The organism is Pseudomonas urmiensis (genome assembly GCF_014268815.2).
In the GTDB taxonomy this organism is placed as follows: Bacteria; Pseudomonadota; Gammaproteobacteria; order Pseudomonadales; family Pseudomonadaceae; genus Aquipseudomonas; species Aquipseudomonas urmiensis.
In genome coordinates this window covers 5,405,301-5,462,971 of record NZ_JABWRE020000001.1, presented here as the reverse complement: position 1 = coordinate 5,462,971, position 57,671 = coordinate 5,405,301, and the positions used below count along the sequence as shown (strand labels likewise).

The 57,671-nt window shown below is 62.6% G+C and carries 49 protein-coding genes (1 of these 49 only partly in view); 38 read left to right on the top strand and 11 right to left on the bottom strand.

Going from position 1 to position 57,671, the window contains the following annotated elements; translation table 11 throughout:
- Positions 1–289: 289 nt before the first annotated feature.
- The gene (locus HU737_RS24640) at positions 290–2,740 is read right to left on the bottom strand and encodes a glycogen/starch/alpha-glucan phosphorylase (protein WP_186557621.1); all 2,451 of its coding nucleotides are present in this window, start codon (positions 2,738–2,740) and stop codon (positions 290–292) included.
- Between the two features lie 186 nt (positions 2,741–2,926).
- Here HU737_RS24640 and HU737_RS24635 point away from each other — a divergent pair, with 186 nt between their 5' ends.
- Positions 2,927–3,331 carry a YkgJ family cysteine cluster protein gene (locus HU737_RS24635; protein ID WP_186557620.1) on the top strand — a complete coding sequence of 135 codons (405 nt, stop codon included), beginning with the start codon at positions 2,927–2,929 and terminating at the stop codon, positions 3,329–3,331.
- Between the two features lie 142 nt (positions 3,332–3,473).
- Here HU737_RS24635 and typA read toward each other — a convergent pair whose 3' ends face one another.
- Positions 3,474–5,294, bottom strand: coding sequence for a translational GTPase TypA (gene typA, locus HU737_RS24630; protein ID WP_186557619.1), 1,821 nt, complete (start codon positions 5,292–5,294; stop codon positions 3,474–3,476).
- Positions 5,295–5,422: 128 nt separating this feature from the next.
- A complete protein-coding gene (gene thiI, locus HU737_RS24625; protein ID WP_186557618.1) occupies positions 5,423–6,877 on the bottom strand; it encodes a tRNA uracil 4-sulfurtransferase ThiI in 1,455 nt (484 codons plus the stop codon).
- 478 nt (positions 6,878–7,355) lie between these two features.
- On the opposite strand from thiI, the gene glnA reads away from it, so the two are divergent.
- From glnA to HU737_RS24600, 5 genes are all read left to right on the top strand, one after another.
- Positions 7,356–8,762 carry a glutamate--ammonia ligase gene (gene glnA / locus HU737_RS24620; RefSeq protein WP_186557617.1) on the top strand — a complete coding sequence of 469 codons (1,407 nt, stop codon included), beginning with the start codon at positions 7,356–7,358 and terminating at the stop codon, positions 8,760–8,762.
- Between the two features lie 155 nt (positions 8,763–8,917).
- A complete protein-coding gene (locus HU737_RS24615) occupies positions 8,918–9,451 on the top strand; it encodes a chorismate mutase (RefSeq protein ID WP_186557616.1) in 534 nt (177 codons plus the stop codon).
- A 262-nt stretch (positions 9,452–9,713) separates the two neighbouring features.
- Entirely contained in the window at positions 9,714–10,799 is a 1,086-nt protein-coding gene (gene glnL, locus HU737_RS24610) for a nitrogen regulation protein NR(II) (RefSeq protein WP_186557615.1), read from the top strand.
- Positions 10,796–12,232, top strand: coding sequence for a nitrogen regulation protein NR(I) (gene ntrC, locus HU737_RS24605; protein WP_186557614.1), 1,437 nt, complete (start codon positions 10,796–10,798; stop codon positions 12,230–12,232). Before glnL ends, ntrC begins: the two co-directional genes overlap by 4 nt.
- A gap of 160 nt (positions 12,233–12,392) precedes the next feature.
- Positions 12,393–12,848 carry an REP-associated tyrosine transposase gene (locus HU737_RS24600; protein WP_186557613.1) on the top strand — a complete coding sequence of 152 codons (456 nt, stop codon included), beginning with the start codon at positions 12,393–12,395 and terminating at the stop codon, positions 12,846–12,848.
- Between the two features lie 483 nt (positions 12,849–13,331).
- On the opposite strand, the gene HU737_RS24595 is transcribed toward HU737_RS24600, so the two are convergent.
- Entirely contained in the window at positions 13,332–13,769 is a 438-nt protein-coding gene (locus tag HU737_RS24595) for a hypothetical protein (protein ID WP_186557612.1), read from the bottom strand.
- Here HU737_RS24595 and trmL point away from each other — a divergent pair.
- Complete coding sequence (gene trmL, locus HU737_RS24590; RefSeq protein ID WP_186557611.1) at positions 13,768–14,223, top strand: tRNA (uridine(34)/cytosine(34)/5-carboxymethylaminomethyluridine(34)-2'-O)-methyltransferase TrmL; 456 nt, start codon at positions 13,768–13,770, stop codon at positions 14,221–14,223. The two genes, HU737_RS24595 and trmL, sit on opposite strands and share 2 nt — an antisense overlap.
- 53 nt (positions 14,224–14,276) lie before the next feature.
- Here trmL and secB read toward each other — a convergent pair whose 3' ends face one another.
- Genes secB through HU737_RS24575 form a run of 3 tightly spaced genes read right to left on the bottom strand, consistent with a single transcriptional unit; the run spans position 14,277 to position 15,471 of the window.
- Positions 14,277–14,762, bottom strand: coding sequence for a protein-export chaperone SecB (secB, locus tag HU737_RS24585; protein WP_186557610.1), 486 nt, complete (start codon positions 14,760–14,762; stop codon positions 14,277–14,279).
- 39 nt (positions 14,763–14,801) lie between these two features.
- Positions 14,802–15,056, bottom strand: coding sequence for a glutaredoxin 3 (gene grxC / locus HU737_RS24580; protein WP_186557609.1), 255 nt, complete (start codon positions 15,054–15,056; stop codon positions 14,802–14,804).
- Between the two features lies 1 nt (position 15,057).
- Entirely contained in the window at positions 15,058–15,471 is a 414-nt protein-coding gene (locus HU737_RS24575; RefSeq protein WP_186557608.1) for a rhodanese-like domain-containing protein, read from the bottom strand.
- 205 nt (positions 15,472–15,676) lie between these two features.
- Here HU737_RS24575 and gpmI point away from each other — a divergent pair, with 205 nt between their 5' ends.
- The 6 genes from gpmI to HU737_RS24545 all read left to right on the top strand — a co-directional run bounded on the left by gpmI (position 15,677) and on the right by HU737_RS24545 (position 23,591).
- The gene (gene gpmI / locus HU737_RS24570; protein ID WP_186557607.1) at positions 15,677–17,209 is read left to right on the top strand and encodes a 2,3-bisphosphoglycerate-independent phosphoglycerate mutase; all 1,533 of its coding nucleotides are present in this window, start codon (positions 15,677–15,679) and stop codon (positions 17,207–17,209) included.
- Positions 17,210–17,439: 230 nt separating this feature from the next.
- On the top strand, positions 17,440–18,396 hold the full coding sequence (locus HU737_RS24565; protein WP_186557780.1) for a transposase: 957 nt from the start codon (positions 17,440–17,442) through the stop codon (positions 18,394–18,396).
- 152 nt (positions 18,397–18,548) lie between these two features.
- Entirely contained in the window at positions 18,549–19,838 is a 1,290-nt protein-coding gene (locus tag HU737_RS24560) for a murein hydrolase activator EnvC family protein (protein ID WP_186556608.1), read from the top strand.
- A 71-nt stretch (positions 19,839–19,909) separates the two neighbouring features.
- Complete coding sequence (locus HU737_RS24555) at positions 19,910–21,238, top strand: S41 family peptidase (RefSeq protein WP_186556607.1); 1,329 nt, start codon at positions 19,910–19,912, stop codon at positions 21,236–21,238.
- Positions 21,239–21,246: 8 nt separating this feature from the next.
- Positions 21,247–22,011 carry a divergent polysaccharide deacetylase family protein gene (locus HU737_RS24550; RefSeq protein ID WP_186556606.1) on the top strand — a complete coding sequence of 255 codons (765 nt, stop codon included), beginning with the start codon at positions 21,247–21,249 and terminating at the stop codon, positions 22,009–22,011.
- Positions 22,012–22,088: 77 nt separating this feature from the next.
- Entirely contained in the window at positions 22,089–23,591 is a 1,503-nt protein-coding gene (locus HU737_RS24545; protein WP_186556605.1) for a trypsin-like peptidase domain-containing protein, read from the top strand.
- A 64-nt stretch (positions 23,592–23,655) separates the two neighbouring features.
- Here HU737_RS24545 and HU737_RS24540 read toward each other — a convergent pair whose 3' ends face one another.
- Positions 23,656–25,659, bottom strand: a complete 2,004-nt coding sequence (locus HU737_RS24540; protein ID WP_189661935.1) for a BCCT family transporter — start codon at positions 25,657–25,659, stop codon at positions 23,656–23,658.
- Between the two features lie 476 nt (positions 25,660–26,135).
- On the opposite strand from HU737_RS24540, the gene betI reads away from it, so the two are divergent.
- The 3 genes from betI to betA all read left to right on the top strand — a co-directional run bounded on the left by betI (position 26,136) and on the right by betA (position 30,080).
- Positions 26,136–26,792, top strand: a complete 657-nt coding sequence (gene betI, locus HU737_RS24535) for a transcriptional regulator BetI (RefSeq protein ID WP_186556604.1) — start codon at positions 26,136–26,138, stop codon at positions 26,790–26,792.
- Between the two features lie 39 nt (positions 26,793–26,831).
- A complete protein-coding gene (gene betB / locus HU737_RS24530; RefSeq protein ID WP_186556603.1) occupies positions 26,832–28,304 on the top strand; it encodes a betaine-aldehyde dehydrogenase in 1,473 nt (490 codons plus the stop codon).
- A gap of 78 nt (positions 28,305–28,382) precedes the next feature.
- Positions 28,383–30,080 (top strand): choline dehydrogenase, encoded by a 1,698-nt coding sequence (gene betA / locus HU737_RS24525; RefSeq protein ID WP_186556602.1) that lies wholly within the window; start codon positions 28,383–28,385, stop codon positions 30,078–30,080.
- A gap of 59 nt (positions 30,081–30,139) precedes the next feature.
- On the opposite strand, the gene HU737_RS24520 is transcribed toward betA, so the two are convergent.
- Positions 30,140–32,290 carry a dermonecrotic toxin domain-containing protein gene (locus tag HU737_RS24520; protein ID WP_186556601.1) on the bottom strand — a complete coding sequence of 717 codons (2,151 nt, stop codon included), beginning with the start codon at positions 32,288–32,290 and terminating at the stop codon, positions 30,140–30,142.
- 164 nt (positions 32,291–32,454) lie between these two features.
- Here HU737_RS24520 and HU737_RS24515 point away from each other — a divergent pair, with 164 nt between their 5' ends.
- From HU737_RS24515 to trxC, 4 genes are all read left to right on the top strand, one after another.
- Positions 32,455–34,197: a potassium/proton antiporter gene (locus HU737_RS24515; protein ID WP_186556600.1), complete on the top strand. Its 1,743-nt coding sequence runs from the start codon at positions 32,455–32,457 to the stop codon at positions 34,195–34,197.
- A 47-nt stretch (positions 34,198–34,244) separates the two neighbouring features.
- Positions 34,245–37,562, top strand: a complete 3,318-nt coding sequence (gene mscK, locus HU737_RS24510) for a mechanosensitive channel MscK (protein WP_186556599.1) — start codon at positions 34,245–34,247, stop codon at positions 37,560–37,562.
- A gap of 159 nt (positions 37,563–37,721) precedes the next feature.
- Positions 37,722–39,182: a protein adenylyltransferase SelO gene (selO, locus tag HU737_RS24505; RefSeq protein ID WP_186556598.1), complete on the top strand. Its 1,461-nt coding sequence runs from the start codon at positions 37,722–37,724 to the stop codon at positions 39,180–39,182.
- Between the two features lie 51 nt (positions 39,183–39,233).
- Positions 39,234–39,668: a thioredoxin TrxC gene (gene trxC, locus HU737_RS24500; protein WP_186556597.1), complete on the top strand. Its 435-nt coding sequence runs from the start codon at positions 39,234–39,236 to the stop codon at positions 39,666–39,668.
- Here the strand turns inward: trxC and HU737_RS24495 are convergent.
- The gene (locus tag HU737_RS24495) at positions 39,665–40,438 is read right to left on the bottom strand and encodes a ParA family protein (RefSeq protein WP_186556596.1); all 774 of its coding nucleotides are present in this window, start codon (positions 40,436–40,438) and stop codon (positions 39,665–39,667) included. The genes trxC and HU737_RS24495 overlap by 4 nt on opposite strands.
- A 314-nt stretch (positions 40,439–40,752) precedes the next feature.
- Here HU737_RS24495 and HU737_RS24490 point away from each other — a divergent pair, with 314 nt between their 5' ends.
- From HU737_RS24490 to HU737_RS24410, 17 genes are all read left to right on the top strand, one after another.
- Positions 40,753–41,481, top strand: a complete 729-nt coding sequence (locus tag HU737_RS24490; protein ID WP_186556595.1) for a beta-ketoacyl synthase chain length factor — start codon at positions 40,753–40,755, stop codon at positions 41,479–41,481.
- On the top strand, positions 41,457–42,275 hold the full coding sequence (locus HU737_RS24485) for a lysophospholipid acyltransferase family protein (RefSeq protein WP_186556594.1): 819 nt from the start codon (positions 41,457–41,459) through the stop codon (positions 42,273–42,275). The genes HU737_RS24490 and HU737_RS24485 overlap by 25 nt, the downstream gene beginning before the upstream one ends.
- On the top strand, positions 42,244–42,516 hold the full coding sequence (locus tag HU737_RS24480; protein ID WP_186556593.1) for a phosphopantetheine-binding protein: 273 nt from the start codon (positions 42,244–42,246) through the stop codon (positions 42,514–42,516). Before HU737_RS24485 ends, HU737_RS24480 begins: the two co-directional genes overlap by 32 nt.
- A gap of 9 nt (positions 42,517–42,525) precedes the next feature.
- A complete protein-coding gene (locus tag HU737_RS24475; RefSeq protein ID WP_186556592.1) occupies positions 42,526–42,780 on the top strand; it encodes an acyl carrier protein in 255 nt (84 codons plus the stop codon).
- Positions 42,777–43,322: a COG4648 family protein gene (locus HU737_RS24470; RefSeq protein WP_186556591.1), complete on the top strand. Its 546-nt coding sequence runs from the start codon at positions 42,777–42,779 to the stop codon at positions 43,320–43,322. Before HU737_RS24475 ends, HU737_RS24470 begins: the two co-directional genes overlap by 4 nt.
- Positions 43,319–44,992, top strand: a complete 1,674-nt coding sequence (locus HU737_RS24465; protein WP_186556590.1) for an ApeI family dehydratase — start codon at positions 43,319–43,321, stop codon at positions 44,990–44,992. Before HU737_RS24470 ends, HU737_RS24465 begins: the two co-directional genes overlap by 4 nt.
- A complete protein-coding gene (locus tag HU737_RS24460) occupies positions 44,985–45,719 on the top strand; it encodes a glycosyltransferase family 2 protein (protein WP_186556589.1) in 735 nt (244 codons plus the stop codon). Before HU737_RS24465 ends, HU737_RS24460 begins: the two co-directional genes overlap by 8 nt.
- Entirely contained in the window at positions 45,716–46,639 is a 924-nt protein-coding gene (locus HU737_RS24455; protein WP_186556588.1) for a lysophospholipid acyltransferase family protein, read from the top strand. The genes HU737_RS24460 and HU737_RS24455 overlap by 4 nt, the downstream gene beginning before the upstream one ends.
- Complete coding sequence (locus tag HU737_RS24450; protein WP_186556587.1) at positions 46,636–48,174, top strand: HAL/PAL/TAL family ammonia-lyase; 1,539 nt, start codon at positions 46,636–46,638, stop codon at positions 48,172–48,174. Before HU737_RS24455 ends, HU737_RS24450 begins: the two co-directional genes overlap by 4 nt.
- Positions 48,167–48,592 carry an acyl-CoA thioesterase gene (locus tag HU737_RS24445; RefSeq protein ID WP_186556586.1) on the top strand — a complete coding sequence of 142 codons (426 nt, stop codon included), beginning with the start codon at positions 48,167–48,169 and terminating at the stop codon, positions 48,590–48,592. The genes HU737_RS24450 and HU737_RS24445 overlap by 8 nt, the downstream gene beginning before the upstream one ends.
- Before the next feature lie 110 nt (positions 48,593–48,702).
- Positions 48,703–49,305, top strand: a complete 603-nt coding sequence (locus HU737_RS24440) for an outer membrane lipoprotein carrier protein LolA (RefSeq protein WP_186556585.1) — start codon at positions 48,703–48,705, stop codon at positions 49,303–49,305.
- Complete coding sequence (locus HU737_RS24435; RefSeq protein ID WP_186556584.1) at positions 49,295–51,616, top strand: MMPL family transporter; 2,322 nt, start codon at positions 49,295–49,297, stop codon at positions 51,614–51,616. Before HU737_RS24440 ends, HU737_RS24435 begins: the two co-directional genes overlap by 11 nt.
- Positions 51,613–52,095, top strand: a complete 483-nt coding sequence (locus tag HU737_RS24430; protein ID WP_189661932.1) for a hypothetical protein — start codon at positions 51,613–51,615, stop codon at positions 52,093–52,095. Before HU737_RS24435 ends, HU737_RS24430 begins: the two co-directional genes overlap by 4 nt.
- Positions 52,092–53,273, top strand: a complete 1,182-nt coding sequence (locus HU737_RS24425; protein WP_186556583.1) for a beta-ketoacyl-[acyl-carrier-protein] synthase family protein — start codon at positions 52,092–52,094, stop codon at positions 53,271–53,273. The genes HU737_RS24430 and HU737_RS24425 overlap by 4 nt, the downstream gene beginning before the upstream one ends.
- Entirely contained in the window at positions 53,270–53,740 is a 471-nt protein-coding gene (locus HU737_RS24420) for a hotdog family protein (protein WP_186556582.1), read from the top strand. Before HU737_RS24425 ends, HU737_RS24420 begins: the two co-directional genes overlap by 4 nt.
- Positions 53,733–54,461 carry a 3-oxoacyl-ACP reductase FabG gene (gene fabG, locus HU737_RS24415; RefSeq protein WP_186556581.1) on the top strand — a complete coding sequence of 243 codons (729 nt, stop codon included), beginning with the start codon at positions 53,733–53,735 and terminating at the stop codon, positions 54,459–54,461. The genes HU737_RS24420 and fabG overlap by 8 nt, the downstream gene beginning before the upstream one ends.
- The gene (locus tag HU737_RS24410; protein WP_186556580.1) at positions 54,461–55,693 is read left to right on the top strand and encodes a beta-ketoacyl-ACP synthase; all 1,233 of its coding nucleotides are present in this window, start codon (positions 54,461–54,463) and stop codon (positions 55,691–55,693) included. Before fabG ends, HU737_RS24410 begins: the two co-directional genes overlap by 1 nt.
- Before the next feature lie 101 nt (positions 55,694–55,794).
- On the opposite strand, the gene HU737_RS24405 is transcribed toward HU737_RS24410, so the two are convergent.
- A complete protein-coding gene (locus HU737_RS24405) occupies positions 55,795–56,688 on the bottom strand; it encodes a LysR family transcriptional regulator (RefSeq protein ID WP_186556579.1) in 894 nt (297 codons plus the stop codon).
- Positions 56,689–56,813: 125 nt separating this feature from the next.
- Here HU737_RS24405 and HU737_RS24400 point away from each other — a divergent pair, with 125 nt between their 5' ends.
- Positions 56,814–57,671, top strand: the 5' portion of a protein-coding gene (locus HU737_RS24400) for an MFS transporter (protein ID WP_186556578.1). It continues 387 nt past the right edge of the window; the window shows 858 of its 1,245 coding nt (coding positions 1–858); it begins with the start codon at positions 56,814–56,816; the stop codon falls past the right edge of the window.

The window sequence follows — 57,671 nt, the reverse complement described above, 5'->3', positions numbered from 1 at the left end:
AAAAGGATAGGGGGAGAAAAACCCCCGCAGTTTACAGGGAGAGTGACGGCCTAGCGAGTAAAGAGACGCGCCTGGCGGATCAGACGGTAGATTGGGGGTTGAGTTCATTGACTGCAGGGCCGATGGTCGGTGGGGGCCTCATCGCGGGGGCAAGCTCGCTCCCACGCAGCCATGAGCGACGCATGACAGCCACAGCCGCTGCGTAGCAGCGGCTGCGTAGCAGCGGCTGCGTGGGAGCGGCTGATAGTAGCTGCTGCGTGGGAGCAGGCTTGCCCCGCGATAGCATGGCTCAATCCAACGCCTTCCAGATTTCCGTCGCATACTCGCGAATGGTCCGATCCGACGAGAACCAGCCCATCCGCGCAGTATTGAGCACCGCCATGCGCCACCATTCCTGCGGCTTGTGCCAAAGCTCCTCGACCCGGCGCTGGGCATCCCAGTAGGCATCGAAGTCGGCACAGACCAGGAAGCGGTCATGGGCGATCAGCGAATCGATCAGGTGCACATAGCGCGACGGATCATCCGGCGAGAACACCCCACTGCGAATCGCCTGCAAGACATCCCCCAGACGATGGGAAGCGGCAATCGCCGCATTGGCACCGAAATCCCCTGCCCGCTTGCGCGCCTCGACCTGCTGAGCGGTCAGGCCGAAGATGAACATGTTTTCCTCGCCGACCTGCTCACACATCTCGACGTTGGCACCATCCAGAGTGCCGATGGTCAGCGCGCCGTTGAGGCCGAATTTCATGTTGCTGGTACCGGACGCTTCATAGCCGGCGGTGGAGATCTGCTCGGAAAGGTCCGCCGCCGGAATGATGCTCTCGGCCAGGCTGACGTTGTAGTTGGGCAGAAACACCACCTTGAGCAAGCCGCGCACGGTCGGGTCGTTGTTGACCACCCGGGCGATGTCGTTGGCCAGCTTGATGATCAACTTGGCCTGGTGATAACTGGCCGCCGCCTTGCCGGCGAAGATCTTCACCCGCGGCACCCAGTCGGTGCCAGGCTCAGAGCGCATCGCCTGATACAGCGCGACAGTGTGCAGCAGGTTGAGCAACTGGCGCTTGTATTCGTGGATGCGCTTGACCTGAACGTCGAACAACGCCTCCGGATTGACCGTCACCCCCAGGCGATCCTGAATGATGCTGGCCAACGCGCGCTTGCTATGCAGGCGCTGGGCGGCGAACTGCTTGCGAAACGCCGGCTTGTCGGCGAATGGGGCAAGGTTGGTCAGGCGTGTTTCCGAATCGTCCAGCACCTCTGCCCCCAGCGACTCGATGAGCATGCTGGTCAACTGAGGGTTGGCTTGGTACAGCCAACGACGGAAGGTGATGCCGTTGGTCTTGTTGTTGATCCGCTGCGGGTACAGCTTGTGTAATTCGGCGAACACCGTGCTCTTCATCAGCTTGCTGTGCAGTGCCGACACGCCATTGACGCTGTGCGAGCCGAGGAAGGCCAGGTTGCCCATGCGCACCCGGCGGCCGTTGTCTTCTTCGATCAGCGACACCGCGCGCAGCACGTCGAAGTCGTGCAGGCCTTTGGCCCGCAACGCATCGATATGGTAGGCGTTGATCAAATAGATGATCTGCATGTGCCGCGGCAGCATGCGCTCCATCAAGGCGACCGGCCAGGTTTCCAGCGCTTCCGGCAACAGGGTGTGGTTGGTGTAGGCCAACGTGCCGACTGTGACTTCCCAGGCTTTTTCCCACGGAATTTCATGCTGGTCGACCAGTAGCCGCATCAGCTCGGCCACAGCGATCGAGGGGTGGGTGTCGTTGAGCTGGATCGCCGCAGCGTCTGGCAGGTTGAGCAGGGTATCGTGCATGTTCAGGTGCCGGCGCAGCAAATCCTGCAGCGAGGCGGAAACGAAGAAGTACTCCTGGCGCAGGCGCAACTCCTGCCCAGCTTCAGTGCTATCGGCCGGGTACAGCACCCGCGAGATACTTTCGGCCCGCGCCACTTCCGCCACCGCCCCTAAATGGTCGCCGGCATTGAAGCGTTCCAGATGCAGCTCTTCCAGCGCCCGCGCACGCCACAGGCGCAGGGTATTGACGCTGGCACCCCGCCAGCCGACCACCGGCGTGTCGTAGGCCACCGCCCGCACCGTCTCGCCCGGCCACCAGACCTGGCGCTGCTGGCCCGCGCTGTCCTGCACGGTTTCAACGCTGCCGCCAAAGCTGATCGGGTAGATCACCTCGGCACGCTCGAACTCCCAGGGGTTGCCGAAATCCAGCCAGTTTTCGGTCTGCTCCTGCTGCCAGCCATCGACCACCGCCTGGCGGAACAGGCCGTGCTCGTAGCGGATGCCATAGCCATGCGCGGCAATGCCGAGGGTCGACATGCTTTCCATGAAGCAAGCCGCCAAGCGGCCCAGGCCGCCATTACCCAGCGCCGCGTCGGGTTCGAGCAGACGGATTCGCTCAAGGTCGACATCCAGCCCATCGAGGGCTTCCCGGGCAATATCCAGCAGCCCGAGATTGCTCAGGCTGTCGAACAGCAAACGGCCAATCAGGAACTCCAGGGAGAAGTAATAGACGCGCTTCTGGCTGCGTCGATAGGCCTGTCGGGTGTGATCCATCCAGTGGTCGACCATATGGTCGCGCGCGGCCAGGGCGATGGCCTCGAACCAGTCATGATCGAAGGCGTGCTCCGGGTCCTTGCCGACCGCGTAGGTCAGCTTGGCCAATACAGCGGCACGAAATTCGGCCACCTCGGCGTCACGTGCTTTAGGTTCCTGGGACATGCGGCATCCTCGGGCAAGTTGACGAAAGCGGAGGGAGATTGTTGAGACTAGACCCTTCGACAGGGAGTGACAGTTCCCGTTCGCAGTTTTCATGCCCATAACGGCAATCGGGCAAAAGGTTGTTCACAAATTGAACAACTCCGGTATGATCGCGCGCCCCAAGACCGTGATCTGCCCCCCATAACTATGAAACCGACCCTGATTGCCGCGGCCGAAGTCGACCGCCTGGAAACCTGGCAGCGCTATGCCAGCCATATGTGCGGGGGCTGCCATTCGACCTGCTGCACCCTGCCTGTTGAAGTGAAGATCAAAGACCTGATCCGTATTGGCGTGGTGGATGAGTTCGAAAAGGACGAGCCGCCCAAGAACGTCGCCAAACGCCTGCAGAAGGAAGGCATCATCGAACGCTTCAACCAGAAGTCGGGGATCTTCACCCTGACCCGGATGAGCAACGATGACTGCATGTATCTGGATCGTAAAAGCCGCCTGTGCACCATTTATGACAAGCGCCCGGATACCTGCCGCAACCATCCCAAGGTCGGGCCGCGGCCGGGATACTGCGCTTACAAGCCCAAAGCCGTTGCGCGCTAATAGCAGGACTGTCTGTTAGCACGCCGAGCTTACTGCGTGAGAGCGGGCTTGCCCCGCGATTAGCCCTCTGACTGACACCCCGCACAAACAAAAACGCCCCCGGCCTTTCGACCGGGGGCGTTTTCATTCAGCCTGAGCTAACTCAGTTCTTGGCTTTCTTGGCAGCGCGGGTACGCTCGCCTTCGTCCAGGATCTTCTTGCGCAGACGGATCGACTTCGGCGTGACTTCGCACAGCTCGTCGTCCTGGATGAATTCCAGGGCCTGTTCGAGGGTGTGGCGAACTGGCGGAACCAGGGCGATGACTTCGTCCTTGCCCGAAGCACGCATGTTGTCGAGCTTCTTGCCTTTGGTCGGGTTCACGCCCAGGTCGTTGTCACGGCTGTTCAGGCCGATGATCTGACCGTTGTAGATCTCTTGGCCGTGTTCAACGAACAGCTTGCCGCGAGCCTGCAGGGTTTCCAGCGAGTAGGTCAGAGCCTTGCCAGTCTCGACCGACACCAGAACGCCGTTCAGGCGGCCGGACATCTGGCCCGACTTCATGGTGTCGTAGCGATCGAAGATCGAGGTCAGGATGCCTGCACCGTTGGTCAGGGTCAGGAACTGGTTACGGAAACCGATCAGACCACGAGCTGGAATGTTGTACTCCAGGCGAACACGGCCTTTGCCATCCGGAACCATGTTGGTCAGGTCGCCTTTACGCAGACCCATCTCTTCCATGACCTTGCCCTGGGATTCTTCAGGGATGTCGATGGTGACGTTCTCGAACGGCTCCTGCTTGACGCCGTCGACTTCGCGGATGATCACTTCAGGACGGCCTACAGCCATCTCGAAACCTTCACGACGCATGGTTTCGATCAACACCGACAGGTGCAGTTCGCCACGGCCCGATACCTTGAACTTGTCAGGGGAATCGGTTTCCTGAACGCGCAGAGCAACGTTGTACAGCAGCTCTTTGTCCAGACGGTCCTTGATGTTACGGCTGGTGACGAACTTGCCTTCCTTGCCGCAGAACGGCGAGTCGTTGACCTGGAAGGTCATCGAAACGGTCGGCTCGTCAACGGTCAGCGGCTTCATCGCTTCTACCGCATCCGGGGCGCACAGGGTGTCGGAGATGAACAGCTCATCGAAACCGCTGATGCAGACGATGTCGCCCGCTTGGGCTTCTTCGACGTCGATGCGGTGCAGACCGTGGTGGCCCATCAGCTTGAGGATACGGCCGTTACGCTTCTTGCCGTTGGTGTCGATGGCGACAACCGGGGTGTTCGGCTTGACGCGACCACGGGCGATACGGCCAACACCGATAACACCGAGGAAGCTGTTGTAGTCCAGTGCGGAGATCTGCATCTGGAACGGACCGTCACGGTCGACAGACGGCGCTGGTACGTTGTCGATGATCGACTGGTACAGCGGGGTCATGTCTTCGGCCATGTCGGTGTGGTCCAGACCGGCGATGCCGTTCAGGGCCGAGGCGTAGACGACTTTGAAGTCCAGCTGTTCGTCGGTAGCACCGAGGTTGTCGAACAGGTCGAAGATCTGGTCCAGAACCCAGTCAGGACGCGCGCCCGGACGGTCGACCTTGTTGATCACGACGATTGGCTTCAGGCCTGCTTCGAAAGCCTTTTTGGTCACGAAGCGGGTTTGCGGCATCGGGCCGTCTTGGGCGTCGACCAGCAGCAGCACCGAGTCAACCATCGACATTACACGCTCAACCTCGCCACCGAAGTCGGCGTGGCCGGGGGTGTCGACGATGTTGATGTGGTAGCCGTTCCAGTTGATGGCGGTGTTTTTCGCCAGAATGGTAATGCCGCGCTCTTTTTCCTGGTCGTTGGAGTCCATCACGCGCTCGTCGTTGAGCTCGTTACGCTCCAGGGTGCCGGACTGGCGCAGGAGTTTGTCGACCAGGGTGGTTTTACCATGGTCAACGTGGGCGATGATGGCGATGTTACGCAGATTTTCGATCACAAATGTATCTCGATCAGAGGATTCGGTTTGCTGCCCAGTCTAGGCAGCCAATATGAAGGTAAAAGGCTCAGCGGGCCCATTGGTCGGGAGGGCGATGGCGGATGCTGCCGCCATACAGCCCTGGCGTCTTATGCCGGACGATAAACACGCACATTGGCATGTCCCTCACTGAGCAGGTGATGCGCATGCAGGCGGCTCATGACGCCCTTGTCGCAATAAAGAAGGTACTGACGATTGCCATCGAGGTGCTTGAAGCGACTGTTGATGGCATAGAAAGGCATGACCTGGACCTCGACGCCGTCGATCACCAGGGGTTCGTCTTCCTGGGCATCGGGGTGGCGAATGTCGATGACGATCTGGCCAGGCAGGGCTTCGCCCACTTCCTCGACCTGAATGTCCTGGCCCAGCTCGTCGATAACGTGGTCGATCGAGATGAAACGGGCACGCTCCAAGGCGCGCTCGAGTACCTGCATGTCGAACTGGTTTTCTTCGTGCACGACCCGGTGCGGTTTGGCACAGGTGGTCGGGTTCACCGAGATCACGCCGCAGTATTCTGGCATGTGCTTGGCGAACTCGGCGGTACCGATCTGATAAGCGGTGTCGATGATGTCCTGCTTGTGGCTGGCCAACAGCGGGCGCAGTACCAACTTGTCGGTGGCATGGTCGATCACTGCCAGGTTAGGCAGGGTCTGGCTGGACACCTGGGAGATCGCCTCGCCGGTGACCAGGGCATCGATTTCCAGACGGTCGGCGATTTTCGCCGAGGCGCGCAACATCATGCGCTTGAGGGTGACGCCCATGTAGCTGTTGTCGACCTTGCCGAGAATCTCCCCGACCACTTCTTCGAACGGCACGCTGATGAACAGCACGCGCTGGCTGCTGCCGTATTTCTTCCACAGGTAGTGGGCAACTTCCATCACCCCCAGCTCGTGGGCACGGCCGCCGAGGTTGAAGAAGCAGAAGTGGGTCATCAGGCCGCGGCGCATCATCTGGTAGGCGGCCACCGTGGAGTCGAAGCCACCGGACATCAACACCAACGTCTGCTCCAGGGCGCCCAGCGGATAGCCGCCGATGCCCTGGTGCTGGTTGTGGATCACGTACAGGCGCTGGTCGCGGATCTCGATGCGCACCATCACTTCTGGGGTCTTCAGGTCGATCCCGGAGGCGCCGCACTGCTGACGCAGTTGGCTGCCGACGTAGCGATCGACGTCCATCGAAGTGAAGTCATGGTGGCCGCCGCGCTTGCAGCGTACGGCGAAGCGTTTACCGGCCAGCAGGTGACCGAAGTGCTGCTTGCACTTCTCGACGATATCGTCGAAGTCGCCCAGCGGGTATTCCTCCACTTGCAGGAAGTGGGTGATCCCCGGCATGCAGGACAGGCGCTCGATCATCTCGCGCTGGACTTTTTCGTCTTCGACGCGGGTGACCACTTCGAGGTTGTCCCAGACACCATCGACCTTCAGCTCAGGGTCCAGATCCTTGAGCACATTGCGAATGTTCTTCGCGAGCTGACGGATGAAGCGCTTGCGCACCGGCCGGCTCTTGATGGTGATTTCTGGGAAGACTTTGACGATAAGTTTCATGGGTAAACAGCGCGCCCAGGGCCTGCCGAAAATGAGGGGCGCGAATTATAGCGGAAATTGCTCAGGATTTGACCAACTTTTGTACAGAAGGTTTGACTTTCTCTGCCAAGCCCTGTTTTACAGGCCTGCAGCTATCGCGGGGCAAGCCCGCTCCTATGTAGCCTGCACGTTCTCCTGTATAGGCTGCGTGGGAGCGGGCTTGCCCCGCGATAGAGCCCTGACAATGAGCGATAGCTGAGTTACGCACCATTACGGTGCGCAACCTTTCAAAAACGCGTCTTATCAGTGCGTCGCAGCCCGCCCATCCCTGAATAAATGCCCCTAAACGCCTGCTTTTGTCCCGCCCTCGCCATTTTTGGGCACTGGCATGCAATTTGCTCCCTTGTGAGGCAGGTAAGCTTGGCCGACTATGCGCGCCCGGCGACACCCTTTTTCCAGGGCAGCGGCCCACCGCGCTCTAGACCATCCGGAGGACAACATGTCGAAGTCGGTTCAGCTCATCAAAGATCATGACGTCAAGTGGATTGATCTGCGTTTCACGGACACCAAAGGCAAGCAGCAACACGTCACCATGCCAGCTCGCGATGCGCTGGATGATGAGTTCTTCGAAGCTGGCAAGATGTTCGATGGCTCCTCCATCGAAGGTTGGAAAGGCATCGAAGCCTCCGACATGATCCTGCTGCCGGATGACAGCACCGCCGTGCTGGACCCGTTCACCGAAGAGCCGACCCTGATCCTGGTCTGCGACGTGATCGAGCCGTCCACCATGCAAGGCTACGACCGCGACCCACGCGCTATCGCTCGTCGCGCCGAAGAGTACCTGAAGACCACCGGTATCGGTGACACCGTCTTCGTCGGTCCAGAGCCTGAGTTCTTCATCTTCGACGACGTCAAGTTCAAGTCCGACATCTCCGGTTCGATGTTCAAGATCTTCTCCGAGCAAGGCTCGTGGATGACCGACCAGGACGTCGAAGGCGGCAACAAAGGCCACCGTCCAGGCGTCAAAGGCGGCTACTTCCCGCTGCCGCCGGTCGACCACGACCACGAAATCCGCACCGCAATGTGCAACGCCCTGGAAGAAATGGGCCAGGTCGTCGAAGTTCACCACCACGAAGTGGCAACTGCCGGCCAGAACGAAATCGGCGTCAAGTTCAACACCCTGGTAGCCAAGGCTGACGAAGTTCAGACCCTGAAGTACTGCGTGCACAACGTTGCCGACGCCTACGGCCGCACCGCGACCTTCATGCCTAAGCCACTGTACGGTGACAACGGCTCGGGCATGCACGTGCACATGTCGATCGCCAAAGAAGGCAAGAACACCTTCGCTGGTGAAGGCTATGCCGGCCTGTCGGAAACCGCCCTGTACTTCATCGGCGGCATCATCAAGCACGGTAAAGCCCTGAACGGCTTCACCAACCCGGCTACCAACTCCTACAAGCGTCTGGTACCAGGCTTCGAAGCTCCGGTCATGCTGGCCTACTCGGCCCGTAACCGTTCGGCTTCGATCCGTATCCCTTACGTTTCCAGCCCGAAAGCCCGCCGCATCGAAGCGCGCTTCCCGGACCCAGCTGCCAACCCATACCTGTGCTTCGCCGCACTGCTGATGGCTGGCCTGGACGGCATCCAGAACAAGATCCACCCAGGCGATGCCGCCGACAAGAACCTGTACGACCTGCCGCCTGAAGAGGCCAAGGAAATCCCACAGGTTTGCGGTAGCCTGAAAGAAGCCCTGGAAGAGCTGGACAAGGGCCGTGCGTTCCTGACCAAGGGCGGCGTGTTCTCCGACGACTTCATCGATGCCTACATCGAACTGAAGTCGGAAGAAGAAATCCGCGTTCGCACCTTCGTCCACCCGCTGGAATACGATCTGTACTACAGCGTCTGATGCAAGCGGCGCCTGGCGCCGCAATCATCACCAAGAAACGGCCTCCTTCGCGAGGCCGTTTCTGTTTTCAGGGGCACATTTTTCGGAAGTGTCTGACTGCCGCTATTTCAGACTGACTGCACACTTCGAGGCTCCACTGCCACAGGAGACTCATCATGCGCCTTGCCTCATTTGCGCTGTGCTGCGCACTCGCCCTCACTGGCTGCAGTGCCGAGCCAGTCGATCCCGCCCTGTCCCGATTACTCGACAACATCGAACGCCGGCTGGCGATCGCCGAAGCCGTGGCCCTGCACAAGTGGGACCGCCAGCAACCGGTCCAGGCCACTGCCCGCGAGCAATCGGTGCTCGACGCCGTGCGCCGCTCAGCCCCCGCCCATCAACTCAGCGCAGAACACGCCGAGGCGTTCTTCGCCGACCAGATGGAAGCCAACAAGCTGCTGCAATACGCCTTGTTGTCGCAATGGCGACTGGATGGCGAAGCCCCTGACCTGCCGCGCCAAGACCTGCAAAGCAAGATTCGCCCACGCCTGGATGTCCTGCAGGATGATCTGCTGCGCAACCTGGCGCGGTTCCGCCAGAGCCGCTCTGCCCATTGCCCGCAACAAGTCGCCGTGGCACTGCGACAGCGCGAGGGCGACTTCCTGCATTACCTGGCGATGATCCGCGCCACTGGCCAGCTGTGTGAATGAGCCGAGCGTCGCTATGCTCTATATTGGTGCATAGAAAGACTAAGTGCCCCGTGGTGCAGCCCAATTTGGGTCACGTGAAACGATAAACCACGATTTAAATCCCCCGAATGGCGCGGTCGCAGGTGTTTCTCGGGAAATTGCGCTTCTTTTCGGAGCCTTGGTTTGTTTCTTGCATTTTCAAGCCATCACGCGGATCACCAGCGCGCCCGCCCTTGGCCCAGCCAACGGCGGCCCATGTGCCAAAAGAGGTCAACGACGCCCCATGACCATCAGCGATGCACAGCACCGTCTGCTTCTGGACAACCTGACCACCGCCACGCTGCTGCTCAATGCCGAGCTGCGCCTGGAGTACATGAACCCGGCTGCGGAAATGCTGCTGGCCGTCAGTGGCCAGCGCAGCCATGGCCAGTTCATCAGCGAGCTGTTCACCGAGTCGACTGAAGCGCTCAACTCGCTGCGTCAGGCGGTGGAACAAGCCCACCCGTTTACCAAGCGCGAAGCCCAACTGACCTCGTTGACCGGCCAGAGCATTACCGTCGACTACGCCGTCACGCCGATCCTGCATCAGGGTCAAACCCTGCTGCTGCTTGAAGTACACCCGCGCGACCGACTGCTGCGCATCACAAAAGAAGAAGCCCAGCTGTCCAAGCAGGAAACCACCAAGATGCTGGTGCGCGGCCTGGCCCACGAGATCAAGAACCCGCTAGGCGGTATTCGCGGCGCGGCACAGCTGCTCGCGCGCGAACTGCCCGAGGATGGCCTGCGCGACTACACCAACGTGATCATCGAAGAGGCCGACCGCCTGCGCAACCTGGTCGACCGTATGCTCGGCTCGAACAAACTGCCGTCGCTTGCGATGACCAACGTGCATGAAGTGCTGGAACGGGTGTGCAGCCTGGTCGAGGCCGAGAGCCAGGGCGGCATCACTTTGGTGCGCGATTACGACCCAAGCCTGCCGGACGTGCTGATCGACCGCGAACAGATGATCCAGGCCGTCCTCAATATCGTGCGTAACGCCATGCAGGCGATCAGCGGCCAGAACGAGCTGCGCCTGGGTCGTATCACCCTGCGCAGCCGTGCAGTGCGCCAGTTCACCATCGGCCACATCCGTCATCGCCTGGTGGCTCGGGTCGAAATCACCGACAACGGCCCCGGCATCCCGGCAGAACTGCAAGACACCCTCTTCTATCCCATGGTCAGCGGACGCCCGGACGGCACCGGGCTCGGCCTGGCCATCACCCAGAACATCATCAGCCAGCACCAGGGCCTGATCGAATGTGAAAGCCACGCCGGCCACACCACCTTCTCGATCTTCCTGCCCCTGGAACAAGGAGCCACAGCCCAATGAGCCGCAGTGAAACCGTCTGGATCGTCGACGATGATCGCTCCATCCGCTGGGTCCTGGAAAAAGCCCTGCAACAAGAAGGCATGACCACCCAGAGCTTCGATAGCGCCGACGGCGTCATGGGCCGCCTGGCCCGGCAGCAGCCGGACGTGATCATCTCCGACATCCGCATGCCTGGTGCCAGTGGCCTGGACCTGTTGGCGCAGATCCGCGAACAGCATCCGCGCCTGCCGGTGATCATCATGACCGCCCATTCGGACCTGGACAGCGCCGTTGCCTCGTACCAAGGCGGCGCGTTCGAGTACCTGCCCAAGCCATTCGACGTGGACGAAGCGGTATCGCTGGTCAAGCGCGCCAATCAGCATGCCCAGGAGCAGCAAGGCCTGGACGTACCGGCAACCCTGACCCGCACCCCGGAGATCATCGGTGAAGCGCCGGCGATGCAGGAGGTGTTCCGCGCCATTGGCCGGCTCAGCCACTCCAACATCACCGTGCTGATCAACGGCGAGTCGGGCACCGGTAAAGAGCTGGTGGCCCACGCCCTGCACCGCCACAGCCCGCGCGCGGCGTCGCCGTTCATCGCCTTGAACATGGCGGCGATCCCCAAGGACTTGATGGAGTCCGAGCTGTTCGGCCACGAGAAGGGCGCCTTCACCGGCGCGGCCAACCTGCGCCGTGGCCGCTTCGAACAGGCCGACGGTGGCACCCTGTTCCTCGACGAGATCGGCGACATGCCCGCCGACACCCAGACCCGCCTGTTGCGGGTGCTGGCTGACGGCGAGTTCTACCGGGTTGGTGGCCATGTGCCGGTCAAGGTCGACGTGCGCATCATTGCTGCGACCCACCAGAATCTGGAAACCCTGGTGCAGGCCGGCAAGTTCCGGGAAGACTTGTTCCATCGCCTGAACGTCATCCGCATCCATATCCCGCGCCTGGCGGATCGCCGCGAAGATATTCCGACCTTGGCGCGACACTTCCTCGGGCGTGCGGCCCAGGAGTTGGCGGTCGAGCCCAAACTGCTCAAGCCGGAGACCGAAGAGTTCATTCGCAACCTGCCGTGGCCAGGCAACGTGCGCCAGTTGGAGAACACCTGCCGCTGGATCACCGTAATGGCCTCCAGCCGCGAAGTGCTGATCGGCGACCTGCCGCCCGAGCTACTCAACCTGCCGCAGGATGCCGCGCCGGTGACCAACTGGGAGCAGGCGCTGCGTCAGTGGGCCGACCAGGCGCTGGCCCGGGGTCAGTCGAACCTGCTCGATAGCGCAGTGCCCAGTTTTGAACGGATCATGATCGAGACGGCGCTCAAGCATACGGCGGGGCGTCGGCGTGATGCTGCGGTGTTGCTGGGTTGGGGGCGCAATACCCTGACGCGCAAGATCAAGGAACTGGGGATGAAGGTCGATGGCGGGGATGATGATGAAGGCGATGAGCATTGATCTACGCTAGCCATTGACCGGCATCGCGCGCAGCCCCTCCTCACGCGGGAGCGGGCTTGCTCCGCGATAGCATTGTTGCAGACACATCCTGCTCCAATCATGCCTGGCAACGGTTCACATTGCGGCCTACCTTGAGAGTTCATCATTCAAGGAGACCGACATGGATCGTCCCGCCTCCAACCACCTGCGCCGAGGCCGCTTTTCAGAGCCCGGCCGTATCTACCTGCTGACCAGCACAACGAAGGACCGGCGGCCCATATTCGCCGATTTCGGTGCTGCCCGCTGCCTCCCCCCGCTCCTCCACCAAGCCGAAATTGAAAACGCCCTTCGCTCTCTTGCCTGGGTAATCATGCCCGATCACTTCCACTGGCTGATCGAACTGCGCGACAGCACGCTGTGTAGCTTGATGCGGCGATTCAAATCCAGAAGCCGTTGCTCGCTATACAAACAAGGCAAGGTAGAGGGACGGTTATGGCAGTCTGGCTACCATGACCAGGCACTGAGGCGCGATGAGGATGTGCGCGACTTTGCGCGCTATATCGTGTGCAATCCGCTGCGGGCAGGCCTGGCAGAGCGCCTTGGCGATTACCCTCATTGGGACGCTGTTTGGCTGTGAGGATGTGATCGCGGGGCAAGCCCGCTCCCACGTTAATGCTCGATGTTACGGGCTGAACCGCCCCACCATGCCCCGCAATTGCTGCTGCAACTGCCCCAACTCGCCTTGCTTCCGGTGCTGTAAGGCCAACATGACTTTGCGTGGGAGCGTTTGCGTGGGAGGCCTTAACTTTGTCTGGGATCGATCTGTCTGCATGCACCGTTGCTGTGCTTCATGCACCTCGCAAAGGCACAAATCCCCTCAAACACTGGCCGAACTGTCTTGAAACGCAATGTTTCCGGGCTTTCCGAAACTGGCACGACACCTGCAATAAGTACTGTATCTCCAGTTTCGGGGACCTCGGTACAGGCAGGCCGGGAATTCCCCTCTTTTATTCGTGCAGTTCGCTGCACACCCGAACGCCCAGCGTGCTCCCGGCCTATCGCCGCGCTGCACGCTCCAGTTCTGGGGACCTCGGTACAGGCAGGCCGGGAATCCCCTCTTTTATTCGTGCAGCCTCACCTGCACTCGCCAGCGTCCCGCGTCCTCTGCACCGACCCAGTCGCCCTGCAGAGGGCGCGCGGCGACCACCGTCAGCAGCAAGCCTTCCTCGCTCTTCTGCACCCGCCAACCCACTGGCTTACCCTGCAACGTCAGCTGCCCACGTTGGGATTTGCCCTGCGCTTCGAAGACCACTGCAACCGTGCCTTCGACATTCTCGCCATGCAGCTTGGGCTCTTCGTTAAACCACAGGTCCAGGCCGCCCTGCACCACTTCTATCTGCTCCAGCACGCGCTCTTCAGGGGTGGTCAAGCGGCCGATCATCAGCCCGACCATCACCCCGACGATGGCCAGGGAAAACATCACGCGCGGGAAGGCTTTCGAACGCAGGTCGGGTTCGGGGGTAGAATGCCCGTCATCTTCATGCTTGGAGCCGTGCATGTTTCACGTCATCCTTTTTCAACCAGAAATTCCGCCGAATACCGGCAATATCATCCGCCTATGTGCCAACAGCGGCTGCGCCCTGCACCTGATCGAGCCGATCGGCTTCGAGCTGGACGACAAGCGCTTGCGCCGGGCCGGACTGGATTACCATGAGTATGCCACGCTCAAGCGCCACCAGAGCCTGGCCGGATGCCTGGAAAGCCTCGGCCAGCCGCGCCTGTTCGCCTTCACCACCAAGGGCTCGCATCCGTTTCACGAGGTCGCCTACCAGCCAGGCGATGCATTCTTGTTTGGGCCTGAAAGTCGCGGGTTGCCCGCCGAAGTGCTGGACAATTTGCCGGCTGAGCAGAAGCTGCGCCTGCCGATGCGGCCGGGCTGTCGCAGCTTGAACCTGTCCAATACCGTTGCAGTGACGGTCTACGAGGCGTGGCGTCAGCAAGGGTTTGCCTGACGGCCATGAAAAAAGCGCCCCAAGGGGCGCTTTTTGTTTCTCGCAAGCAGTACTTACTGCAGCGACGGTGCTTCGCCAGCGGCCTGCATGCGCTCCATCTCTTGCGCGTACAGGGCGTCGAAGTTGACCGGCGACAGCATCAGGGCCGGGAACGAACCACGGGTCACCAGGCTGTCCAGGGTTTCGCGCGCGTACGGGAACAGGATGTTCGGGCAGAACGCACCCAGGGTGTGGCTCATCGATGGCGCGTCGAGGTTCTTGATCAGGAAGATACCCGCCTGCTGAACTTCGGCAATGAACGCCACTTCGTCACCGTTCTTGACGGTTACCGACAGGGTCAGTACGACTTCGTGGAAGTCACCTTCCAGGGCTTTCTGACGGGTGTTCAGGTCCAGCGAAACAGCCGGTTCCCACTGCTGACGGAAGATCTGCGGGCTCTTTGGCGCTTCGAACGACAGGTCGCGCACATAGATGCGCTGCATGGAAAATTGTGGGGCGTTTTCGTCGGCGGCGGCGCCGTTATTTTGTTGGTCAGTCATGGCAGATCCTTTTCCTAATGGGGTTCTAAGCGGTGTGAATCAGGCCGCGAGAAGGCTGTCGAGCTTGCCCGCCCGCTCCAGGGCATAGAGGTCATCGCAACCACCGACATGGGTACTGCCGATCCAGATCTGCGGCACCGAGGTACGGCCGGCCTTCTGGCTCATTTCGGCGCGAACCTGTGGTTTGCCGTCGACCTTGATTTCCTCGAACGCCACGCCCTTGCTCTCGAGCAGGTACTTGGCGCGCATGCAGTAGGGGCAGTAGTCGCTGGAGTAAACGATGACGGGCTTCATATCACTTCACCAGGGGCAGGTTATCGGCTTTCCAGCTGGAAATGCCACCGCTGAGCTTGGCGGCGGTGTAACCAGCCTTGAGCAGTTCACGGCAATGGGTACCAGACTGCTGGCCCATGCTATCGACCACGATCAGGGTCTTGTCTTTGTGTTTTTCAAGCTCTGCCATGCGAGTGGCGAGCTTGTCTTGCGGGATGTTCAGCGCACCGACGATGTGCCCTGCCGAATATTCCTTGCTCGGGCGGATGTCGATCACCAGACCCTTGTCGGCATTGACCAGGGCGGTCAATTGGCCGTTGCTCAGGCTCTGCCCGCCGCGACGAATTTCATTGACCAGCAGCAGGATCAGCAGAACGAAGAAGATCGCCACCAGAATGAAGTGGTTTGTGGCAAAAGTGATCAGGTTAGCAACCATCAGGTGTGTTCCACGCGATTGAAAATGGCGGCCAGTATACACAGCCCCAAAGGCCCACCAAAGCCCGTAGGCCAGGCAGGCGAACAGCTTTCATTGCAGCTGGTCGGGACGATGGTCGGGTAGCACGATGAATTTTCGCCCCAGATGGCGTATTTGCCCTAAAATGCGTGTCTTTATCATCTTCTAGCAACCGTGAGTGGGATTGATGACGAGCACGCCTAAACCCCTGGTCCTGATCATCCTGGATGGTTTCGGTCACAGCGAAAGCCCCGAGTACAACGCCATCTTTGCAGCCAACACCCCGGTCTACGATCGCCTGCGGGCTACCCAGCCCAACGGCTTGATCTCCGGCTCTGGCATGGATGTCGGCTTGCCCGACGGCCAGATGGGCAACTCTGAGGTCGGTCACATGAACCTCGGTGCCGGGCGCGTGGTGTACCAGGACTTCACCCGGGTGACCAAGGCCATCCGTGACGGCGAGTTCTTCCACAACCCCGTGCTGACCGGTGCCGTGGACAAGGCCGCCAGCGCCGGCAAGGCCGTGCACATCCTCGGCCTGCTCTCCGACGGCGGCGTACACAGCCATCAGGACCACCTGGTCGCCATGGCCGAACTGGCCGCACAACGTGGCGCCGAGAAAATCTACCTGCACGCCTTCCTCGATGGTCGCGACACCCCGCCCCGCAGCGCCCAGTCGTCGATCGAACTGCTCGACGCGACCTTCGCCAAGTTGGGTAAAGGCCGCATCGCCAGCCTGATCGGCCGCTACTTCGCAATGGACCGTGACAACCGCTGGGACCGCGTCAGCGCCGCCTACAACCTGATCGTCGACTCGGTGGCCGATTACACTGCCGATACCGCCGTGGCAGGCCTTGAAGCCGCCTACGCACGCGACGAAAGCGATGAGTTCGTCAAAGCCACGCGCATTGGCGAAGCGGTCAAGGTCGAAGATGGCGATGCGGTGATCTTCATGAACTTCCGCGCCGACCGTGCCCGCGAGCTGTCGCGCGTGTTCGTCGAGCCGGACTTCAACGAATTCCCGCGTGCCCGCCTGCCCAAGCTTGCCGCCTACATCGGCCTGACCCAGTACTCGGCCAAGATCGCTGCCCCTGCGGCCTTTGCCCCAGCCAGCCTGGACAACGTACTGGGCGAGTACCTGGCGAAAAACGGCAAGACCCAGCTGCGTATCGCCGAGACCGAGAAGTATGCCCACGTGACGTTCTTCTTCTCGGGCGGGCGTGAAGAGCCGTTCGAAGGCGAAGAGCGCATCCTGATCCCGTCGCCGAAGGTCGCCACTTACGACCTGCAGCCTGAAATGAACGCCCCTGAAGTGACCGACCGCATCGTCGAAGCCATCGAGCAGCAGCGCTTCGATGTCATCGTGGTCAACTACGCCAACGGCGACATGGTCGGCCATACCGGCGTGTTCGAGGCGGCGGTCAAGGCTGTCGAGGCGCTGGACACCTGCGTTGGGCGCATCGTCGAGGCACTGGACAAGGTTGGCGGCGAAGCGCTGATTACCGCCGACCACGGCAACGTTGAACAAATGGAAGACGAGTGCACCGGCCAGGCGCACACCGCTCATACCACCGAGCCGGTGCCGTTCATCTATGTGGGCAAGCGCAAGCTCAAGGTCCGCGAAGGCGGCGTGCTGGCGGACGTGGCGCCGACCATGCTGCAACTGCTGGGCCTGGAAAAGCCAGCAGAGATGACCGGAACCTCGATCCTGGTTGACTAATTCACGTGGGAGCGGGCTTGCCCGCTTGTATGGTTAGACTTGAAGGGGTGGTGGGACTAAATGCCCGATTCTGACTGTTCGCAGCAGTACAGACCGTGGGAGACATCGCCCCACCCCTTCCACCAAAGCGCCGATAAAGAATGCATCGTTTGCAAGCGACGATAGAAGCAAGCCAGCGCCTCTTGGTGAAACCCCTTCAAGCCGAAAAACCTTAACGTGGAGAACCGCCCATGGCAATGCAGGCAGGCAAACTGATCGTGGGTACGGACGTCGCAAAGGCTGAGTTGGTTATCCATCACGACGCTAGTGATGAGGTAATCAAACTGAAAAATTCAAAACCCGACATCAAGCGATGGTTGAAACAACAGCCGCTCAACACGGCTATCGCAGTTGAAGCGACCAACGTCTATCACTTGGACCTGGTCGAGTTAGCCCATGGTGCGGGTCTTGAGGTTTATGTCATTGATGGCTTTCAACTGAGCAACTATCGGAAAAGTGTTGGAGGACGAGTCAAAACTGACCCTTCTGATGCGAGATTGTTGTCCCGGTTCTTGAGAAACGAAGGGGAAGATCTTCGCCCCTGGAGCCCCCCTCCCGCCGTCTACGGCAAGGTCCAGAGCCTTCTGCGACGCAGAGCTGCCTTGGTGACAGCGCGCACTGCAATGACTCAGAGCTGGGCCAATGAAAGCCTTTTGAAGAGCGCCTTCGAAGTGTTCGTCAAATCGATAGACCGCCTCGATTTACTGATTCAGAAAAAACTTAAGGACGTGCTCCGAGAAGCCGGACTACAAGAACAAGTGGCTCGCTGCCAAGCCGTAGAAGGAATTGGTTTTCTGACCGCTGCGGCATTAGTCATGGCCTTTGTCAGAGGCGAATTTAAAAACAGTGACTCCTTCATCGCATTCCTTGGAATGGACCTGCGAGTTAATGACTCTGGGCAGACGAATGGACGTCGTCGCCTGACAAAGCGGGGATGTTCAGAGATCCGTCGTTTGCTGCACAACGCGGCAATGTCCGCCAGCAGGTCGGCCGCTTGGAGAGACCTTTATGAGCAGCATCGAAACAGCGGTAAAGCAACAACCCAAGCCTTGGTCATCTTGGCTCGAAAGCTTGCCCGCGTGGCTTTCGCCCTGATGAAAAATCAGGGCGAATACATCACCAGAGCTATGAAATTGGCTTGCCCATAACCATAGAATCTCCCACGTTGCAGTTCCAGCCCACTGCCGCGATTACCAGCGCTTTCCAGACAAACGCCTCGCCGCAGATGCCGCGAGGCGTTTTTTTTGCAGGCCCAGGCGGGCATACTAGGCCAGTCTCCATCCCTGGTACGCCCAACCTCATGCTTCGCGCCCTGATTCCTCTCGCCCTGTCTTGCCTGCTCAGCCCGGCCTTCGCCGATGAGCGTGCGCAGACCCAGCAACAACTGGACGCCACCCGCCAGGACATCGCCGAGCTCAAGAAGATGCTGGGCAAGCTCCAGGAGGAAAAGTCCGGCGTGCAAAAAGACCTCAAGAGCACCGAGACCGACATCGGCGCGCTGGAAAAACAGGTGGAGGCGTTGCAGCAAGAACTAAAAAAGACCGAGGGCGAACTGGAGCGCCTTGATACCGAGAAAAAAAAACTCCAGTCCGCCCGCGTTGAACAACAACGCCTGATCGCCATTCAGGCCCGTTCGGCCTACCAGAACAATGGCCGCGAGGAATACCTCAAGCTGCTGCTCAACCAGCAGAACCCTGAGAAATTCGCCCGCACCCTGACGTACTACGATTACCTGAGCAAGGCGCGCCTGGAGCAACTGCGCACCTTCAACGAAACCCTGCGCCAGCTGGCCAATGTCGAACAGGACATCGCCAGCCAACAGGCGCAACTGCTGGCCCAGCGCGGCAATCTCGACAGCCGCCGCCAAGAGCTCGAAGCCGAGCGCAGCAAACGCCAGCAGGTGCTGGCCAAGCTCAACAGCGACCTGAAAGCGCGCGACCAGAAGCTGCAAGCCCGCGAGCAGGATCAAGCCGAGCTGGGCAAAGTCCTCAAGACCATCGAGGAAACCCTTGCTCGTCAGGCCCGCGAAGCCGAGGAGGCGCGCCAGAAGGCCTTGCTCGCTCAGCAGGAGGCTGAGAAGCGTCGCCAGCAAGAAGCCCTGGCCGCTCGCCAAGCGCCAGAGCCGCCAAAGAAAAAGGCCCTGACCACCCTCGGCCCACTGGTTTCTGGTGATGGCGCCAACTACGGCGGCGCATTTTCTGCCGCTCGGGGAAAACTTCCATGGCCAGTCAATGGTCGACTACTGGCACGCTTCGGCGATGCACGCGGTGGTGACGCCCGGGCCAAATGGGATGGTGTGATGATCAGCGCCGCCACCGGCACCCAAGTGCGCGCTGTGCACGGCGGTAGAGTGGTATTTGCCGACTGGTTGCGCGGCGCTGGACTTCTGGTCATTCTCGACCATGGTAATGGTTACCTGAGCCTGTACGGCCACAACCAGAGCCTGCTCAAGAGCGCCGGTGACGTAGTCAAGGCCGGCGAAGCCATCTCCACCGTGGGTGACAGCGGTGGCCAGGATAGCGCAGGCTTGTACTTCGCCATTCGCCAGCAGGGCCGCCCCAGCGACCCCGCGCAATGGTGCCGTGGCTAGGCATTTTATTTTTACGGTGGCTGCACCGTGGCTCCTGCGGGAGCGCCAACAGGATCAGGAGTTCGTTCGACATGCTGCACTCGCCTCGCCTCACCCAACTGGCCCTGACCATCGCCCTGGCGATCGGCGCGCCCCTGGCCGTTGCCGCCGAGCCGGCCAAGCCAGCCGCGGTGCCAGCGCCGGTGCCTGCCACCGAGGTGACGGCCAAGTCGCCGCTGCCGCTTGAGGAGCTGCGCACCTTTGCCGAGGTCATGGACCGGATCAAGGCGGCCTATGTCGAGCCGGTGGACGACAAGACCCTGTTGGAAAATGCCATCAAGGGCATGCTCAGCAACCTCGACCCACACTCCGCCTACCTTGGCCCTGAAGACTTCCAGGAGCTGCAGGAAAGCACTAGCGGTGAATTCGGCGGCTTGGGCATCGAAGTCGGCATGGAAGACGGCTTCGTCAAAGTCGTCTCGCCGATCGACGACACCCCGGCCTCCCGCGCAGGCATCGAGGCGGGCGATTTGATCGTCAAGATTAACGGCGCGCCCACCCGCGGCCAGACCATGACCGAAGCGGTCGACAAGATGCGCGGCAAGATCGGCGAAAAAATCACCCTGACCCTGGTTCGCGATGGCGGTACGCCGTTCGACGTCACCCTCGCCCGCGCGGTCATCCAGGTCAAGAGCGTCAAGAGCCAGCTGCTCGAGAACGATTACGGCTACATCCGCATCACCCAGTTCCAGGTCAAAACCGGCGATGAAGTCGGCAAGGCCTTGGCCAAGATGCGCAAGGACAACGGCAAGAAGCTGCGCGGTGTGGTCCTGGACCTGCGCAACAACCCAGGCGGGGTGCTGCAGTCGGCGGTCGAAGTGGCCGACCACTTCCTCACCAAGGGCCTGATCGTCTACACCAAGGGCCGTATCGCCAACTCCGAACTGCGCTTCTCGGCCAACGCCGCCGACGCCAGCGAAGGCGTACCGTTGGTGGTGCTGATCAACGGTGGCAGCGCCTCGGCCTCGGAGATCGTCGCCGGCGCTCTGCAAGACCAGAAGCGCGCCGTGCTGATGGGCACCGACAGCTTCGGCAAAGGCTCGGTTCAGACCGTGCTGCCACTGGCCAATGACCGCGCCCTGAAGCTCACCACCGCCCTGTACTTCACCCCCAACGGCCGCTCGATCCAGGCCCAGGGCATCGTTCCGGACATCGAAGTGCGCCCAGCCAAGCTGACCGCCGAAGCCGATACCGAGAACTTCAAGGAAGCCGACCTGCAAGGCCACCTGGGCAACGGCAACGGCGGCGCCGACCGCCCGACCGGAAGCAGCAAACGCAAGGATCGCCCACAGGATGATGACTTCCAGCTGAGCCAGGCCCTTAGCCTACTCAAAGGCCTGAACATCACCAAGGGCGATTGATCCTCTCGATGCGTTATTTGCTGTTGACGCTGTTCTGCCTGCTGGCTGGCACCGCCCATGCGGCGCCAGCCAAGGCCTATATGAGCATCATCATCGACGACCTGGGCCAGAACACCGAGCGTGACAATCGCACGCTCGCCCTGCCTGGGCCGGTCACCATGGCGATCATGCCCGACACGCCGCATGCCATCGATTTCGCCCGTCAGGCGCACAAGGCCGGCAAGACGGTCATCCTGCACATGCCCATGGATCCGGCCACCGGCCCCTACGCCTGGCACCCCGATATCCCGTTGCCGGAACTCGCTAGCCGGCTCAACGCCGCCCTGGCGAAGGTGCCCCACGCTGCCGGCATCAACAATCACATGGGCAGCCGCATGACCGCCCAGCGCACGCCAATGACCTGGTTGATGGCTGAGTTGCAGCAGCGTCACCTGTTCTTCGTCGACAGCCGCACCAGTGCCGCCACGGTCGCCGCCGCCGAAGCTCAGGCGATCGGCCTGGCACATGTGTCGCGGGATGTGTTCCTGGACGATGTGCGCACCACAGAAGCGATCACCGCCCAGCTCCAGGTGGGTATTGCCCAGGCCCGCAAGCAGGGCTCGGCGGTACTGATCGGCCACCCCTATCCACAGACGCTGGAGGTTCTGCAACGGGAAATTCCGCGCCTGAAGAGCCAGGGCGTCGAGCTGATCGAGCTTTCACAGATGATTGCCGAGCGTGGTAACCAAGCCATGCCCGGACATGGCAAAAACGGCCGCTACAGCAACCGCTGACTATCTGTCAGATCTATCTACCGCTTGCCGCCCAGGCAGTTGAAAACAATGGAACTCCAAACATTACGGAGACTTCCATGTTCAAGCGCCACCCTTTCTGCCTGGGCGCAGCCCTGATCAGCCTGGCCATAACGGCCAGCGCCGAAGATACCGTCCAGCCTTCGGTCCCCACCCCTGAGCTGCTGACCAATGCCCACGGTGAGCGTCGCCAATGGACCGGCATTGGCCGCCTGACCCGGCCAGGCGGTAGCCAATGCATTGCCAGCCTGATCGACAGCCGCGCGCCCGGAATGGCCGCATCAGGCCCCGCCTACCTGGTCACCGCGGGGCATTGCGTGGACAAACGCAACGGCGTGATCGGCCATGACACTGAGATCGAAGGCAGCATCAGCTTCAACTTCTTCGTAGACACCCAGGACCAGCGCCACACCTTCGCCCTCAAACGCACGCTGTGGAGCAGCATGCAGGGCCTCGATCTGGCCCTATTGGAGCTGGACGCGAGTCTCAGCCAGGTCATGGCGCAAGGCATTGTGCCGTTAGCGCTCGCCGCAGATTCTCCCCCTGGCGCAAACGTGCATGTCATCGGCGAGTCATCCGCCAATGAGCTTGGCTTGCGCCTGACAACCTGCAGCCAGGCCACTACCGACTTCGTGATCGCAGCCCCGTGGGTATGGCGCAACATCTACAGCACCGACTGCCTAGGCCTGGGACCCGGCTCCTCCGGCAGCCCAGTGATCGATGTGCAAAGTGGCCGCCTGCTCAGCGTGCTCAACAGCGTTTCTGAACCGATAAGCGGCAAAGCTGCCCCTTGCTCACTGAGCAGCCCCTGCCAAGTGCCGGTTCAAACCGATAAACCCGCGTTGACGACGGGCTTTTCCATACCACTGGGCCGCTTGCAAGGGTGTTTCGCTCAAGGCTTTGCCAATCTGTCACTGGACAGTTGCCAACTGCTGCCGGGCTTTGAGTTGATCGTCGAAAAAAATCCCCGATCGCTCACCAAGATCGCGACCGATGCAGAGGGTAACGAGCGTCTACCCAGGTGGGGCCTTAGCTTTTCCCTGAATACGCCACGCTACCGATTCAAAACCGTGCGCAACCCGCTCGCCTGTGAAAACCCTGAGGGCTACAGCGGCACTATCGCTGCTGAGCAAAATCACATTGACGAGCCCATCGGTCCAGAACCAGGCTGGCACTTCCTCTGCCTGATCGGCGTGGACTCAGCCGAGCACAAGCCCTCCCCGGCCTTGATGGGCAATAGCCTGAGCCTAGCGACCCAGCTGCTTCCCGCAGCTCCCGTGCCAGACCCCGACATGACCGTCACAGCGCTGCCCAATGGCAATGTACAAGTCAGTTGGCGCACCGCACCGCCGCACCTGACCCTGTACCGGGTAAAGCGCGGGCCACCTGCGACCACTGACTGCCAGGATCCCGCTGGCTTTCGTCACCTGCGCCATAAGCGCTATGAGTTCAAGGCCCAGCAACTACCACTGACGCTGTGCACGGTCAGTGAAGACTTGATAGAGCAACGCTCTGCAGTACGCACCGATCTGTTACAACCAGCGGCTTCAGGGAAAAAATGAGCGGCGCAACGAGAAAGGGCCCTGTTCTCACGAACAGGGCCCTTCTCTTTTGCTTCAACCGTTGTCAGCTATAGACACGGCCAAGCAACTGGCGATGGCTCTCGAACTGATCGAGCACATCACGCACCACCTGCTCCGGGGTAAAGCCCATCAGGTCGTACTCCTGGCTGCCGTCGTGCAGGTACACCTCGGCGCGGTAGAAACGCTGGCGGACTTCCGGCTCACCTTCGACCGGTGCCTCGCTCGGCGCGGCCATGTAGCCGTCCAGGCTCACTTCATAGACGAATGGATTACCCTCTTCCATCATCACCCGCAGGCCCATCATGTTGCGCGACTGGCCCACTCGGGTTTCGACCTCGAAGCCCAGGGTGCGCAACTGTGCGGCGGCATCCTTGAGCGCAGGGCTGACCTGCTTGTCCATGAAGCGCTGAACCACGGCCTGAGTCGGCTGCAGGTCCATCGCACTGAGGCGCTCGCTGAAACCGCGACGACCACGGGCGGCCAGTTCGGCACGCTCCTGCTCAAGCTGCGAATCCTGCTTCATGGCCTTGTACAGGCCAAACATGAACAGCACCAACACCACCGAGAACGGCAGCCCGGCCAGTACCACCATGGTCTGCATCGCCGCGAAGTTACCCGCGAACAGCAAACCGATGGTGACCAGGGTAATCACCACCGACCAGAACACCACCATCCAATGCGGCGCGTCTTCGTCGACCTGGCCACCTTTGCACGACAGGTTGGCCATCATCACCGCGCCGGAGTCGGCTGGGGTGAGGAACAGCACGAAGCCCACGAACACCGCTACACCAATGACGATCTTGGCCGCTGGGAAATACTCCAGCAGCTGGTAGATCGACATCGACGGCTGCTCCAATGCGGTTTTGCCCAACTCCACGGCGCCATGGTTCATCACCAGGTCCAGCGCAGTGTTGCCGAAGATCGACAGCCAGGCCAGGGTGAAGCCCAGCGGGATCAACAGCACGCCCGCGACCAGCTCACGCACGGTGCGGCCTTTGGAAATACGGGCAATGAACATGCCGACGAATGGGCCCCAGGAGATCCACCAGGCCCAGTAGAACACGGTCCACAGGCCCAACCAGCGCTCGGACTTGCCGGCCTCGCCTTCATAGACGTAGAGGTCGAAGGTCTTGAGCACGATGCCGTTGAGGTAGTCGCCAATGTTCTGCACGAAGCCGTTGAGCAGGTGCAGGGTGTCACCCGCCAGCAGGACAAAGATCAACAGGCCGCTGAACAGCAGGATGTTCAGGTTGGACAGACGGCGGATGCCATTTTCCACACCGGAAACCGCCGCCACCGTGGCGACCGTGGCCATGACCAGGATCACGATCAGCAGGTTGGTCTTGCTGTGGTCCATGCCGAACAGGTATTCCAGCCCCGAGGCCACCTGCATCGAGCCGATACCCAGGTTGGTCACCAGGCCCAGCAGGGTCACGAACATACCGAAGATGTCCACTGCGTGACCGGCGCCACCCTTGACCCAACGCTCGCCCATCAATGGGTACAGCGCCGAGCGCAATGCCAGCGGCTGGTTGTGGCGGTAGGCGAAGTAACCCACGGCCAGGCCGACCAGGGCGTAGATCGCCCAGCCATGCAGGCCCCAGTGCAGGAAGGTCAGTTGCAGGCCCTGGCGCGCAGCCTCGGCGCTGGCCGAAGGGCCTTCAGGCGGATTGAAGTAGTGGTCCAGCGGCTCGGAGGCGCCAAAGTACAGCAGCGAGATACCGATACCGGAGGAGAACAGCATGCCGGCCCAGGCGCCGTAGCTGAAATCAGGCTGGTCGTCCTTGCCGCCAAGCTTGAGCTTGCCGAAATTGGAGAAGGCCAGGACCACCACGAATACCAGGTATCCGCCGATCACCAGCATGTAGTACCAGCCGAAAGTGCGGGTCAGCCAAGTCTGGGCGACGTTGAGAACTTCACCGGCTTTTTCCGGTACAGCGATAAGCAAGGCAGTCAACACAAGGATCAGCAGCGCGGAGGTGATGAACACCACGTTGTTGACCCGGACCCTCTCGGCGGGGGGTTTGGTTAGGGAGGCAGAACTCATTGCACGAATGCTCCGGGGAGTGCGGCTGTGGAGGCTAATCAGTCATTTCCCGCGCAATTGGTGCAATAGCCCTACTGCGTCAGGTGTTATAAAAGCACCTTGGAAACCGTGATCCCGAATCGAAACGTTGCAAAAAACCAGACAGATGGCCTGTGTGCGAGCCGCCTCCCATGCTTGGGTGCGCGCATTAGCCACAGCTCATCTCGCCCGCTCCAAGGGCCTTCGCACGGCCAGTGACCGTTCGGCAGAATCTGTCATTCGCATCGCTCTAGCCCGTCAACGCCTTGTATTCCGGGGGTTACACGATTTCCTGGGGTGACAATCAGTGCCGCTTGAAACAGCTGAAAAACTGTCAATGGCACAAATTGTCGCAGAGCTTATTCTTTATTGATTGAACGTTCAATCAAAACAAAATAGACTGGCCTTCGCCGAGGCAGCCGCTTGTCGTCTGCCCGCAGGCCTGAGGAGAAAGCAAGATGCCCAAGGTCGGTATGCAACCCATCCGCCGCCAGCAGTTGATCGAAGCCACCCTGCAGGCGGTCGATCAGGTCGGACTGGGGGACGCCAGCATTGCGCTTATTGCCCGTTTGGCCGGGGTGTCGAATGGCATCATCAGTCACTACTTTCGGGACAAGAACGGCCTGATCGCAGCGACGATGCGTTACATCATGAACATGCTCAACGAAGGCGTAAGAGCACGTCGCCAGGCCCTGACGGACGACAGCCCGCGCGCTCACTTGAAAGTGATCATCGAGGGCAACTTCGATGCCAGCCAGGTGAACGGCCCGGCAATGAAAACCTGGTTGGCCTTCTGGGCCTCCAGCATGCACCAGCCCGATTTGCACAGGTTGCAGCGGATCAACGATCACCGCTTGTATTCCAACCTGTGCTGTCAGTTCCGCCGCGCCCTGCCGCTCTACCATGCGCGCAAGGCAGCCCGCGGGCTGGCAGCGCTGATCGACGGCCTTTGGCTGCGTGGCGCTCTGTCGGGAGATGCATTCGACACCGAGCAGGCAATACGGATTGCCTACGAATACATGGATCTACAACTGGCTAAGCAGCACACCCTGGCCACAACCGACCAGGCCGCTGAACAAGCGCGCACGGCACTTGCCCACCCGGCAGGAGCGTGACGCGCAAAGCCAACCACACACTGCACTTGCGAGGACACTATGGCCCGTTTCGGAACGCAAAAACTCTACATCGATGGTGGTTATGTCGACGCTGGCTCTGACGCCACCTTCGAAGCCATCAACCCGGCTACCGGCGAAGTCCTCGCCCACGTGCAGCGTGCTACCCAGGCTGACGTCGAGAAAGCCGTCGAAAGCGCCGAGCGTGGCCAGAAAGTCTGGGCGGCGATGACCGCCATGCAGCGTTCGCGCATCCTGCGTCGCGCCGTCGACATCCTGCGCGAGCGCAATGACGAGCTGGCCCAGCTGGAAACCCTGGACACCGGCAAGTCGTACTCGGAGACCCGCTACGTCGACATCGTCACCGGCGCCGACGTGCTGGAATACTACGCAGGCCTGGTGCCGGCCATCGAAGGCGAGCAGATCCCCCTGCGCGAAAGCTCCTTCGTCTACACCCGTCGCGAGCCGCTGGGCGTGACCGTCGGTATCGGCGCGTGGAACTACCCGATCCAGATCGCCCTGTGGAAATCCGCTCCAGCCCTGGCCGCTGGCAACGCGATGATCTTCAAGCCGTCGGAAGTCACCTCGCTGACCACCCTGAAACTGGCTGAAATCTACACCGAAGCTGGCCTGCCAAACGGCGTCTTCAACGTACTGACCGGCAGCGGCCGCGAAGTCGGCACCTGGCTGACCGAGCACCCACGCATCGAGAAAGTTTCCTTCACCGGCGGCACCACCACCGGCAAGAAAGTCATGGCCAGCGCTTCGAGCTCCTCGCTCAAGGAAGTCACCATGGAACTGGGCGGTAAATCGCCGCTGATCATCTGCGCCGACGCCGACCTGGACAAGGCCGCCGACATCGCCATGATGGCCAACTTCTACAGCTCCGGTCAGGTCTGCACCAACGGCACTCGGGTGTTCATCCCTGCCGCGATGAAAGCCGCCTTCGAAGCCAAGATCGCCGAGCGCGTTGCGCGCATCCGTGTCGGCAACCCAGAAGACGAAAACACCAACTTCGGCCCGCTGGTCAGCTTCCAGCACATGGAAAGCGTGTTGGGTTACATCGCCAAGGGTAAAGAAGAAGGTGCCCGCGTGCTGTGCGGCGGCGAGCGTCTGACCGAAGGTGATTTCGCCAAGGGCGCATTCGTTGCCCCGACCGTGTTCACCGACTGCACCGACGACATGACCATCGTCAAGGAAGAGATCTTCGGCCCAGTGATGAGCATCCTCTCCTACGAGAGCGAAGAGGAAGTCATCCGCCGCGCCAACGACACCGAGTACGGTCTGGCCGCTGGCGTATGCACCAACGACATCAGCCGCGCCCACCGCATCATTCACCAGCTGGAAGCCGGCATCTGCTGGATCAACGCCTGGGGTGAGTCGCCAGCTGAAATGCCAGTAGGCGGCTACAAGCAGTCGGGCGTTGGCCGTGAGAACGGCGTCAGCTCGCTGGCCCAGTACACCCGCATCAAGTCGGTCCAGGTTGAGCTGGGCGGCTACACCTCGGTGTTCTAAGCACCCCGTGTAGTCACGCCCGTGCCGCTCGGCACGGGCGTTCCCGCTTCCTGATCACCGCAAACGAGGGTACTTCGCATGTCCCAAGAATTCGATTACATCATCGTCGGTGCCGGCTCGGCCGGTAACACGATCGCCACCCGCCTGACCGAAGACGCCAGCGTCAGCGTACTGCTGCTCGAAGCCGGCGGTCCGGACTACCGCTTCGACTTCCGCACCCAGATGCCAGCCGCCCTCGCCTTCCCGCTGCAGGGTCGCCGCTACAACTGGGCCTACGAGACCGATCCAGAGCCACACATGGACGGTCGCCGCATGGAATGTGGCCGCGGCAAGGGCCTGGGGGGCTCCTCGCTGATCAACGGCATGTGCTACATCCGTGGCAACGCCCTGGACTTCGACGGCTGGGCCAAGCTTCCAGGCCTGGAAGACTGGTCTTACCTGGACTGCCTGCCATACTTCCGCAAAGCGGAAACCCGTGACATCGGCCCGAACGATTACCACGGCGGCGAAGGTCCGGTCAGCGTCACCACGCCTAAAGCCGGCAACAACCCGCTGTTCCACGCCATGGTCGAAGCCGGCGTGCAGGCCGGCTACCCGCGCACCGAAGACCTCAACGGCTACCAGCAGGAAGGCTTCGGTCCGATGGACCGCACCGTGACCAAGAAAGGCCGTCGTTCCAGCACCGCTCGCGGTTACCTGGACCAGGCCAAGAAACGTCCGAACCTGACCATCGTCACCCACGCCCTGTCTGACCGTATCCTGTTCGACGGCAAGCGCGCCGTGGGCGTGACCTACCTGGTCGGCGACAGCGAAGAGCGCGTCGAAGCGCGTGCCCGCAAGGAAGTCATCGTCAGCTCCGGCGCAATCGCTTCGCCGCAACTGCTGCAACGCTCCGGCGTCGGCCCGCGCGCCCTGCTGGAAAGCCTCGACGTCCCGGTCGTGCACGACCTGCCGGGCGTCGGCGAGAACCTGCAAGACCACCTGGAGCTGTACCTGCAGTACGCCTGCACCCAGCCGGTCTCGCTGTATCCGTCGCTGCTGTGGTGGAACCAGCCGGCCATTGGCGCCGAGTGGATGTTCAATGGCACTGGCATCGGCGCCAGCAACCAGTTCGAGGCCGGTGGTTTCATCCGTACTCGTCCTGAGTTCGAGTGGCCGAATATCCAGTACCACTTCCTGCCGGTGGCGATTAACTACAACGGCTCCAATGGCGTGAAGGAACACGGCTTCCAGGCGCACATGGGCTCGATGCGTTCGCCTAGCCGCGGCCGTATCCAGCTCAAGTCCAAGGACCCGCGCCAGCACCCGAGCATCCTGTTCAACTACATGGCCACCGAGCAGGACTGGCAGGAATTCCGCGACGGCATCCGCCTGACCCGGGAGATCATGGCCCAGCCAGCGCTGGACCCGTACCGTGGTCGCGAGATCAGCCCGGGTGAGCATGTGCAAACCGACGAAGAGCTGGATAAGTTCATCCGTGAGCACGCCGAGACCGCGTTCCACCCATCCTGCTCGTGCAAGATGGGCAGCGACGAGATGGCGGTGGTCGACAACGAAGGCCGCGTGCATGGCATGCAAGGCCTGCGCGTGGTCGATGCCTCGATCATGCCGATCATCATCACCGGCAACCTCAACGCCACCACGATCATGATCGCCGAGAAAATCTCCGACAAGATCCGTGGTCGCAAGCCACTGCCGCGCAGCACGGCCAAGTATTACGTGGCTAACGGCGCGCCAGTCAAAGGCAAGTCGATGCGTGAAGTGAAGCAAGGCTGATTTGCGCGTTATCCGCTTGGGGCTGCTGCGCAGCCCCAAGCTTCTTCATGAGCACCCGCTCAGGTTGGAATAGGGAAAAACCGCCGCATCAACGAGTCATCATCGGCCCCCAGTCGCCGCGCCAATACCTCCCGATCAAACACCTCCCCCGTACGCATCTCATACACCCTCGCCCCCGCCGGCACCTGACCCAATCCCTTCAGCCGTACCTCCATGAACCGATGGTTCATTCCCTTCACAGCGGTCACTTTCTCGACCTGTAGATAACGCCCCGGCAGCATCAACGACTCGACCTCATCCGGCCGTCGCGAGAACGGCGCCACCGGCGTAGCCTCAGCAAACTCGCCTGGCTCCAGCACATACACCACCGCATGGTCATCAAATACCGTCTTGCCGCTAACCTGCGCCTGTGGGTTGTTGAACACTTCCCAAAGCGCGTAGGGGTTCTCGGTGAACGAGGTGAAATCGGTGGTCACCAGCACATCACCCACCCCTACCCCACCCTCGCGAAACACCGACGTGCCGGTACCGCGTAATACCGACGCTGCCCGGTACAGCGTTAACTGATTGTTCACCCCAATCTGGCCCAGCGCATGCGCCAGGTCGTGGCTTCGCTGAATACTGACGCTGCGCCTGCCCTCGAGCGGCAAGCCACGCCAGAGGTTGTTGTAGCGCTCCGGTGAGCTGGTGTATTCGGCGATGGCGGCCGAACCATAGCCATACTCGTCGCGGTACACCGGATACGGCTCGCTGAAGGCATCCAGGTATTCGCCACTAGTACCCAACACATCCAGATCAGCCCAGGGCACTGCGCCCATTAGCGACTCTTGACGCGCCAGAGCGCGATCGGAATACGCCAGAAGCTCATCTGCTGCGGGCAGCATGTAACGCTCCCAGTCAGGCCCGGAAACGGCCAGTTCGCTCTGCGCGCCGATCCGCAGCGATTGCCGCGCACCGGCAAACAACTCGCCACTGCGCATCATCGCCGCGTCCAACAAGATGAACAGGATATCCAGCACCACTGCCGACCACGCCGCTGTGCGCCAGGCCGACTTACCATTGATGGCGCGATCCAGATGCAAGCCAAGACTGCCCACGCCAAGCCCCAGCGAAGTCAGCACCACCGGCCATCCAAACGGCGCCATGGGTGCGATGATCAGGCTGGCAGCCTGCAACCCGGCCAGCCAATCCGCCTTGCGCAGCTCGGCATTACTGGTCAGGCGCTCATGGGCGTTGTTGACCAGTTGCGCCATGGCTTGCTCGCGCAAGCGTACGAACAGATCGCCAGTGATGGCCTGCCCGGCGATGCCGATATCGCCCCGCGCTTGTGCCAACAACTTCAAGTAGTTGCGCAGGCGCGGCCGCAGTGATTGCGCCAGGACATCACCGCCGATGAAGTAGCCGATCAAACGCTCGCGGCCCACGGACGTACCCGCCTGACCGATCAACCACACCTGCAGTGCATGGCGGTCATCGAACACCCGCAGCGCATTCTGCTCATCCGCCAGGTACAGGCAGCACCTGCCCGTGCCGAGCGTTCGCTGGAACAGGGTCCGGGCGGCGATGCCGCCAATGCTCATGGCACTCCAGCCGCTCTGCGCCGAGGCCGCACAGCTGCGACGCAGCGCCTGCACAGTGCTCGGCACAGTGGCTACCACGAGGCTCGCCGCGCGCAGATCGGCGCGCTCCGCCTCGGTAAGTGCCGACCGCTCAAGCGCAGCCAGAAACCGCGCCCGGGCCAGCACACAGAAGTCCTCACTGTGTTGCGCCTGAAAAGTTTGCAGCAACTGCGTGTAGCGCTCAGAGAAGTTCATCTGCCAGAACATATCCAGCACCCCTTGGGGCGCCAGGCGAACTTCGTTGCGCTCGTCATATTCGCCATGGCTGGCATCCACCCGATAGAAACCGCCATAGACAGACAGCTGGTCAGCGTCGGTTTGCTGCGCCGGACTGAATCGCTGCATCACCAGCTCAGTTAACGTCAGCGAGCGCCGCGGCGGCCCCCGATGACGCCAGCCGGTGTAACTCAGCGAGCTGCTGGCGGCCGATTCGAACTCATGCCAATAGAGCGCGTCAGGATCGAGCCAGTACCCCAGCAGGCGCTGCAGCACGTGGCCGGCAGCCTGCCGGGCAAGGCCATGCAAATCAGGAAATCGACCCAGGAAACGCTGGGCAATGTGTTCAAGTGTCTGGTTGTTGCCGCTACTCATGGTGCTCTGCCTAAGTGAAGGTGGAGCACCACTTCAGCTCAAGTCGCCTGCCGCCATGCGGTAACGCTTTACAGCCCGCGCCGGCATCAGGTTAGAATCGATTGGCACGCAACCTGCGTGCTCGGCGTCAGCCTTCCCTTCGCGTTTCCCCCGGAGTACTGCCTTTGGATGCAAGCACCATCAATAGCCTGTTCCTGATCGGCGCATTGCTGGTGGGTGCAAGTATCCTGGTCAGTTCGCTGTCATCGCGCCTGGGCATCCCTATTCTGGTCATCATCCTCGCGGTCGGCATGGTCGCTGGAGTCGATGGTGGCGGCATCATCTTCAACAACTATCCAACCGCCTACCTGGTGGGCAACCTGGCCTTGGCGGTGATCCTGCTCGACGGCGGCCTGCGCACGCGGGTGGCGAGCTTTCGCGTAGCCTTGTGGCCGGCGTTGTCGCTGGCCACAGTGGGCGTTTTGATCACCACGGCGTTGACCGGCATGGTCGCCGCCTGGCTGTTCGACCTGAGCCTGATCCAAGGGCTGCTGATCGGCGCCATCGTCGGTTCGACCGACGCCGCAGCGGTGTTCTCGCTGCTCGGCGGCAAGGGTCTGAACGAACGGGTCACCGCTACGCTCGAGATCGAATCGGGCAGCAACGACCCGATGGCGGTGTTTCTCACCGTCACCCTGATTGACATGATCGCCAGCGGCCAGACTGGCCTGCACTGGAGCCTGTTGACCCACCTGCTGCGCGAGTTCGGCATCGGCGGCCTGCTGGGCCTGGGCGGCGGCTGGCTGATGTTGCAGCTGGTCAACCGGATCAACCTGGCCGGCGGCCTGTACCCGATCCTGGTGGTCGCCGGTGGTTTGGTGGTGTTCTCCCTGACCAACGCCCTGCATGGCAGCGGCTTCCTTGCTGTGTACCTGTGCGGCCTGGTGTTGGGCAACCGACCCATTCGCAGCCGCCACGGCATCCTGCACATGCTCGACGGCATGGCCTGGCTGGCGCAGATCGGCATGTTCCTGGTGCTCGGCCTACTGGTCACCCCGCACGACTTGCTGCCGATCGCCCTGCCCGCGCTGGGCCTGGCGCTGTGGATGATCCTGGTCGCCCGCCCCCTCTCTGTGGTCGCCGCCCTGTTGCCGTTCAAGGCTTTCCATGGCCGCGAGAAAGGCTTCATCTCCTGGGTTGGCCTGCGCGGTGCAGTGCCGATCATTCTTGCGGTGTTCCCGCTGATGGCCGGGCTGCCGCAGGCGCAGCTGTTCTTCAACCTGGCGTTCTTCATCGTGCTGGTATCGCTGCTGGTGCAGGGCACCAGCCTGCCGTGGATGGCCAAGCTGCTGAAGGTCACGGTGCCGCCGGACCCAGCGCCGATCTCCCGCTCCGCGCTGGAGGTGCACGTCACCAGCGAGTGGGAGCTGTTCGTCTATCGCCTGGGTGCTGAAAAATGGTGCATCGGCGCCGCCCTGCGCGAGCTGAAGATGCCTGAAGGCACGCGAATTGCCGCGCTGTTTCGCGGCGAGCAATTGCTCCACCCCTCGGGCAGCACCGTGCTGGAGGTGGGCGACATGCTCTGCGTAATCGGTCATGAGCACAATCTGTCGGCGCTGGGCAAACTGTTCAGCCAAGCGCCCCAGCGTGGTTTGGATCTACGCTTCTTTGGCGACTTCGTCCTTGAAGGTGATGCCGAGCTGGGTGCGGTGGCGGCACTTTATGGCCTGAAACTCGATGGCCTGGACGCAAAAATGCCGTTGGCGCAGTTCATCCGACAAAAGGTCGGAGGCGCTCCAGTAGTAGGGGATCAGATCGAATGGCACGGCACAATCTGGACCGTCGCGATGATGGACGGGAACAAGATCCACAAAGTCGGCGTCAGATTCCCGGAAGGTACTCGGCCTGGCCCCGGGTTGTTCCTCTAGACTTCGACTTGCCTCGTTTTACAAGAACCCTGCACAAGACTCTGCCTATGTCCCTGCGCGTGTATCTCCGCGCAGCCCTGCTCGGGCTGTGCTTGTCCCTCTCGTTCGCCGTCAGCGCGGCCGAGGCTCCAACCACCGCCAGCATCCAGAACAGCCTCGACAAGATTGCCGATCGCAAGCTTCCGGAGGCCGAGCAGAAGGCTCTGCAGCAGGTCCTCGAAGACACCTTGAGCCTGCTCGGCAGCAAGGAAGACAGCGAGAAGAAGCTCGCCGCGCTCAAGCAACAGCTGGCCGACGCCCCGCGCCTGACCAGCGAAAGCCAGCGCGAACTGATCAAGCTCAAGACCAGCAAGACCGTACCGGTTGCCCAACGCTACGCCAGCCTCAGCGTGCCGCAGTTGGAACAGCTGCTCAGCGAACGCAGCACCCTTCAGGGCGAGCTGCAAAAAGCGCTGTCCGAAGCCAACAGCCTGATCATCAACTCGCAGACCCGCCCCGAGCGCGCCCAACGCGAGATCAGCAACAACCAGACTCGCGCCCAACAGATCAACAGCAGCCTCAAGTCCGGCAAGGACAACGGCAAGACCCTGTCCGCCGACCAGCGCAACCAGCTCAATGCCGAACTGGCCTCGCTCAACGCCTTGACCCTGCTGCGTCGCCAGGAGCTGGCCGGCAATGGCCTGCTGCAAGACCTGGGCAACGCCCAGCACGACCTCTTGATCGAACGCGCAGCGCGTCTGGAACAAGAAATCCAGGACCTGCAGACGCTGATCAATGACAAGCGCCTGGCCCAGTCGCAGCAAACCGTCACCCAGCAGTCGATCGAAGCGCAGAAAGCCGGCGGCAGCAGCCTGTTGGCCACTGAGAGCGCTGCCAACCTCAAGCTCTCCGACTACCTGCTCAAAAGCACCGACCGCCTCAACGAGCTGACCCAGCAGAACCTCAAGACCAAGCAGCAGCTCGATAGCCTGACCCAGGCCGACCAGGCCCTGGACGAGCAAATCAACGTGCTCAAGGGCAGCCTGCTGTTGTCCAAGATCCTCTACAAGCAGAAGCAGACCCTGCCGCACCTGAAGCTCGACCGCGACCTGGCCGACCAGATCGCCGACATCCGCCTGTACCAGTTCGAGATCAACCAGCAGCGCGAGCAGATGAGCAACCCGGTGGGTTACGTCGACCGCCTGTTGGCCACCCAGCCCGAGCAGGATGTCACCCCACAACTGCGCAAAGCACTGCTGGAAGTGGCGATCACCCGCAGCGACCTGCTTGAGCGGCTGAACCGCGAACTGTCCGCCCTGCTTAACGAGTCGATCACCCTGCAGCTCAACCAGAAGCAGTTGCTGAGCACTGCCCAGGGCCTGCGCACCACCCTGGAAGAGCAGATGTTCTGGATCCCCAGCAACAAGCCGCTGGATTGGGAATGGCTGCGCAGCGTGCCGCAACGCTTCGTCGACCAGGTCGCCAACCTGCCGTGGGGTTCGGGGATCAAGGAGCTGACTGACGGCCTGATCCAACGGCCGCTGCTGTTCCTGCCGCTGTTCCTGGTCATCGGCGGGCTGCTGTGGCGCCGCAAGTACCTGTACCAGCGGCTGGGCAAGGTTCACCAGGACATCGGCCACTTCAAGCGCGATAGCCAGTGGCATACGCCCCAAGCCATCCTGATCAACATTCTCCTGGCACTGCCAGTCAGCATTGCCCTGGCCCTGGGCAGCTACGCACTACAGATCGACGCGCGTGGGCAGAACGCCAACCTCGGCGCGGCCCTTTGGCAACTGGCCCAGGCTTGGTTGGTGTTCTACACCGCCTACCGCATCCTTGCCCCGGGCGGCGTGGCGGAAATCCACTTCCGCTGGCACAAGCCGCAAGTCGAGTTCCTGCGCGGCTGGGTGCGCCGCCTGGGTACCGTGGTGCTTGCATTGGTCGGCGTGGTGGCGGTGGCTGAGCACCAGCCCTCGGCGTTGGCCGACGACGTCCTGGGGATCGGCGTGGTGCTGACCTGCTACGCGCTGATGGCCTGGCTGCTCAGCCGACTGCTGCTCAGCAGCCCGGCGCACCGCGATACTTCGCTGTTCCGCAAAGCAGTCGGGGTGGCCTTCACGGCCCTGCCGATCGCGCTGTTCGTGGCCGTGTGCTTTGGCTACTACTACACCGCGCTGAAACTCACCGACCGGCTGATCTACACCCTCTACCTGCTGCTGTTCTGGCTGGTGATCGAGGCCGCCTTCGTCCGGGGTCTGTCGGTGGCCGCTCGCCGCCTGGCCTACCAACGCGCGCTGAGCAAGCGCCAGGCGACCAAGGAGGGGCTCGATGGCGAGGTCATCGCCGAAGAGCCGACGCTGGACATCGAGCAGGTCAACCAGCAGTCGCTGCGCCTGATTCGCCTGGCCCTGCTTGGCGGTTTCATTGGCGGCCTGTACTGGGTCTGGTCGGACCTGATCACGGTGTTCGCCTACCTCAACAACTTCACCCTCTATGAGTACACCAGCGGCACCGGCGCCGCCGCCAGCATGGTGCCGATCAGTCTCGGCGATCTGCTTGGCGCGCTGGTGATCGTCGGTATCACCTTCGCCCTGGCGGGCAACTTGCCTGGCTTGCTGGAAGTGTTGGTGCTGTCGCGCTTGAACCTGGCCCAGGGCAGCGCCTACGCCACCACCACGTTGCTGTCGTATGTGATTGCCGGGGTGGGCTTCGTCAGTACCCTGTCGACCCTCGGGGTGAGCTGGGACAAGTTGCAATGGCTGGTCGCCGCGCTATCGGTGGGTCTGGGCTTTGGCATGCAGGAGATCTTCGCCAATTTCATCTCCGGCATCATGATCCTGTTCGAACGCCCGGTGCGCATCGGCGACACCATCACCATCGGCAACCTGTCCGGCACGGTGAGCAAGATCCGCATCCGCGCCACCACCATCACCGACTTCGACCGCAAGGACATCATCGTCCCCAACAAGACCTTTATCACCGGCCAGCTGATCAACTGGTCGCTGACCGACACGGTCACCCGGGTGACCTTGAAGCTGGGCATCGACTACGGTTCGGACCTGGACCTGGTGCGCGACCTGCTGCTCAAGGGCGCCCATGAGAACCCGCGGGTGCTCAAGGATCCGGAGCCGCTGGTGTACTTCCTCAACTTCGGCGAAAGCTCGCTCGATCACGAGCTGCGCATGCACGTGCGCGATCTAGGCGACCGCAACCCGACCCTGGATGAGATCAACCGCTACATCAACCGCGAGTTCAAGGCGCACAACATCAAGATTTCGGTACGTCAGGTCGAGGTGTTCCTGATGGATACCCAGGGGCAGAAGCAGAAGTTGATTGCTGTCGAGGGTGGCGATGGCACTGCGCCGCAGGGCACTCGGCCGGTGTAACTGGACTCCAAAGGGCGTGAACCGCAGAATTGCGTCGAGGGCTACGCCCTCGTTCGCAGGCAAGCCCGCTCCCACAGGAGCAGCACAATCCCTGTAGGCACGGGCTTGCCTGCGAAGGGCCGCACCGCGGCCGCCAATTCTCCAACCAGGAGCCGGCCCTTGAAAGCCCTCGACCAACTGACCTTCGACAACCGCTTCGCTCGCCTGGGCGATGCGTTCTCCACCCAGGTCTTGCCCGACCCGATCGCCGACCCACGGCTGGTCGTCGCCAGCCACTCAGCCATGGCCCTGCTCGACCTCGACCCCGCGCAAGCCGAGCTGGCGCTGTTCGCCGAGCTGTTCAGCGGGCACAAGTCATGGCAAGACGCCGACCCACGGGCGATGGTCTATTCGGGCCACCAGTTCGGCTCCTACAACCCACGCCTGGGCGACGGCCGCGGCCTGCTGCTCGGCGAAGTGGTCAACGATGCTGGCGAGCACTGGGACCTGCACCTCAAGGGCGCCGGCCAGACCCCTTACTCACGCATGGGCGATGGCCGCGCGGTGCTACGCTCGTCGATCCGCGAGTTCCTTGGCTCCGAAGCCCTGCACGCCTTGGGTATCCCCAGCAGCCGTGCCCTGTGCGTAGTCGGCTCCAGCACGCCGGTCTGGCGCGAAACCCGCGAAAGCGCGGCGATGCTCCTGCGCGTTGCTCAAAGCCATGTCCGTTTCGGCCACTTCGAGTATTTCTACTACACCCGTCAGCCAGAACAGCAACAGCTGCTGATCGATCATGTGCTGGAACAGCATTACCGCGAATGCCGCGAGGCCGAGCAGCCGTACCTGGCCATGTTCCGCAGCATCGTCGAGCGCAATGCCGAGCTGATTGCCCGCTGGCAAGCCTATGGCTTCTGCCACGGGGTGATGAACACCGACAACATGTCGATTCTGGGTATCACCTTCGACTTCGGCCCGTTCGCCTTCCTCGACGACTTCGACGCCAACTTCATCTGCAACCACTCCGATGACCGTGGCCGCTACAGCTACTCCAACCAGGTGCCAATCGCCCACTGGAACCTCAGCGCCCTGGCCCAGGCCCTGACGCCCTACATCGAGGTCGAGGCGCTCAAACAAGCGCTTGGGCTGTTCCTGCCGCTGTACCAGGCGCATTACCTGGACCTGATGCGCCGCCGCCTGGGTTTGACCAGCGCCGAGGACGACGACCTGGCGCTGGTCGAGCGTTTGCTGCAACGCATGCAAAGCGGCGGCGTCGACTACACGCTGTTCTTCCGCCGGCTTGGCGAGCAGCCGGCGGCTGAGGCACTGAAGGTGGTACGTGATGATTTCATCGACCTCGCCGGGTTCGATGCCTGGGGCGCAGACTATCTGGCCCGCTGCGAGCGGGAGCCTGGCAATGCCGAAGGGCGGCGTGAGCGGATGCATGCGGTGAATCCGCTGTATGTGCTGCGCAATTACCTGGCGCAGAAAGCCATCGAAGCGGCTGAGGGCGGCGATTACAGTGAAGTGCGGCGGTTGCATCAGGTGCTAAGCAACCCCTTCGAAGAACAACCCGGGATGCAGGCCTATGCTGAACGGCCGCCAGAGTGGGGTAAGCATCTGGAGATCAGTTGCTCATCGTAAACTGACCACTTTCGGGGGCGCAAAGCGGCCCCAAAACACCCAGGAGTTTCTATGTCAGAACCATTACTGATCCCCTGCCCGCACTGCAACGGCCTCAACCGCCTGCCCGCCGCACGCCTGAACGACGCCCCCAAATGCGGCCGTTGCAAACAGAACGTACTCCTGAACAAACCCTTCGACCTCAGCGAAAGCAGATACGCCAGCCAGATCAAAGGCGACCTGCCGCTCCTGCTGGACGTGTGGGCCGACTGGTGCGGCCCATGCAAATCCTTCGCACCGATCTTTGAACAGGCTGCCAACCAACTCAGCGGCCGCTGCCGCCTGGCCAAGCTCGACAGCGAGGCCAATCGCAACCTCGCCGGGCAACTGGGCATCCGCTCGATTCCCAGCCTGATCCTGTTCAACAATGGCCGCGAAATCAGCCGCCAAGCGGGCGCCTTGCCACTCCAGTCATTGCTGGAGTGGCTGCGTAGTCAAGGGGTCTAGGCGTTTTCTTCGAGCAGCGAGTGCAACTCGACAAACTGCTGAGTCAGCTTGTGCCGGGGCTCCAGATGGATCAGCGGCAAACTGGCGTGGTGCGATTCGCGCATCTTCACCGAGCTGCTCAGGTACACCGGCAACACCGGCAATCCCTCTTCCAGCAGCTCGTCGAGCATCTGTTGCGGCAGAGTGGCGCGTGACTGGAACTGGTTGACGACAATGCCTTCAACCACCAAGTCTTCGTTGTGGTCATCCTTGAGCTCTTCGATCTCAGCCAGCAGGCCATACAGCGCCTGGCGCGAGAAGCTGTCGCAATCGAACGGAATCAGCACTCGATCGGCGGCGATCAACGCGGAAACTGCGTAAAAATTCAGCGCAGGCGGGGTATCGATGTAGATGCGCTCGTAATCCTCATCCAGATCATCGAGCAGTTTGCGCAGCTTGTTGATCTTGTGCTTGGCCTCAAGCTTGGGCTGCAGGTCGGCCAGCTCCGGGGTCGCGGTGACCACGTGCAGGTTGTCGAACGGTGTCTCGTAGATATCGACCTTGTTCTTCTTGGCAAACGGCCCGCTGGACAGGCTCTGCTTGAAAAAGTCGGCGATACCCATGGGGATGTCCTCACCGGTCAGCCCGGTCAGGTATTGGGTCGAGTTGGCCTGGGCATCCAGGTCGATCAGCAGGGTCCGATAGCCCTCATTGGCGCTCACCGCCGCCAGGTTGCAGGCGATGCTCGACTTGCCCACACCACCTTTCTGATTGAATACCACGCGCCGCATGAGAGACCTCCGTGTATCAACGAATGCCCGAGTATGTGTGCAGCGGCCGGGCTTGACCAGTACCGTTGCTCAACCTTCTCCTACAACAACCGATACCTTGTCCAGGCACTGTTATCAGACGCATCTGGCTCGCCAGCAAAGTCATGTATCGCTAACCTCGTGATTTTTCCGCTGGCCACGGTCTAAGCATTTGCTACAGCTCGGCAGCACCGGGATAATGCGCGCCAGTCGGCGAATGCCAATCCCCTGTCAGGCCGTTGTGGCGCTCATTTCAATGGCGAACGCGTCTCCACAGGGCGGGAAACATACACATCGTGATCACCTTCGACATCAGCCAATGGCGCGCTTGGGCTCCAGGCCTGCAGAAACCTGCCGATTGGCAGGCCTGGGCCGATGGCGCCGATCTGCCTGCAGATGACGGCCAAGCGCCAGACGTAGGGTTCTTGCCGGCCATGCAACGGCGGCGCCTGAGCTATCTGGCGCGCATGGCGTTTGCGGTTGGCTGGCCGCTGGCCGAAGGTATCGAGGCCCTGCCGCTGGTGTATGTCTCGCGCCACGGCGAAACCCCGCGCACCTTCGCCCTGCTCAGCGAGCTGGCCGAGCGCCAGCCGTTGTCACCCACCCAGTTCAGTTTGTCGGTGCACAACGCGGTGATCGGCTTGTGGTCGATCCTGCGCGGCGAAACCAGCGAAATGACCGCCCTGGCGGCGGCCGGCGACGGTTTCGAGCAAGGCGTGATCGAAGCCGCTGGCCTGCTCCATGAGGGGGCGCCGGCGGTCCTGCTGATCGTCGCCGAAGAGCAGCCGCCAGTCGCTTACCGGCCGTGGATCGACGATGTGCCCTGCGCCTACGCCGTGGCCCTGCTGCTAACCCCCGGCACGCAGTGGCAACTGACCCTCGGCCAAGCGGTCTCAGGGCAAGCAGCACCAGGCCCTGCGCCGCTGCCGCATGCACTGAGCTGGCTACGCGCCCTGCTCAGCGAGCAAACCCGCCTCACTCACCCAGGAAAGCAGCGCTCATGGACCTGGCAACGACAGCCATGAACACGCCTCGCGACGCCTACTATTGGCGCCTGCTGGCGACCGCCCTGAGCTTCTTGCTGTTCGGCGTCGGTGGCCTGTGCCTGCGGCTGCTGGTGTTTCCCTTGCTCGCCTGCCTGCCAGGTGATGCCGAGCGCCATCAACAACGCGCCAGGCGCACCATCGGCTGGCTGTTCTGGCGCTTCATCCGCTTCATGCGTGCCAGCGGCGTGCTGACTTATGAGATCATCGGCGCCGAGCGCCTGGGGCGCCCTGGGCAGATGATCATTGCCAACCATCCGTCGCTGATCGATGTGGTGTTTCTTATCGGTCTGGTGCGCAACGCCAACTGCGTGGTCAAGCAAAGCTTGTTCGCCAACCCGTTCACCCGTGGCCCGGTCCGCGAGGCGCAGTACCTGGGTAACGATGGCAGCATGCAGATGTTCGATGCCGCAGTCGATGCGCTGCACCAGGGCCAGCCACTGATCATCTTCCCGGAAGGCACCCGCACCGAACCCGGCAAACCACCGGCCTTTCATCGTGGCGCCGCCGCAATCGCCCTGCGCGGTGCGAAGATCATCACGCCTGTGACCATCAGCGTCAGCCCCACCACGCTGACCAAGAACGAGCCGTGGTACCGGATCGCCCGGCGCCGCGTGCACGTGCGCCTGAAGGTCGGCGGCGACATCGACCCGGCGGCTTTCGCAGCCCTGGGCCCGGCGCCCATGGCCTCGCGCCGGCTCAACGACTATCTGCACCACTATTTCATCAAGGAGCTCGCCGAAGATGAGCGATCCACAGCAACACCTGAACCGTGATATCAAGCAGTTGATCATCGATGCCCTGGGCCTTGAAGACATCACCGTGCAGGACATCGACGACCAACAGCCCCTGTTCGGCGAAGGCCTGGGCCTGGATTCGGTGGACGCGCTCGAACTCGGCCTGGCCCTGCAGAAGCACTTCGGCATCAAGATCGACGCCGATGCCAAGGACACCCGTAGCCATTTCAGCAACGTCGCCAGCCTGGCGGCGTTCGTCACTGCCCGTCAGGCCGCCTGAGACCGCCCCATGCAAAACCGTGAAGACATCTTCAATATCCTGCGCGACGCCTTGGTCGAGCTGTTCGAAACCAACCCTGCCAGCATCACCCTGGACTCCAACCTGTACCAGGACCTGGAAATCGACAGCATCGATGCCATCGACCTGATCGACCATATCAAGCGCCAGACCGGCAAGAAGATCAGCGCCGAAGACTTCAAGAGCGTGCGCACCGTGGGCGATGTGGTCGAAGCCGTATTCCGCCTGGTCAACACTGCGGCATGAAACGCCTGGTCGGCCTGGGCCTGGTGCTGGCCGGCGTGCTGTATCCGTTTGCCGTGCATTTCGGCCTCGGCCATTTCGCGCCCTGGCAGTTCGCCGTGCTGCTCGGCGGCCTGTGGCTGGCCCGCAGCGTCAGCGCACCGCGCCGCCCCGGCAACCTGTGGATGGCGGCAGTAGCGCTGACGTTCTGCGCCGTGCTCGCGCTTTCCGACAGCAGCCAACTGCTGCGTTGGTATCCGGTGCTGGTCAACGCCTTCATGCTGGTGCTGTTCGGTTCGAGCCTGAAATACGGCCCGCCGCTGGTTGAGCGCTTGGCCCGTTTGCGCGAACCGCAGCTGCCTGAAGCGGCGCTCAGCTACACCCGCCGAGTGACCCAAGTGTGGTGTGGCTTCTTTGTGCTCAACGGCGGGATCGCTGCGGCTCTCACCCTCTGGGCGCCGCTGAGCTGGTGGACCCTGTACAACGGCCTGATTGCCTATATCGCCATGGGCCTGCTGTTTGCCGGTGAATGGCTGACACGACAACAGGTGCGAGGACGCGCATGAACTGGATCAACCCCGAGCAGCTGTTGCGCCCCGTGGACGGGCCGCGCTTGGTCACGCAGGCGCCCGCCCTGACGCATGCCGAGCTGTGTGAACAGGCCCTGCGCCTGGCCGGTGGCCTGCAAGCGAAAGGTATCCAGCGCCTGGCGGTGCACCTGCAAGACGCTGCCGAGCTGGCCATCGCATTGCTCGGTGCCTGGCGCGCCGGCGTGCAGGTCTTGCTACCGGCCGACCTGCAAGCGCAGACCCGCGCACGCTGGGACGATCAGGTCGACCTGTGGATAAGTGACCAGCCCGACGACCTCAGCATCGCCGACCTACAGGACGAACCGCTGTCGCCCGCCGAGCTGGATCTCGATAAGTGCCGGATTGGCCTGTGCACCTCAGGTTCCAGCGGCCAAGCCAAGCTGATCGACAAGCGCCTGCGCCAGCTGGCCAATGAAGTCGCCGCCCTGGAGCAGCTGTGGGGCGCGGCCCTTGGCGATGCCTGGATCATCGGCAGCGTGGCCACCCAGCATATCTACGGCCTGTTGTTCCGCGTGCTTTGGCCTCTCTGTGCCGGCCGGGGTTTCCTGCGCCAGCCAATGCCCTTCCCCGAAGATCTGCAGCGGGCCAGCCTCGAACTGCCAAGCTTTGCCTGGGTGGCCAGCCCGGCGCTGCTCAAGCGCATGGGCGATAACCTCGATTGGCCAGCATTGAGCCAGGTGCGCAAAGTGTTCTCATCAGGGGGCGAGCTGCCAGCCGAGGCAAGTGCACGTCTGCAGCAGCGGCTTGGCCAATGGCCCGTGGAGATCCTCGGCAGCTCGGAAACCGGCGGCATCGCCTGGCGAGAGGGCGGCGACCTGTGGCAACCCTTCGCAGGCGTGCAACTTGCTGTGGATGAACAGGGCGCCCTGCGCATCGCCTCGCCCTACTTGCCGCCTGGCCATATCGAACAAAGTGCCGATGCTGCTGAACTGTTCAGTGATGGCCGCTTGCGCCTGCTCGGCCGCCTCGACCGCATCGTCAAGCTGGAAGAAAAACGTATCGCCCTGCCCATGCTCGAACAGGCGCTGTGCCGCCACGCCTGGGTCAGCGAAGCGCGCCTGGGCGTGATCGAGGAAGGCCGTGCCTCGCTGGGCGCCTTGTTGGTACTTAGCCCAGCCGGCGTGCACGCCTTGCGCAACCAGGGCCGGCGGACCTTGCTCGACAGCCTGCGCCAGCACCTGGCCCAGTATTGCGAGGCGCTGGCCCTGCCTCGGCGCTGGCGGCTGCTACGGCAATTGCCGATGAACGCCCAAGGCAAGCTGGCCGAGGCGCAGGTCCAGGCCCTGCTCAAAGCGCCACGGGCGAATGATCCCCAGGTGCTTGAGCGGCTGGAAGAGGGCGCTCTGCTGCGCCTGTGGGTGCCTGCGGACCTGCCCTGCTTCACCGGCCATTTCCCGAGCACGCCGATCCTGCCGGGCGTGGTGCAGATCGACTGGGCCATTACCCTCGGCGCCGCACTGGTGCCGCCAGGGCTGCGTTTCGCCGGCATGGAAGTGCTCAAGTTCCAGCAACTGGTGCGCCCCGCAGACGAGCTCGAACTGAGCCTGCGCTTCGACCCGCAACGCAGCAAGCTGTACTTCGCCTTCAGCCGCGCAGGGCAACCCTGCTCCAGCGGCCGCATTGTGTTGGAGGCCGCCTGTGCATAAGCCTTGCGCGGTGATCCCGGTGTACAACCACGAACGGGCGGTGCCTGCCGTGGTCGCTGAATTGCGGCGGGCGGGCTTACCCTGCGTGCTGGTGGACGACGCCAGCCATCCGCCTTGCGCCGAAGTGCTACGCCAGCTGGCTGGCGAGCCGCAGGTGTTCCTGGTCACCCTGAGCAGCAACCAGGGCAAGGGCGGCGCGGTGATGGCCGGTTTGCGCGAGGCGGCGCGACTGGGTTTTAGCCACGCCCTGCAAGTGGACGCCGATGGCCAGCATGACCTGGCCGATATCGCCACCTTCCTGGCCCAGTCGCAGGCCCATCCGCAGGCGCTGATCTGCGGTTATCCACAGTACGACGCCAGTGTGCCCAAGGGCCGCCTGTATGCCCGCTACCTGACTCACGTATGGGTGTGGATCAACAGCCTGTCGCTGGCGATCCCTGATTCGATGTGCGGTTTTCGGGTTTACCCGCTGCCAGCGACCCTGGCCCTGATCGACTCGGTGCAACTGGGCCTGCGAATGGATTTCGACACGGAAATTCTCGTGCGCCTGGCTTGGCGCGAGCAACCGATGCGCTGGCTGCCAACCCGTGTGCATTACCCGCGGGACGGCGTCTCGCACTTTCGCCTGGTGCACGACAACGCGCTGATTTCGCGCATGCACGCGCGCTTGTTCTTCGGCATGCTGCTGCGCGCGCCACTGATCCTCTGGCGTCGGTGGCGACGATGAACAGCCCATCACGGCACTGGGCCGAGCAACGCGAACGCGGCAGTTTCTGGTTGATGAAGCTGACCGCCGGGCTAGTGCGCCTGCTTGGCCGGCGCCTGCTCAGCCCGCTGATCCACGCCATCGTGCTGTACTTTTTCCTGTTCGGCCGCCGTGCCCGGCGCAGCGCCTGGCAGTATCAACAACGGCTGGCTGCGTACAGCGGCGCAGCCACGCCAGCGCCCAGCCACTGGCAGGTGTTTCGCCAGTTCATGGCCTTCGCCGACTCCCTGCTGGACAAGCTCGACGCCTGGAACGGCAAGCTGCGCCTGCAAGATATCGAAATCGACGACCCTGCCGGCCTGCGCCAGCAACTGCGTGGCAGCCGCGGGCAAATGCTGGTCGGCGCGCACCTGGGCAACCTCGAAGTCTGCCGGGCCTTGGCCGAGCTGGGCGAGCAGGTGACCATGAACGTACTGGTGCACACCCGCCATGCCGAACGCTTCAATCGCTTGCTGGGCGAAGCCGGGGCCAGCCACCTGCGGCTGATCCAGGTCAGCGAGCTGGACCCGGCGATCATGCTGCAGCTGTCCGAACGCCTGGAGCGCGGCGAATGGCTGGCGATTGCTGGCGACCGCGTGCCCCTGCATGGCGCGCGTACGGTCGAGGTGGATTTCCTCGGCCATCCGGCCGCATTTCCCCAAGGCCCCTGGTTGCTGGCAGGGTTGTTGGGTTGCCCGGTCAACCTGCTGTTCTGCCTCAAGCGCGAAGGCCGCTATCGCATCACCCTGGAGCCGTTCGCCGAGCGCCTGCACTGGCGGCGCGACAACCGCGAACAGGTGATCGGCGAATGGGCTGCGCGCTACGCTGCGCGGCTGGGCCATTATTGCCAGCAGGCGCCCACCCAATGGTTCAACTTCTACCCCTTCTGGAAAGACCGATGACGACGCATGAGTCTGTAACCTTCGGCGAGGCGCCGCTCGCCATCGAGGATGTCCTGGCCCTGAGCCAGCGCCAAGCAGCCGCACGCCTGGAAGAGGACCCCGCCTATCGTGAGCGGATCGCTCGCGGCGCGCGTTTTCTCGACACCCTGCTGGACAAGGAAGGGGTGATCTACGGCGTCACCACCGGCTATGGCGACTCATGCGTGGTGGCAGTACCGCCGGAGCACGTCGAAGCCCTGCCGATCCACCTGTACACCTTCCATGGCTGCGGCCTGGGCAGGCTGCTCGAGCCTGCGGCCACCCGCGCGGTACTGGCTGCGCGGCTGCGCTCGCTGAGCCATGGGATGTCGGGGGTGCGCCTGGAGTTGCTGGAACGGCTGCGCGCGTTCCTCGAACACGACATCCTGCCGCTGATCCCGGAAGAGGGCTCGGTGGGCGCCAGCGGCGACCTGACCCCGCTGTCATACGTAGCGGCGACCCTGTCTGGCGAACGCGAAGTGCTGTACCGCGGTGAAAAGCGCAGCAGCGCCGAGGTACATCGCGAGCTCGGCTGGCAACCGCTGGTGCTGCGCCCCAAGGAAGCCCTGGCTTTGATGAACGGCACCGCCGTGATGACCGGCCTGGCCTGCCTGGCCTTTGGCCGCGCCGACTACCTGCTCAAGCTGGCCACCCGGATCACCGCACTCAACGTGATCGCGTTGCAGGGCAACCCTGAGCATTTCGACGAGCGCCTGTTCGCCGCCAAACCGCACCCCGGCCAGACCCAAGTCGCCGCCTGGCTGCGCCAGGATCTGGCCATCGACGCCCCAGCGGCCCCGCTGCACCGCCTGCAAGACCGCTACTCGCTGCGCTGCGCACCCCATGTACTGGGGGTGCTGGCCGACAGCCTGGGCTGGTTGCGCAGTTTTATCGAAACCGAGCTCAATAGCGCCAACGATAACCCGATCATCGACGGCGACGCCGAGCGAGTTCTGCATGGTGGCCATTTCTATGGCGGGCATATCGCCTTCGCCATGGACAGCCTGAAGACCCTGGTGGCCAACGTCGCCGACCTGCTCGACCGCCAGCTCGCGCTGCTGGTCGACGAACGCTACAACCATGGCCTGCCGAGCAATCTGTCGGGGGCCGAAGCAGGCCGTGCGATGCTCAACCATGGCTTCAAGGCAGTGCAGATCGGCGCCAGCGCCTGGACCGCCGAGGCGCTCAAGCAGACCATGCCCGCCAGCGTGTTTTCCCGCTCCACCGAATGCCACAACCAGGACAAGGTAAGCATGGGCACTATCGCCGCACGCGATGCCTTGCGCGTTCTTGAGCTGACCGAGCAGGTCGCTGCGGCAACCCTGCTGGCAGCCAATCAGGGCGTCTGGCTGCGTCGCCGCCAGGCGGGTGAGCGACCACTGCCGCCAGCGCTGGCCGAGATGCATGCCGTATTGCTGGAAGACTTCGCCCCCGTCATCGAAGACCGCGCATTGGAGCGAGAACTGCGCCTGTGCCTGAGCCGTATCGCCGAACGACACTGGAGGCTGCATGCGTAGCCCCGGCGTGTTCCACGTCGATACTGAGATCGTCGTGCCGTTCTTCGATGTCGACAGCATGCACATCGTCTGGCACGGGCACTACGTCAAGTACCTGGAAGTCGCCCGCTGTGCCTTGCTCGACAAGCTCGAGCACGACTATCGGCAGATGCACGCCAGCGGCTACATGTGGCCGGTGATCGACTTGCAGCTGCGCTACATCCGTGGCGCCACGTTCGGCCAGCGCCTGAACGTGCGCGCCAGCCTGGTGGAATGGGAAAGCCGACTGAAGATCAATTACCTGATCAGCGATGCCGCAAGCGGCGAGCGCATGACCCGCGCCAGCACAGTGCAGGTTGCGGTGCACATCGACAGCGGCGAAATGCAACTGGCCTCACCGCAGGTGATGCTGGACGCGGTGCAGAAGGTGCTGTCATGAAATGTGCCACTGGGCCTGCGTTGCAGGCCATCAAAACACTGCAAAGCCCTGTGGGAGCGGGCTTGCCCGCGAAGGGTCGCAAGGCGACCCCAAACCCTCAAAACCACTCCATGGCGCTGGCGTTACGCGCCCTCACCACGTTAGCCCTGCTGCTCACCAGCCCACTAACCTTAGCCTTCACCCTCGAAGACCTGCAAAAGCAGCTAAGCGAACCCGCCGTAGTCAAAGGCCCCTTCATCCAGGAAAAACACCTGCGCGCCCTCCCCCAGCCCCTGGTCAGCCGCGGCCAATTCGTCCTGGCCCGCGACCACGGCCTGCTCTGGCTGTTGCAAACACCGCTGCGCCAGGACTACCGCATCACCGCCAGCGGCATTGCCCGGCGTGATCCATCCGGCTGGCAAACCCTGCCCAGCCGTAGCGCCGGCGCCGAGCAGAACCGTCTGTTTTTCGCTGTCCTGCAAGGCGACAGCAGCGGCCTGCAACGCGACTTCGAGCTGAACTTGCAAGGCACCGCCGAGCACTGGCTACTGCAGTTGAACCCTCGCTCGCTGTTGCTCAAGCAGATCTTCCGCCGTATCGACATCGCCGGCGGCCAGTACGTCGAGCGCATCGAGCTTGAAGAAAGCCAAGGCGACAGCACCGTGCTGCGCATGCCAGCCAGCAGCGGCGCCACCGCCCTGAGCGATACGGAGCGCAGCGATTTTGCCGATTGAACGTCTGTTGCCACGGCTGTTCCTGGCCTTGCTGATTACTGTGCTCGCCGTCGCCGGCTGGCAGTGGCAGCGTGGCGCGCCGCTGTCGGGCGACTTGATGGCGCTGGTGCCGGGCGACACCCAGGATCCGTTGGTACAGCGCGCCGAGCAACGCATGCAGGCACCGCTGAACCGCGAGATGCTGGTGTTGATCGGCGACCAGGACCGCCAGCGCGCCGTGGCGCTCGCCGAACGCCTGGCCAAACAGTGGCAAGCCAGCGGCCTGTTCGAAAAGGTCCAGTGGAGCTTGCAGACCGACCTGCAAGCAGTGCGCGAACAATTGCTGCAAGGCCGCCTGGCAATGCTTTCGGCCGCTGATCGCAGGCAGCTGGTCGAACAGCCCGAGGCCTTTATCGAACAACGCGTGCAAAGCCTGTTCGACCCCTTCACCGGCTTTAGCCTGGTCCCCAGCCAGGACGATTGGCTAGGCCTGACTGGACGCATCCAGGCCAGCCAGCCGAAGCCCGCCAATGTCCAGCTCGACACCGCCAGCGGTGCGCTGATCGCCGAGGCTGACGGCAAGCACTGGGTATTGCTGCGCGCGCGCAGCCAGGGCGATGCCTTCGACCTGAAGTTGCCGTTGCAGGTCGCCGACCTGCTGGCCGCCAGCCGGCTCCAAGCCGAGCAGAGCGGGGCCCAACTGATGGCGGTCAGCGGCCTGTTGCACGCCGCCAATGGTCAGCGCCAGGCCAGCCGGGAGATCACCTGGGTCGGCGGTGGCGCCACCCTGGGCATTCTTCTGCTGTTGCTGCTGGCGTTTCGCCGCTGGCGGGTGTTGCTGGCATTCGTGCCGGTGCTGGTTGGCATGCTGTTCGGCGCGGTGGCCTGCGTGGCGCTGTTCGGCAAGATGCATGTAATGACCTTGGTCCTGGGTTCCAGCCTGATCGGGGTGGCGGTGGACTATCCGCTGCACTACCTGTCCAAGAGCTGGAGCCTGCGCCCTTGGCGCAGCTGGGCGGCGCTGCGGCTTACCTTGCCGGGGCTGAGCCTGAGCCTGGTCACCAGCTGCATCGGTTACCTGGCCCTGGCGTTCACCCCGTTCCCGGCACTGACCCAGATCGCTGCATTCTCGGCGGCGGGCCTAGTCGGCGCCTACCTCAGCGCAGTGTGCCTGCTACCGGCACTGCTACAGTCTGTCGAGCTGCGCCCGGCAGACTGGCCACTGCGCATCGCCCAGGCCCTCACCGACCTACGTGAACGCCTGCTGAGCAAAGTCCCCAGTGCCGTGTTGCTGGGCCTTTTGATGCTGTTCTGCGCCGCAGGCCTGTGGCAACTGGACAGCCGTAACGATATCCGCCAGTGGGTCGGTAGCTCACCGCAGTTGCTGCAAGAGGCGCAGGCCGTCGCACGCATCACCGGTTACCAGCCGACCAGCCAGTTCTACCTGGTCCGCGCCGCCGACCAAGGCCAACTGCTCGAACGCTTGCAGGGGTTGAGTACAAAGCTCGACGAGCTGGCTGAGCTTGACAAGCTCAAGGGCTACATGAGCCTCAGCCAACTGGTCGCCAGCGCTGGCGCTCAGCAACAGCTACGCCAGGCGCTGGCGCAATTGCCTGCCCATTGGCAACCGTTGCTGGCGCTGGGCGTGCCGCAAGATGCATTGGCCGCAGAGCTTGAACAACTGCGCAGCCTGCCCGATCGCTCGATCGAGCACGTCCTGGCTGGCCCGCTCGGCGAGGCTTGGCGACCGTTGTGGCTGGGCAAGGATGGCCATGGCGTGGCGGCGATCGTCAGCCTGCAAGGGCTCAATGATCCGGCGCTGCTGCGCTTGCAGACCGATGAACTGCCAGGGGTGCAACTGGTGGATCGGCTCGGTCAGCTGAACCAGTTGTTCGCCGCTACCCAAGTCAGCGCCGCCGAGTTGAAACTGCTGTCGTGCGCGCTGATCCTATTGCTGTTGGTCGTGCCCTTCGGTTTGGCTGGCGCCCTACGGCTGGTAGCCCTGCCGCTGCTGGCCGCGCTGTGCAGCCTGGCCAGCCTTGGCTGGCTGGGGCAACCGCTGACCCTGTTCAGCCTGTTCGGCCTGCTGCTGGTAACGGCGATCAGTGTCGACTACGCGATCCTCATGCACGAACGGATCGGCGGCGCTGCGGTCAGTCTGCTCGGCACCTTGTTGGCGGCGCTCACCACCTGGCTGTCGTTTGGCCTGTTGGCACTGTCCAGCACGCCGGCGGTGAGCAACTTTGGTCTGGCAGTGAGCCTGGGCCTGGCCTTCAGTTTCGTCCTGGCGCCTTGGGCCGCCGCCCGTGATAGAGAACCCGCGCAATCATGAAACCCCTGCTGCTGTTGCTGACCCTGCTGCTGAGCGCCTGCGCTGCGCGGCCACCGCTACCGGAGCGCCTACCCCAGCTGACGCTGCCGCAGCAATTGCACGTGCAACGCGAACAAGCCGGGCAACGTCAGGACTGGTTGTTGGTGGTGCAGCGTGAAAATGGCCACCTGCGCTGGTCGCTGCTCGACCTGATGGGCATCCCCCAGGCGCGGCAATTGCTCGATGGCCAGGACTGGCAAGCCGATGGCCTGCTGCCACCCAACCCCGCTGCGCGCGAGTTGTTCGCCGCCGTGTTGTTCGCGCTAACTCCCGAGCAGCAACTGCTGCAGCTTTATCCACAGGCCCGGCAGCAGGAGCAGCGGCGCTGGCTGGATACGCGCTGGCAGGTCGACTATCGCCAGGCCGACCACTTCACCTTGAACCTCGGCCAGGGCCTGCGTTACCTCGTCAGCCCTCTGCCCAATGAGACTGCGCCATGACCGCCTACCTCAATGCCCTGGGCCTGGTCTGCGCCCTTGGCCAGGGCCAGGCCGAAGTCGCCCGCAAGCTGTTCGCCGGTGACTGCTCAGGCATGCAAGCGCAGGACGGCTGGGTGCCGCAGCGCAGCCTGCCGGTCGGCGCCGTGGCCGGCCCGTTGCCGCAGCTACCCCTAGCAGGCCAGCAAAGCCGCAACAATCAGCTGCTGTATGCCGCTGCCCTGCAGATCGAGCCGGTCATCCGCCAGGCCATCGAGCGCCACGGCGTACAGCGGGTCGGTGTGGTGCTAGGCACCAGCACCTCGGGAATCGACGAAGCCAGCGCCGGCATCGCCCACTACCTGGACGCTGGGCACTTCCCTGCGGACTATCGCTATGACCAGCAGGAACTGAGCGCACCGGCCAACTTCCTGGCCGCTTGGCTGCAACTCGAAGGCCCGGCTTATGTCATCTCGACCGCCTGCACCTCCAGTGGCCGCGCCCTGTTGAGCGCACGCCGACTGCTCGATTTGGGCCTGTGCGATGCGGTGCTGTGCGGCGGCGTCGACAGCCTGTGTGGCCTGACCGTCAATGGCTTCAACGCCCTGGAGGCCGTCAGCTCACAGCGCTGCAACCCGTTGTCGGTCAACCGCGCTGGGATCAATATCGGCGAAGGCGCGGCGCTGTTCCTGATGACCCGCGAAGGTCCAGGCATTGCCCTGCTCGGCGCAGGCGCCAGCTCAGACGCGCACCACATTTCCGCCCCCGAACCGAGCGGCAAGGGCGCCTTGCAGGCCATGGGCAAAGCGCTGGACAATGCCCGTCTCAAGCCCGCGCAGATCGATTACCTGAACCTGCACGGCACCGCCACCGAGCACAACGACGCCATGGAATGCCGGGCCGTGCACAACCTGTTCGGCGCCCAGCTGCCTTGCTCATCGAGCAAGCCGATGACCGGCCATACCCTCGGCGCCGCCGGCGCCCTGGAAGCAGCCTTCTGCTGGCTGAGCCTGAGCGAGCACAACCCACTCGGCCTGCTGCCGCCGCATGTGTGGGATGGCCAGGCCGACCCACAACTGCCCGCGCTCAATCTGGTCGATGGCAGCCAGCGCCTGGCCCTGCACGGCCCGCGCCGGTTGATGAGCAATTCGTTCGCCTTCGGCGGCAACAATGTCAGCCTGATTCTCGGAGATGCACCATGACCACCTGGCCCCTGGCCGACCTGCTGCCACACGCCGGTGACATGATCCTCATTGATGGCATCGACAGTTGTGACGAGGAGCAGATCCACACCCACGCAACGGTCCGTGCTGGCGGCCAATTCAACCGTGCCGACGGCAGCCTGCCCGCCTGGCTGGCGCTGGAGCTGATGGCGCAGAGCGTGGCGGCCTATGCCGGCTGTCGCGCACGGCGGCTGGGCCAGCCAGTGGAAATGGGCTTTCTGCTCGGCACACGCAAGTTCGAGTGCACTGTCGAACACTTCCCCGTCGGCGCCCAACTGCGTATCCATGCCCTGCGCTCGTTGGAAGACGACAACGGCATGGGTGTGTTCGAATGCCACCTGCGCGGCGACGGCATCCAAGCCAGCGCCCGCCTGAATGTCTATCGCCCGCCCCAGGCAAGCCAGTACCTGGCCGAGCCGGCACCCGAGGAACACCCGCATGACTGACACCATCCTGGTCACCGGCTCCAGCCGCGGCATTGGCCGCGCGATCGCCCTGCGCCTGGCCCGCGCCGGCTACGATCTGGTCCTGCATTGTCGCAGTGGCCGCAGCGAGGCCGAGGCGGTTGCCGAACAGGTCCGCGCGCTGGGGCGCCAGGCACGCATCCTGCAATTCGATATCGCCGATCGGGCGGCCTGCGCTGCCATCCTCAATGAGGATGTCGAAGCGCATGGCGCTTACTACGGCGTGGTGTGCAACGCCGGGCTGACTCGCGATGGCGCCTTCCCGGCCCTGAGCGAGGACGATTGGGACCAGGTCATGCGGACCAATCTGGATGGTTTCTACAACGTCCTGCACCCCTTGATGATGCCGATGATCCGCCGCCGTGCGCCGGGGCGGATCGTCTGCATCACCTCGGTTTCCGGGCTGATCGGCAATCGCGGCCAGGTCAACTACAGCGCCTCCAAGGCCGGCCTGATCGGTGCGGCCAAGGCCCTGGCGATCGAACTGGGCAAGCGCCGGATCACGGTCAACTGCGTCGCCCCAGGGCTGATCGACACGGCCATGCTCGACGAGCACGTGCCGGTCGAGGAGTTGCTCAAGATGATTCCGGCCCAGCGCATGGGCACCCCGGAAGAGGTCGCCGGTACGGTCAACTTCCTGATGTCCAGTGAAGCGGCCTACATCACCCGCCAGGTCATCGCGGTCAACGGAGGGTTGTGCTGATGCGCCGTGTCGTGGTCACCGGCATGGCCGGCATCACTGCCCTGGGCAATGACTGGGAAACCCTCTCCAGGCATTTTGTGAGCAACCGCAGTGGCATTCGCCGCATGCACGAATGGGACGTTTTCGAAGACCTCAATACCCGCCTGGGCGGGCCCATCGACGACTTCGCAGTGCCCGCGCACTGGACCCGCAAGCAACTGCGCAGCATGGGCCGGGTCGCCCGCCTGGCGGTAGCGGCTGCAGAACGAGCGCTGGCCGATGCCGGCCTGCTCGACGACCCGAGCATCCGCGATGGCCGCATGGGCGTGGCGTGCGGCTCCTCTGCTGGCAGCACCGACGAGATCAAGGCATTCGGCAACATGCTGCTCAACGCCAGGGCCGATGGCCTCAATGCCAACTCCTACGTGCGCATGATGCCGCACACCACTGCGGCCAACATCAGCATCTTCTTTGGCCTCACCGGCCGGCTGATCCCCACCTCCAGCGCCTGCACCAGTGGTAGCCAAGGGGTCGGCTATGCCTACGAGGCGATAAAATTCGGTCGCCTGCCGATGATGCTCGCCGGTGGCGCCGAAGAGCTGTGCCCAACCGAGGCCATGGTGTTCGATGCCCTATATGCGACCAGCCTGATGAACGACACCCCTCAACTGAGCCCGCGCCCTTACGACAGCGCCCGCGACGGGCTGGTAGTGGGTGAGGGTGGCGGCATGCTGGTGCTGGAGGAGCTGGAGCATGCGCTGGCCCGTGGCGCGCGCATTCATGCCGAGATCGTTGGTTTTGGCAGCAATGCCGACGGCCAGCACATCACGCGTCCTGAACAGACCACCATGCGCCGCGCCATGGAGCTGGCGCTGGAGGATGCCGGGTTGGCGCCCGAGGCGATTGGCTACGTCAACGGCCATGGCACGGCCACTGAACAGGGCGATATCGCCGAGACCCTGGCTACCAGCGAACTGTTTGGGCCGCGGATGCCGATCAGCTCGCAGAAGAGCTTCCTCGGCCATACCCTGGGCGCCTGTGGTGCGCTGGAGTCGTGGTTCAGCATCGAGATGATGAATCGCGACACGTACGTGCCCACCCTCAACCTCGACAACATCGACCCGCGCTGTGGCGAGCTCGACTACTTGCGTGGCGGCATGCGGGTGATGAGCAATGAGTACGTGATGAACAACAATTTTGCCTTTGGTGGGGTGAATACCTCGTTGATCTTCCGGCGCTGGCCGACGGTTTGATGGCGCTTGCACCGGCCTCTTCGCGGGCAAGCTCCCACAGGGTCCGGTGGTGTTGCATAACCTTGTGGAGGCGGGCTTGCCCGCGAAGAGACCAGGACGGGCTACAGGGTACTTTCGCGGGTCAGGAGCTCGGCAAATGCCCTGGCCATCGCCGACCCTCCTGCCTGGCGCTGGACCAGCCACACCGATGTCCCCGCGCCCTCATCGAGCAGGGTGCGATACACCACGCCATCAATACGCATGCGCTGGAACGACGCCGGCAGCACCGACACCCCCAACCCCGCCGACACCAGGCCAATGATGGTCATCGCCTCCCCCGCCTCCTGGGCAAAATGTGGGCTGAACCCCGCTTGCCGGGCCAGGCTCAATAACTGCGCATGCAAGCCGCTGCCATAGCTGCGCGGAAAGAACACGAACGGCTCATGGGCCAGCGCCGCCATGTACACGCCCTGCTCGCTCCCCTGCGCCAGCGGGTGCGAGGCGTTGATCACTGCCACCAGCGGCTCTCGGAACAACTCAGTGACGACCAATCCCTCTGGCAGCGGCATTGGCCGCATCAGGCCGACTTCGATCGACTCGTCGAATACCGCCTCGGCGACATCTCGACTGCTCATCTCCTTGAGGTTCAAGTGCACGGCGGGAAAGCGCTGGCGAAATGCATGAATCGCCTTGGGAATCTTCGAGGTAAACGGCGCCGAGGAGGTGAAGCCGATCTTCATCTCACCCAACTCGCCCAGTTGCGCTCGACGGGCGACATCAGCGGCTTTTTCCACTTGGGCGAGTACCTGGCGCGCCTCCTCTAAAAACAACCGGCCCGCTTCGCTCAGCTCGACCCGACGATTGGTGCGCTCGAACAGACGCGCGCCCAGCTCCTGCTCCAGCGCCTGGATCTGCTGACTCAGGGGGGGCTGGGAAATCCCCAGCTGCTGCGCGGCGCGGCCAAAGTGCAGCTCCTCGGCAACGGCGATGAAGTAGCGCAGGTGACGCAATTCCATGAGCAGCTCCAAACAAGTCGTACAACGTCTTAAATAGGTCGAACAATATATTGGATCTAATCATTAGCCAGCTATATGCTTTTTACAATTCGCAACACCGGCCCGCGTGCCCGAGGGACCCCTTCGTGAAAACTGCTGTAGCGCCCCTGCCTGTCGACCCTGAGCCTGCCCCACTGAACGAGATCTGGATCGAGAAAGGCACTCCCGCCTTCCTCAAGACCGTGCTGGCATTGTTCAGCGGCGGCTTTGCCACCTTTGCCCTGCTCTACTGCGTGCAACCGATGATGCCGCTGCTGTCGCAGGAGTTCTCCATCAACGCCGCGCAGAGCAGCCTGGTGCTGTCGGTGTCGACGGCGATGCTCGCCTTTGGCCTGCTGGTCACCGGGCCGATCTCGGACCGGATCGGCCGCAAGCCGGTGATGGTATTCGCCCTGGTCTGCGCTGCGCTGTCGACCCTGGCCAGTGCGGTTATGCCAAGTTGGGAGTTGGTGCTGGCGACGCGGGCCTTGGTTGGCTTGTCGCTAAGCGGCCTGGCAGCGGTGGCAATGACCTACCTGAGTGAGGAGATTCATCCGCAGCACATCGGCTTGGCCATGGGCCTGTACATCGGCGGCAACGCCATCGGCGGCATGAGCGGGCGGCTGATCACTGGCGTGCTGATCGACTTCGTCAGCTGGCACACGGCGATGCTGACCATTGGCGGGCTGGCCCTGGCGGCGGCGGTGGTGTTCTGGAAAGTGCTGCCCGAGTCGCGCAACTTCCGCCCACAAGCGATGAACCCGCGCAGTCTGCTCGACAGCTTTGTCATGCACTTTCGCGACGCCGGGTTGCCGTGGTTGTTCCTTGAAGCGTTCCTGCTGATGGGCGCCTTCGTTACCCTGTTCAACTACATCGGCTACCGCTTGCTGGCCGAGCCGTATCACATGAACCAAGCGCTGGTGGGCTTGCTCTCGGTGGTTTACCTGTCGGGTATCTACAGTTCG

Coding starts and splice junctions, on each gene's coding strand:
- HU737_RS24640 (WP_186557621.1), bottom strand. CDS start 2,740: ATGTCCCAGGAACCTAAAGCACGTGACGCCGAGGTGGCCGAATTTCGT.
- HU737_RS24635 (WP_186557620.1), top strand. CDS start 2,927: ATGAAACCGACCCTGATTGCCGCGGCCGAAGTCGACCGCCTGGAAACC.
- thiI (WP_186557618.1), bottom strand. CDS start 6,877: ATGAAACTTATCGTCAAAGTCTTCCCAGAAATCACCATCAAGAGCCGG.
- glnA (WP_186557617.1), top strand. CDS start 7,356: ATGTCGAAGTCGGTTCAGCTCATCAAAGATCATGACGTCAAGTGGATT.
- HU737_RS24615 (WP_186557616.1), top strand. CDS start 8,918: ATGCGCCTTGCCTCATTTGCGCTGTGCTGCGCACTCGCCCTCACTGGC.
- glnL (WP_186557615.1), top strand. CDS start 9,714: ATGACCATCAGCGATGCACAGCACCGTCTGCTTCTGGACAACCTGACC.
- ntrC (WP_186557614.1), top strand. CDS start 10,796: ATGAGCCGCAGTGAAACCGTCTGGATCGTCGACGATGATCGCTCCATC.
- HU737_RS24600 (WP_186557613.1), top strand. CDS start 12,393: ATGGATCGTCCCGCCTCCAACCACCTGCGCCGAGGCCGCTTTTCAGAG.
- trmL (WP_186557611.1), top strand. CDS start 13,768: ATGTTTCACGTCATCCTTTTTCAACCAGAAATTCCGCCGAATACCGGC.
- HU737_RS24595 (WP_186557612.1), bottom strand. CDS start 13,769: ATGCACGGCTCCAAGCATGAAGATGACGGGCATTCTACCCCCGAACCC.
- secB (WP_186557610.1), bottom strand. CDS start 14,762: ATGACTGACCAACAAAATAACGGCGCCGCCGCCGACGAAAACGCCCCA.
- grxC (WP_186557609.1), bottom strand. CDS start 15,056: ATGAAGCCCGTCATCGTTTACTCCAGCGACTACTGCCCCTACTGCATG.
- HU737_RS24575 (WP_186557608.1), bottom strand. CDS start 15,471: ATGGTTGCTAACCTGATCACTTTTGCCACAAACCACTTCATTCTGGTG.
- gpmI (WP_186557607.1), top strand. CDS start 15,677: ATGACGAGCACGCCTAAACCCCTGGTCCTGATCATCCTGGATGGTTTC.
- HU737_RS24565 (WP_186557780.1), top strand. CDS start 17,440: ATGGCAATGCAGGCAGGCAAACTGATCGTGGGTACGGACGTCGCAAAG.
- HU737_RS24560 (WP_186556608.1), top strand. CDS start 18,549: ATGCTTCGCGCCCTGATTCCTCTCGCCCTGTCTTGCCTGCTCAGCCCG.
- HU737_RS24555 (WP_186556607.1), top strand. CDS start 19,910: ATGCTGCACTCGCCTCGCCTCACCCAACTGGCCCTGACCATCGCCCTG.
- HU737_RS24550 (WP_186556606.1), top strand. CDS start 21,247: ATGCGTTATTTGCTGTTGACGCTGTTCTGCCTGCTGGCTGGCACCGCC.
- HU737_RS24545 (WP_186556605.1), top strand. CDS start 22,089: ATGTTCAAGCGCCACCCTTTCTGCCTGGGCGCAGCCCTGATCAGCCTG.
- HU737_RS24540 (WP_189661935.1), bottom strand. CDS start 25,659: ATGAGTTCTGCCTCCCTAACCAAACCCCCCGCCGAGAGGGTCCGGGTC.
- betI (WP_186556604.1), top strand. CDS start 26,136: ATGCCCAAGGTCGGTATGCAACCCATCCGCCGCCAGCAGTTGATCGAA.
- betB (WP_186556603.1), top strand. CDS start 26,832: ATGGCCCGTTTCGGAACGCAAAAACTCTACATCGATGGTGGTTATGTC.
- betA (WP_186556602.1), top strand. CDS start 28,383: ATGTCCCAAGAATTCGATTACATCATCGTCGGTGCCGGCTCGGCCGGT.
- HU737_RS24520 (WP_186556601.1), bottom strand. CDS start 32,290: ATGAGTAGCGGCAACAACCAGACACTTGAACACATTGCCCAGCGTTTC.
- mscK (WP_186556599.1), top strand. CDS start 34,245: ATGTCCCTGCGCGTGTATCTCCGCGCAGCCCTGCTCGGGCTGTGCTTG.
- trxC (WP_186556597.1), top strand. CDS start 39,234: ATGTCAGAACCATTACTGATCCCCTGCCCGCACTGCAACGGCCTCAAC.
- HU737_RS24495 (WP_186556596.1), bottom strand. CDS start 40,438: ATGCGGCGCGTGGTATTCAATCAGAAAGGTGGTGTGGGCAAGTCGAGC.
- HU737_RS24485 (WP_186556594.1), top strand. CDS start 41,457: ATGGACCTGGCAACGACAGCCATGAACACGCCTCGCGACGCCTACTAT.
- HU737_RS24480 (WP_186556593.1), top strand. CDS start 42,244: ATGAGCGATCCACAGCAACACCTGAACCGTGATATCAAGCAGTTGATC.
- HU737_RS24475 (WP_186556592.1), top strand. CDS start 42,526: ATGCAAAACCGTGAAGACATCTTCAATATCCTGCGCGACGCCTTGGTC.
- HU737_RS24470 (WP_186556591.1), top strand. CDS start 42,777: ATGAAACGCCTGGTCGGCCTGGGCCTGGTGCTGGCCGGCGTGCTGTAT.
- HU737_RS24465 (WP_186556590.1), top strand. CDS start 43,319: ATGAACTGGATCAACCCCGAGCAGCTGTTGCGCCCCGTGGACGGGCCG.
- HU737_RS24455 (WP_186556588.1), top strand. CDS start 45,716: ATGAACAGCCCATCACGGCACTGGGCCGAGCAACGCGAACGCGGCAGT.
- HU737_RS24450 (WP_186556587.1), top strand. CDS start 46,636: ATGACGACGCATGAGTCTGTAACCTTCGGCGAGGCGCCGCTCGCCATC.
- HU737_RS24445 (WP_186556586.1), top strand. CDS start 48,167: ATGCGTAGCCCCGGCGTGTTCCACGTCGATACTGAGATCGTCGTGCCG.
- HU737_RS24440 (WP_186556585.1), top strand. CDS start 48,703: ATGGCGCTGGCGTTACGCGCCCTCACCACGTTAGCCCTGCTGCTCACC.
- HU737_RS24430 (WP_189661932.1), top strand. CDS start 51,613: ATGAAACCCCTGCTGCTGTTGCTGACCCTGCTGCTGAGCGCCTGCGCT.
- HU737_RS24425 (WP_186556583.1), top strand. CDS start 52,092: ATGACCGCCTACCTCAATGCCCTGGGCCTGGTCTGCGCCCTTGGCCAG.
- HU737_RS24420 (WP_186556582.1), top strand. CDS start 53,270: ATGACCACCTGGCCCCTGGCCGACCTGCTGCCACACGCCGGTGACATG.
- fabG (WP_186556581.1), top strand. CDS start 53,733: ATGACTGACACCATCCTGGTCACCGGCTCCAGCCGCGGCATTGGCCGC.
- HU737_RS24410 (WP_186556580.1), top strand. CDS start 54,461: ATGCGCCGTGTCGTGGTCACCGGCATGGCCGGCATCACTGCCCTGGGC.
- HU737_RS24405 (WP_186556579.1), bottom strand. CDS start 56,688: ATGGAATTGCGTCACCTGCGCTACTTCATCGCCGTTGCCGAGGAGCTG.